This window comes from Flavobacterium pectinovorum (assembly GCF_006438875.1).
Taxonomy (GTDB): domain Bacteria; phylum Bacteroidota; class Bacteroidia; order Flavobacteriales; family Flavobacteriaceae; genus Flavobacterium; species Flavobacterium pectinovorum_A.
Genome location: NZ_RCZH01000021.1, coordinates 1 through 57,671, shown reverse-complemented (window position 1 = coordinate 57,671; position 57,671 = coordinate 1). Strand labels below are relative to the sequence as shown.

60 protein-coding genes and 1 pseudogene (1 of these 61 running past the window's edge) are annotated in these 57,671 nt (G+C 33.3%); 25 read left to right on the top strand and 36 right to left on the bottom strand.

Going from position 1 to position 57,671, the window contains the following annotated elements; all coding sequences use genetic code 11:
• The 3 genes from EAH81_RS23725 to EAH81_RS23715 all read left to right on the top strand — a co-directional run.
• On the top strand, positions 1-60 hold the 3' end of the coding sequence (locus EAH81_RS23725; protein WP_029270935.1) for a hypothetical protein. The gene continues 297 nt to the left of window position 1, outside the view; 60 of the gene's 357 nt are visible here — the last part of the coding sequence; the start codon falls outside the window, past its left edge; its stop codon occupies positions 58-60.
• A 132-nt stretch (positions 61-192) separates the two neighbouring features.
• The gene (pheS, locus tag EAH81_RS23720; RefSeq protein WP_140511485.1) at positions 193-1,212 is read left to right on the top strand and encodes a phenylalanine--tRNA ligase subunit alpha; all 1,020 of its coding nucleotides are present in this window, start codon (positions 193-195) and stop codon (positions 1,210-1,212) included.
• A 194-nt stretch (positions 1,213-1,406) separates the two neighbouring features.
• Positions 1,407-1,814, top strand: a complete 408-nt coding sequence (locus EAH81_RS23715; protein WP_072956945.1) for a hypothetical protein — start codon at positions 1,407-1,409, stop codon at positions 1,812-1,814.
• A gap of 207 nt (positions 1,815-2,021) precedes the next feature.
• Here the strand turns inward: EAH81_RS23715 and EAH81_RS23710 are convergent, their stop codons facing one another.
• From EAH81_RS23710 to EAH81_RS23700, 3 genes are all read right to left on the bottom strand, one after another.
• The gene (locus EAH81_RS23710) at positions 2,022-3,017 is read right to left on the bottom strand and encodes an NAD(P)H-dependent glycerol-3-phosphate dehydrogenase (RefSeq protein ID WP_140511484.1); all 996 of its coding nucleotides are present in this window, start codon (positions 3,015-3,017) and stop codon (positions 2,022-2,024) included.
• Positions 3,018-3,383: 366 nt separating this feature from the next.
• The gene (locus EAH81_RS23705; protein WP_140511483.1) at positions 3,384-4,541 is read right to left on the bottom strand and encodes an iron-containing alcohol dehydrogenase; all 1,158 of its coding nucleotides are present in this window, start codon (positions 4,539-4,541) and stop codon (positions 3,384-3,386) included.
• Positions 4,542-4,642: 101 nt separating this feature from the next.
• Positions 4,643-5,407 (bottom strand): type 1 glutamine amidotransferase domain-containing protein, encoded by a 765-nt coding sequence (locus EAH81_RS23700; RefSeq protein ID WP_194150834.1) that lies wholly within the window; start codon positions 5,405-5,407, stop codon positions 4,643-4,645.
• Positions 5,408-5,492: 85 nt separating this feature from the next.
• Here EAH81_RS23700 and EAH81_RS23695 point away from each other — a divergent pair, with 85 nt between their 5' ends.
• The 12 genes from EAH81_RS23695 (at position 5,493) to EAH81_RS23640 (ending at position 14,425) form a co-directional block, all read left to right on the top strand.
• Positions 5,493-6,398, top strand: a complete 906-nt coding sequence (locus EAH81_RS23695; RefSeq protein ID WP_140511482.1) for a LysR family transcriptional regulator — start codon at positions 5,493-5,495, stop codon at positions 6,396-6,398.
• A gap of 155 nt (positions 6,399-6,553) precedes the next feature.
• Positions 6,554-7,246, top strand: a complete 693-nt coding sequence (locus EAH81_RS23690) for an NUDIX hydrolase (protein ID WP_140511481.1) — start codon at positions 6,554-6,556, stop codon at positions 7,244-7,246.
• A gap of 74 nt (positions 7,247-7,320) precedes the next feature.
• Entirely contained in the window at positions 7,321-8,154 is an 834-nt protein-coding gene (prs, locus tag EAH81_RS23685) for a ribose-phosphate diphosphokinase (protein WP_140511480.1), read from the top strand.
• A 58-nt stretch (positions 8,155-8,212) separates the two neighbouring features.
• Positions 8,213-8,740 (top strand): NADAR family protein, encoded by a 528-nt coding sequence (locus EAH81_RS23680; RefSeq protein WP_140511479.1) that lies wholly within the window; start codon positions 8,213-8,215, stop codon positions 8,738-8,740.
• An 8-nt stretch (positions 8,741-8,748) separates the two neighbouring features.
• Positions 8,749-9,219: a macro domain-containing protein gene (locus tag EAH81_RS23675; RefSeq protein ID WP_140511478.1), complete on the top strand. Its 471-nt coding sequence runs from the start codon at positions 8,749-8,751 to the stop codon at positions 9,217-9,219.
• 19 nt (positions 9,220-9,238) lie between these two features.
• Positions 9,239-9,763: an O-acetyl-ADP-ribose deacetylase gene (locus EAH81_RS23670; protein ID WP_140511477.1), complete on the top strand. Its 525-nt coding sequence runs from the start codon at positions 9,239-9,241 to the stop codon at positions 9,761-9,763.
• Between the two features lie 163 nt (positions 9,764-9,926).
• A complete protein-coding gene (locus EAH81_RS23665; protein ID WP_140511476.1) occupies positions 9,927-10,574 on the top strand; it encodes a DUF4291 domain-containing protein in 648 nt (215 codons plus the stop codon).
• Positions 10,567-11,115, top strand: a complete 549-nt coding sequence (locus EAH81_RS23660; RefSeq protein WP_140511475.1) for an RNA 2'-phosphotransferase — start codon at positions 10,567-10,569, stop codon at positions 11,113-11,115. Before EAH81_RS23665 ends, EAH81_RS23660 begins: the two co-directional genes overlap by 8 nt.
• A 9-nt stretch (positions 11,116-11,124) precedes the next feature.
• Entirely contained in the window at positions 11,125-11,727 is a 603-nt protein-coding gene (locus EAH81_RS23655; RefSeq protein ID WP_140511474.1) for a macro domain-containing protein, read from the top strand.
• 34 nt (positions 11,728-11,761) lie between these two features.
• A complete protein-coding gene (locus tag EAH81_RS23650) occupies positions 11,762-12,493 on the top strand; it encodes a metallophosphoesterase family protein (protein WP_140511473.1) in 732 nt (243 codons plus the stop codon).
• A gap of 4 nt (positions 12,494-12,497) precedes the next feature.
• Positions 12,498-12,950 (top strand): nucleoside 2-deoxyribosyltransferase domain-containing protein, encoded by a 453-nt coding sequence (locus tag EAH81_RS23645; RefSeq protein WP_140511472.1) that lies wholly within the window; start codon positions 12,498-12,500, stop codon positions 12,948-12,950.
• 5 nt (positions 12,951-12,955) lie between these two features.
• On the top strand, positions 12,956-14,425 hold the full coding sequence (locus EAH81_RS23640; RefSeq protein ID WP_140511471.1) for a nicotinate phosphoribosyltransferase: 1,470 nt from the start codon (positions 12,956-12,958) through the stop codon (positions 14,423-14,425).
• A 310-nt stretch (positions 14,426-14,735) separates the two neighbouring features.
• On the opposite strand, the gene nadD is transcribed toward EAH81_RS23640, so the two are convergent.
• The 5 genes from nadD to EAH81_RS23615 form a co-directional block, all read right to left on the bottom strand.
• Positions 14,736-15,317, bottom strand: a complete 582-nt coding sequence (gene nadD, locus EAH81_RS23635; protein ID WP_140511470.1) for a nicotinate (nicotinamide) nucleotide adenylyltransferase — start codon at positions 15,315-15,317, stop codon at positions 14,736-14,738.
• A 71-nt stretch (positions 15,318-15,388) separates the two neighbouring features.
• Positions 15,389-15,811 (bottom strand): DoxX family protein, encoded by a 423-nt coding sequence (locus EAH81_RS23630; RefSeq protein ID WP_140511469.1) that lies wholly within the window; start codon positions 15,809-15,811, stop codon positions 15,389-15,391.
• A gap of 75 nt (positions 15,812-15,886) precedes the next feature.
• Positions 15,887-16,462: a guanylate kinase gene (gene gmk / locus EAH81_RS23625; RefSeq protein WP_089352240.1), complete on the bottom strand. Its 576-nt coding sequence runs from the start codon at positions 16,460-16,462 to the stop codon at positions 15,887-15,889.
• A 90-nt stretch (positions 16,463-16,552) separates the two neighbouring features.
• Positions 16,553-17,413 carry a YicC/YloC family endoribonuclease gene (locus EAH81_RS23620; RefSeq protein WP_041518608.1) on the bottom strand — a complete coding sequence of 287 codons (861 nt, stop codon included), beginning with the start codon at positions 17,411-17,413 and terminating at the stop codon, positions 16,553-16,555.
• A 359-nt stretch (positions 17,414-17,772) separates the two neighbouring features.
• A complete protein-coding gene (locus EAH81_RS23615) occupies positions 17,773-18,126 on the bottom strand; it encodes an arsenate reductase family protein (RefSeq protein WP_140511468.1) in 354 nt (117 codons plus the stop codon).
• Positions 18,127-18,204: 78 nt separating this feature from the next.
• On the opposite strand from EAH81_RS23615, the gene EAH81_RS23610 reads away from it, so the two are divergent.
• Positions 18,205-18,660 (top strand): DinB family protein, encoded by a 456-nt coding sequence (locus tag EAH81_RS23610; protein ID WP_140511467.1) that lies wholly within the window; start codon positions 18,205-18,207, stop codon positions 18,658-18,660.
• Between the two features lie 100 nt (positions 18,661-18,760).
• On the opposite strand, the gene EAH81_RS23605 is transcribed toward EAH81_RS23610, so the two are convergent.
• From EAH81_RS23605 to EAH81_RS23580, 6 genes are all read right to left on the bottom strand, one after another.
• On the bottom strand, positions 18,761-19,252 hold the full coding sequence (locus EAH81_RS23605; RefSeq protein WP_140511466.1) for a septal ring lytic transglycosylase RlpA family protein: 492 nt from the start codon (positions 19,250-19,252) through the stop codon (positions 18,761-18,763).
• Positions 19,253-19,341: 89 nt separating this feature from the next.
• Positions 19,342-19,764, bottom strand: coding sequence for a hypothetical protein (locus EAH81_RS23600; RefSeq protein WP_140511465.1), 423 nt, complete (start codon positions 19,762-19,764; stop codon positions 19,342-19,344).
• A gap of 105 nt (positions 19,765-19,869) precedes the next feature.
• Positions 19,870-22,674: a TonB-dependent receptor gene (locus EAH81_RS23595; RefSeq protein WP_140511464.1), complete on the bottom strand. Its 2,805-nt coding sequence runs from the start codon at positions 22,672-22,674 to the stop codon at positions 19,870-19,872.
• Between the two features lie 322 nt (positions 22,675-22,996).
• On the bottom strand, positions 22,997-24,640 hold the full coding sequence (pgi, locus tag EAH81_RS23590; RefSeq protein ID WP_140511463.1) for a glucose-6-phosphate isomerase: 1,644 nt from the start codon (positions 24,638-24,640) through the stop codon (positions 22,997-22,999).
• 135 nt (positions 24,641-24,775) lie between these two features.
• Positions 24,776-25,279, bottom strand: coding sequence for a lipocalin-like domain-containing protein (locus tag EAH81_RS23585; protein ID WP_140511462.1), 504 nt, complete (start codon positions 25,277-25,279; stop codon positions 24,776-24,778).
• 10 nt (positions 25,280-25,289) lie between these two features.
• Positions 25,290-25,850, bottom strand: coding sequence for a short chain dehydrogenase (locus EAH81_RS23580; RefSeq protein WP_140511461.1), 561 nt, complete (start codon positions 25,848-25,850; stop codon positions 25,290-25,292).
• Positions 25,851-25,944: 94 nt separating this feature from the next.
• Here EAH81_RS23580 and EAH81_RS23575 point away from each other — a divergent pair, with 94 nt between their 5' ends.
• Positions 25,945-26,790 carry an AraC family transcriptional regulator gene (locus tag EAH81_RS23575; RefSeq protein ID WP_140511460.1) on the top strand — a complete coding sequence of 282 codons (846 nt, stop codon included), beginning with the start codon at positions 25,945-25,947 and terminating at the stop codon, positions 26,788-26,790.
• Between the two features lie 208 nt (positions 26,791-26,998).
• Here the strand turns inward: EAH81_RS23575 and EAH81_RS23570 are convergent, their stop codons facing one another.
• Positions 26,999-27,370, bottom strand: a complete 372-nt coding sequence (locus EAH81_RS23570) for a DoxX family protein (protein WP_140511459.1) — start codon at positions 27,368-27,370, stop codon at positions 26,999-27,001.
• Positions 27,371-27,461: 91 nt separating this feature from the next.
• On the opposite strand from EAH81_RS23570, the gene EAH81_RS23565 reads away from it, so the two are divergent.
• Positions 27,462-27,818 (top strand): winged helix-turn-helix transcriptional regulator, encoded by a 357-nt coding sequence (locus EAH81_RS23565; RefSeq protein WP_140511458.1) that lies wholly within the window; start codon positions 27,462-27,464, stop codon positions 27,816-27,818.
• Positions 27,819-28,283: 465 nt separating this feature from the next.
• On the opposite strand, the gene EAH81_RS23560 is transcribed toward EAH81_RS23565, so the two are convergent.
• From EAH81_RS23560 to uvrC, 10 genes are all read right to left on the bottom strand, one after another.
• Positions 28,284-28,904: a hypothetical protein gene (locus tag EAH81_RS23560; RefSeq protein WP_140511457.1), complete on the bottom strand. Its 621-nt coding sequence runs from the start codon at positions 28,902-28,904 to the stop codon at positions 28,284-28,286.
• A gap of 56 nt (positions 28,905-28,960) precedes the next feature.
• The gene (locus tag EAH81_RS23555) at positions 28,961-29,632 is read right to left on the bottom strand and encodes a hypothetical protein (RefSeq protein ID WP_140511456.1); all 672 of its coding nucleotides are present in this window, start codon (positions 29,630-29,632) and stop codon (positions 28,961-28,963) included.
• Positions 29,633-29,665: 33 nt separating this feature from the next.
• Entirely contained in the window at positions 29,666-30,886 is a 1,221-nt protein-coding gene (locus EAH81_RS23550; protein WP_140511455.1) for a M23 family metallopeptidase, read from the bottom strand.
• A gap of 22 nt (positions 30,887-30,908) precedes the next feature.
• Positions 30,909-31,850, bottom strand: a complete 942-nt coding sequence (locus EAH81_RS23545) for a tryptophan 2,3-dioxygenase family protein (RefSeq protein WP_140511454.1) — start codon at positions 31,848-31,850, stop codon at positions 30,909-30,911.
• Positions 31,850-32,620, bottom strand: coding sequence for a DUF3108 domain-containing protein (locus tag EAH81_RS23540; RefSeq protein ID WP_140511453.1), 771 nt, complete (start codon positions 32,618-32,620; stop codon positions 31,850-31,852). Before EAH81_RS23540 ends, EAH81_RS23545 begins: the two co-directional genes overlap by 1 nt.
• A 299-nt stretch (positions 32,621-32,919) precedes the next feature.
• Positions 32,920-34,080, bottom strand: a complete 1,161-nt coding sequence (gene hppD / locus EAH81_RS23535) for a 4-hydroxyphenylpyruvate dioxygenase (protein WP_140511452.1) — start codon at positions 34,078-34,080, stop codon at positions 32,920-32,922.
• 93 nt (positions 34,081-34,173) lie between these two features.
• Positions 34,174-34,533: a four helix bundle protein gene (locus tag EAH81_RS23530; protein ID WP_140511451.1), complete on the bottom strand. Its 360-nt coding sequence runs from the start codon at positions 34,531-34,533 to the stop codon at positions 34,174-34,176.
• A 213-nt stretch (positions 34,534-34,746) separates the two neighbouring features.
• A complete protein-coding gene (locus tag EAH81_RS23525) occupies positions 34,747-35,904 on the bottom strand; it encodes a homogentisate 1,2-dioxygenase (protein ID WP_140511450.1) in 1,158 nt (385 codons plus the stop codon).
• A gap of 492 nt (positions 35,905-36,396) precedes the next feature.
• Positions 36,397-38,754: a patatin-like phospholipase family protein gene (locus EAH81_RS23520; protein ID WP_140511449.1), complete on the bottom strand. Its 2,358-nt coding sequence runs from the start codon at positions 38,752-38,754 to the stop codon at positions 36,397-36,399.
• Positions 38,755-38,759: 5 nt separating this feature from the next.
• Positions 38,760-40,553 (bottom strand): excinuclease ABC subunit UvrC, encoded by a 1,794-nt coding sequence (gene uvrC, locus EAH81_RS23515; protein WP_140511523.1) that lies wholly within the window; start codon positions 40,551-40,553, stop codon positions 38,760-38,762.
• A gap of 136 nt (positions 40,554-40,689) precedes the next feature.
• Between uvrC and EAH81_RS23510 the strand changes: the two genes are divergently transcribed.
• Positions 40,690-41,670: a succinylglutamate desuccinylase/aspartoacylase family protein gene (locus EAH81_RS23510; RefSeq protein WP_140511448.1), complete on the top strand. Its 981-nt coding sequence runs from the start codon at positions 40,690-40,692 to the stop codon at positions 41,668-41,670.
• The gene (locus tag EAH81_RS23505) at positions 41,657-42,226 is read left to right on the top strand and encodes a 5-formyltetrahydrofolate cyclo-ligase (protein WP_140511447.1); all 570 of its coding nucleotides are present in this window, start codon (positions 41,657-41,659) and stop codon (positions 42,224-42,226) included. Before EAH81_RS23510 ends, EAH81_RS23505 begins: the two co-directional genes overlap by 14 nt.
• 298 nt (positions 42,227-42,524) lie before the next feature.
• Here the strand turns inward: EAH81_RS23505 and EAH81_RS23500 are convergent, their stop codons facing one another.
• From EAH81_RS23500 to EAH81_RS23465, 8 genes are all read right to left on the bottom strand, one after another.
• Positions 42,525-43,271, bottom strand: a complete 747-nt coding sequence (locus tag EAH81_RS23500; RefSeq protein WP_140511446.1) for a tetratricopeptide repeat protein — start codon at positions 43,269-43,271, stop codon at positions 42,525-42,527.
• Between the two features lie 73 nt (positions 43,272-43,344).
• Entirely contained in the window at positions 43,345-45,096 is a 1,752-nt protein-coding gene (locus EAH81_RS23495; RefSeq protein ID WP_140511445.1) for a BatD family protein, read from the bottom strand.
• A gap of 132 nt (positions 45,097-45,228) precedes the next feature.
• Positions 45,229-45,993 (bottom strand): tetratricopeptide repeat protein, encoded by a 765-nt coding sequence (locus tag EAH81_RS23490; protein WP_140511444.1) that lies wholly within the window; start codon positions 45,991-45,993, stop codon positions 45,229-45,231.
• A 42-nt stretch (positions 45,994-46,035) separates the two neighbouring features.
• On the bottom strand, positions 46,036-47,070 hold the full coding sequence (locus EAH81_RS23485; protein WP_140511443.1) for a vWA domain-containing protein: 1,035 nt from the start codon (positions 47,068-47,070) through the stop codon (positions 46,036-46,038).
• Positions 47,071-47,153: 83 nt separating this feature from the next.
• Positions 47,154-48,155: a vWA domain-containing protein gene (locus EAH81_RS23480; protein ID WP_140511442.1), complete on the bottom strand. Its 1,002-nt coding sequence runs from the start codon at positions 48,153-48,155 to the stop codon at positions 47,154-47,156.
• Positions 48,155-49,789: a protein BatD gene (locus tag EAH81_RS23475; RefSeq protein WP_140511441.1), complete on the bottom strand. Its 1,635-nt coding sequence runs from the start codon at positions 49,787-49,789 to the stop codon at positions 48,155-48,157. The genes EAH81_RS23480 and EAH81_RS23475 overlap by 1 nt, the downstream gene beginning before the upstream one ends.
• Positions 49,790-49,916: 127 nt before the next feature.
• Complete coding sequence (locus EAH81_RS23470; protein WP_140511440.1) at positions 49,917-50,780, bottom strand: DUF58 domain-containing protein; 864 nt, start codon at positions 50,778-50,780, stop codon at positions 49,917-49,919.
• Positions 50,781-50,860: 80 nt separating this feature from the next.
• A complete protein-coding gene (locus EAH81_RS23465; protein WP_140511439.1) occupies positions 50,861-51,865 on the bottom strand; it encodes an AAA family ATPase in 1,005 nt (334 codons plus the stop codon).
• 223 nt (positions 51,866-52,088) lie between these two features.
• Here EAH81_RS23465 and EAH81_RS23460 point away from each other — a divergent pair, with 223 nt between their 5' ends.
• The 4 genes from EAH81_RS23460 (at position 52,089) to EAH81_RS23445 (ending at position 55,518) form a co-directional block, all read left to right on the top strand.
• Entirely contained in the window at positions 52,089-52,964 is an 876-nt protein-coding gene (locus tag EAH81_RS23460) for an aldo/keto reductase family oxidoreductase (RefSeq protein ID WP_140511438.1), read from the top strand.
• Between the two features lie 192 nt (positions 52,965-53,156).
• Positions 53,157-53,909 (top strand): SDR family NAD(P)-dependent oxidoreductase, encoded by a 753-nt coding sequence (locus EAH81_RS23455; protein WP_140511437.1) that lies wholly within the window; start codon positions 53,157-53,159, stop codon positions 53,907-53,909.
• A 33-nt stretch (positions 53,910-53,942) separates the two neighbouring features.
• Complete coding sequence (locus EAH81_RS23450) at positions 53,943-54,332, top strand: four helix bundle protein (RefSeq protein ID WP_140511436.1); 390 nt, start codon at positions 53,943-53,945, stop codon at positions 54,330-54,332.
• Between the two features lie 46 nt (positions 54,333-54,378).
• A complete protein-coding gene (locus EAH81_RS23445; RefSeq protein ID WP_140511435.1) occupies positions 54,379-55,518 on the top strand; it encodes an ATP-binding protein in 1,140 nt (379 codons plus the stop codon).
• A gap of 204 nt (positions 55,519-55,722) precedes the next feature.
• Here EAH81_RS23445 and EAH81_RS23440 read toward each other — a convergent pair whose 3' ends face one another.
• The 3 genes from EAH81_RS23440 to EAH81_RS23430 form a co-directional block, all read right to left on the bottom strand.
• Positions 55,723-56,031, bottom strand: coding sequence for a hypothetical protein (locus EAH81_RS23440; RefSeq protein ID WP_140511434.1), 309 nt, complete (start codon positions 56,029-56,031; stop codon positions 55,723-55,725).
• Positions 56,032-56,041: 10 nt separating this feature from the next.
• Positions 56,042-56,518 carry a DUF6932 family protein gene (locus EAH81_RS23435; protein ID WP_140511433.1) on the bottom strand — a complete coding sequence of 159 codons (477 nt, stop codon included), beginning with the start codon at positions 56,516-56,518 and terminating at the stop codon, positions 56,042-56,044.
• A gap of 100 nt (positions 56,519-56,618) precedes the next feature.
• Positions 56,619-57,362 carry a DUF3298 and DUF4163 domain-containing protein gene (locus EAH81_RS23430; RefSeq protein ID WP_140511432.1) on the bottom strand — a complete coding sequence of 248 codons (744 nt, stop codon included), beginning with the start codon at positions 57,360-57,362 and terminating at the stop codon, positions 56,619-56,621.
• Between the two features lie 100 nt (positions 57,363-57,462).
• Here EAH81_RS23430 and EAH81_RS23425 point away from each other — a divergent pair.
• Positions 57,463-57,671, top strand: a pseudogene (locus EAH81_RS23425) (IS982 family transposase); the annotation flags it as partial.

The window sequence follows — 57,671 nt, the reverse complement described above, 5'->3', positions numbered from 1 at the left end:
TCGGTTTTAATGAAAGAAGCGATTGTAAATTATTTTTTAGAAAGAGAACTTATAGAGTAGTTTTTAGTCACAGTCGCAGTCGCAGTTTTTAGAATTTACTTGACTGAACAATTGAATACTGAAAACTGCGACTGCGACTGTACACTTTTAACTAAAAAATACTAAATTTGTAATCTCAATTATTGAAGGAAAATGATAGATAAGATAAAACAGCATATAGAGGAAGCTAAAGCCTTTAATGATAAAAATAAAGAATCCTTAGAGCAATTCCGTATTAAATATTTAGGTAGTAAAGGATTGTTGAAAGATCTTTTTACAGAGTTCAAAAACATTCCGAACGATCAGAAAAAAGATTTTGGACAAGTAATAAATACCTTAAAAGCTGTTGCGGAAGAAAAAGTAAGAGTTATTCAGGAAGAACTGGAAAGTAAAGAAGAAATAAAAGGAGTGTTTGGCGATTTAACACGTGCTGCCGAACCGGTAATTATTGGTTCCCGTCACCCGATTTCGATTGTTAAAAATCAAATTATAGATATTTTTGCCAATATTGGTTTCAACGTTTCCGAAGGTCCGGAAATCGAAGACGACTGGCATAACTTTACCGCTTTGAACTTACCGGAATACCATCCGGCTCGTGATATGCAGGATACATTTTTCATTCAGACCAATCCTGACGTGTTGTTGCGTACGCATACATCATCTGTTCAGGTGCGTTATATGGAAAATCACAAACCGCCAATCCGTACTATTTCTCCGGGACGTGTATTTCGTAACGAAGCAATTTCGTCACGTTCGCACTGTATCTTCCATCAAGTGGAAGGATTGTATATTGACAAAGACGTATCATTTGCAGATTTGAAACAAACCTTACTTTATTTCACAAAAGAAATGTTCGGAAAATCGAAAATTCGTTTACGTCCGTCATATTTTCCGTTTACAGAACCAAGTGCCGAAATTGATATTTATTGGGGTTTAAAAACCGAAACCGATTACCGTATCACAAAAGGAACAGGTTGGTTAGAAATTGGAGGTTGCGGAATGGTTGATCCAAACGTTCTTAAAAATTGCGACATCAATCCTGATGAATACAATGGTTTTGCTTTCGGAATGGGAGTAGAGCGTATCGCGATGTTACTGTATCAAATTGGTGATATCCGTATGTTTTATGAAAATGATGTTCGTTTCTTAGAGCAATTCAAAGCTAATATTTAATTGTCATCTTGAGCGTAGTCGAAAGAAGGAGCTATTTCCAGCTGTCCGCTATATCTTTTGTTTTTTAAAGAAAAAAACAAAAGGATGCCGCTTCCATCTGGGCTAGGGCTTTACGATATAAATTACCTTTATAATAAAAATAAACCTTTGTTGAAGTTTAGACTTTGACAAAGGTTTTAAAGCTTTTAATAAAAATGAAAAAAGACATAACAATCCCAGAAGTAGAAAACGTATTTCTAGCCGCAGTTCAGGAATGGAGCGATGATTTTATGGAAAAAGTGTGGTACGCTTATCTTGTAAACGATAGTGACTTTAATTTGGACAGCGTAATGGTAGTTTCAAAAGCATTTGGAACAATAGATGGAGAAATGAAAAAAACATCAGTTTTGCGTCATGCCTTTGTTGAAGTTCCCGCAGTTTCAGTAGTAAAAATCGAAATGGTCGAAAAAAGTTTACTGGTTTTGAACAACGAATTCATGGTGACTTTCTTCATTGATAATAAACTCTACGACAAGAAATTCATCTTCAAATCAAACCTAATTAACGAAAACGATACTGAAGAAGTGCCGATTTTGTTTGTTGAGGGAGTGATGGTGAAGTAAAAGTAGAAGCAAAATGCAAGAAGCAAGAAGCAAGACTGGCTGCTTGAAGTGAGGATATAGACTTTTGTTTATGATAAAAAAAGAGCCAAGACTAAAATTATTAGATCTTGGCTCTTTTTATATTCTCTTATTTATTCTTCTACATCAATCCATCAAGCAGCAAGTCTTGCTTCTTGCTTCTACCATCTTGCTTCGCGCTAGAAAAAATTAATCAAGAGACTCCGTCAATTTCTTAAATACAGATTTTGCATCTTTTCCTTCATATAAAATAGCGTAAACAGCATCTATAATTGGAGTTTTTGCGCCATATCCTTGATTTAGTTTATAAGCACTTTTGGTGGCATAATAACCTTCGGCAACCATACTCATTTCCATCATTGCACTTTTTACGGTGTAACCTTTTCCAATCATGTTTCCGAACATTCTGTTTCTTGAGAATACGGAATATCCTGTAACCAATAAATCGCCCAAATAAGCCGAATCATTGATGTTACGTTTCATTTTGTGAACCTTTCTGATGAATTTTTTCATCTCGCGAATTCCGTTACTCATCATCACAGATTGAAAGTTATCTCCATAACCCAAACCGTGAGCAATTCCGGCAGCGATTGCGTAAATATTTTTAAGCATTGCAGCATATTCAGTACCAATAATATCATCCGATATTTTGGCTTTTATATAGTTTCCTGAAAGTGTTTTGGCAACGTTACGGGCTTTATCCGGATCACCACAAGCAATTGTCAAATAAGAAAGACGTTCTAATGCAACTTCTTCGGCATGACATGGACCTGTGATAACACCAATATTATAATATGGAATATCGTATTGAATGTGAAAATGTTCTCCAACAATTAAACTTGTTTCAGGCACAATACCTTTAATGGCCGAGAAAATAATTTTATCTGCCAAAGAAACCGTCATATTTTTCAATTCGGCATCCAAAAAAGCTGATGGAATAGCAAAAATTACATAATCGGCATATTCAATCGCTTCGTTTATATTATTGGTTAATTTAAGTTTGTTAGTGTCGAATTCAACTGAACTTAAATAGTTTGGATTGTGTTTGTATTTCTGAATGTGCTCGATCGCAGCATCGTTACGCATATACCACGCAATTTCGGATAGATTTACGCATAACATCTTTGCAATTGCCGTAGCCCAGCTTCCTCCTCCAATTACTGCAAATTTTAAATTTTCACTCATTATATTAATAATTTAAAACAAAAGTACTTAATAATGTAGTAATAATACAAAATCTCATTTAAGAAATTTAAAAAACACCTTTAATTACAATGGTTTTCAGGGGTTTTTAAAATAATAAAAAAATATTTTACTGTTTACACAATAACGATTGCGTAATTACGTTGTAACTGATTATAAATTAGAATTTTAAATGAGTTTAATAAAAATTGAGTTAGTTAGTTTTGTTTTAGTATTTTAAAAAGGCGTTCCTGTTTGAGAACGCCTTTTTTTTAGTTTTCAGTCCCAGTATACAGTATTCAGTCGCAGTTTTTAGTTTTCAGTGGCAGTATCCAGTTTTGGACTGAGACTGAAAACTGCGACCGAATACTAATAACTCATCTCAACAATCGATTTTACTTTATCTAAAGTTACCAATTGATTTTCGCCTAAACCTTTCCATCCTCTTTCGTCGAAACGATTTACGATAAAATCAGCGGTTTTGCTGTAATCATCTGTGTATTGCGAAAGTTTAGTATCCATTCCCATTGTATGGAAAAATTCAACAGTTTTAGTGATCGCTTCTTTTGCTACTTCATCATCAGAACCTTTTAATTCAAAAATTCTTCTTCCGTATTGTGCCAGTTTTCCTTTTTTGGTTTCAAACATCACATTGTACAAACTTGGTCCAATAATCGCCAAAGTTCTGGCGTGATCAATTCCGTACATAGCCGTTAATTCGTGGCCAATCATGTGTGTAGCCCAATCTGAAGGAACACCTTTTTGAATCAATCCGTTTAAAGCCATTGTACAACTCCACATAAAATTTGAAGCCAAAGCATAATCAGTTGGGTTTTCTACTACTTTTGGACCAACCTCAATTAAGGTTTGTAAAATTCCTTCGGCAATTCGGTCTTGTAAATAACCTTCATGCGGATACGTTAAATATTGTTCCATTACGTGCGTGTATGCATCTACAACACCGTTTTGAATTTGTCTTTTTGGCAAAGATTCAATAACTGTAGGATCGCAAATAGAGAATTTTGGAAATAATGCGCTTCCGCCAAAAGCCAGTTTTTCCTGAGTTGCTTTAATCGTAACAACAGAACCGGAGTTCATTTCACTTCCTGTTGCCGGTAAAGTCAAAACAGTTCCAAAAGGCACCGCATTTTCTTTAATTAGTAAACGTTTTTGTAAAATATCAATCGGGTTTCCGTTAAAATTAACAGCCGCCGAAATAAATTTCACACCATCAATTACAGATCCGCCACCAACAGCTAATATGAAATCAATTTTTTCTTCTTTGATAACATCAACAGCTTTCATTAAAGTTTCAAAATGCGGATTTGGTTCGATTCCGCCAAATTCAACGATATCAAAACCTTTTAGATTATTGATTACTTGTTCGTGAATTCCATTTTTAAAAATACTTCCACCACCGTAAGCCAATAAAATTTTAGCATCTTTTGGTACTAAAGTCGAAAGTTTTTCAATTTGTCCTTTTCCGAAGATTAAATTCGTCGGATTGTATAATTCAAAGTTTAGCATTTTTTTTAAGTTTCTGAGATTCAAAGTTTCTGAGGCGCTAAGTTTTTTTTAAAGGAATTAACCTTAGAAACTTAGCGACTCAGAAACTTAGAGCCTTTTTTTTAGTTATTCAATTTTTCCAATAATTTAGCTGCTACTAATTTAGATGAAGCCGGATTTTGTCCTGTAATTAAAAGGCCGTCTTCAACAGCGTATGGTGCCCAATTTGGTCCTTTTGAGAATTTTGCGCCATCTTTTATTAAAGCATCTTCCAATAAAAACGGAACAACTTTGGTTAAACCAACAGCTTCTTCCTCTTCATTTGTAAATCCGGTTACTTTTTTATCTTTCACTAAAAACTCACCATTAACTTTTACGTTTTTCAAAACTGCCGGAGCATGACAAACAAAAGCTACCGGTTTTTTGTGCGTGTAGAAAGATTCAATCAAAGCAATTGAATTTTTATCTTCGACTAAATCCCAAAGCGGACCATGACCTCCAGGATAGAAAACCGCATCATAATCTTTCTGATTAATAGTTGAAAGTTTATGTGTGTTTTTTAATTTTTCCTGTAATGTTTTATCGGCATCAAAACGTTTTGTGTCTTCGGTTGCTGATGCGGGATCATTACTTTTTGGATCGATTGGCGGCTGACCTCCAAGTGGCGATGCAATTGTGATTTCGATTCCCTGATCCAATAATTCATAATATGGTGCAGCTAATTCTTCTGACCAAAATCCTGTTTTTTCTCCTGTGTTGCCCAGTTTATCATTGCTGGTTACAACAAATAATACTTTTTTCATACCTTTTTTTGTTGATTTTTGAGCTGAAGCAGATGTGCTAAAAGCTGTGAATGCTATAATCGTAAGTAATGCTAGTTTTTTCATAAGTTTAAATTTTTAACAAATTTACGCTTAAAGTGATATCAGTAAAAATAAAATAAACTATGTTTGTTATAAATATATTTATGTCATGGTAAATCTCGAATGGTACAGAACATTTAAGGCGGTTTATAAAAACAGAAACTTTTCGCTTGCCGCCAAAGAGTTGTTTATGAGTCAACCTGCTGTAAGTCAGCAAATATCTATGTTGGAGGCTCATGTTGGAAATAAATTATTTAATCGAAAGTCAAAAGGCGTAGAACCAACCGAATACGCTAAGTTACTCAATAATTTAATTATTGATGCACTGGATCGACTGGAGAATGTAGAAAATACTTTTAGGGCAAAAACTCAGGATTCAAATCGGTTAATATCCGTTGGGATTTCAAAAAATCTCTTTGCCAGTATAGGAAGTGTTTTAATCTCGAAGTTCGATTTTATCGATTTTACTTTTGCGGACAGTGATTCTCTTTTTGCTTTGGTCGATGCTAAAAAACTCGATTTTGCAATTGTAGGCAAGCAGTATGATACGTTTGATACTATTTACGAAATCGTCGGAAAAATTAAACTGGTAATGGTTGCTCCAATAAGTTTGGATACAACAGAATTTCGTCAGAAATTAAAAGCAGACAAATATACTGAAATAGAACAATGGCTTAATGAGCAGAAATGGTATAGTCATGATGCGAGAATTCCTCATATAAAAATATTCTGGCTCCATGCATTCAGTAAAAAAAGACCTTCGATGGTTCCTAATTATATTATTCCATCAGAATCTGAAATGCTTGAGTTACTGTCTAAGAATTCCGGTGTTGCCATAACCTGGAACTGTAATGCAAGAAAATATATTAAAGAGAATAAATTACAGTTATTATGGAACAGTTTTCATGTGCCGGAGGAATTTGTATATTTATTAACGGCTAAAAACAATAATCAAAGTTCATTTTTTGATACTATTTCTAAAGAACTAAAGTTGTTTTTGGGAAATAGATTATAATTTTTTTTTCGCCACGAAATTTAGAAGATAAAAGTCGCCACGAATTTCACGAATTTACTCGAATTAGTTTTTAGGTTGCTTAGGAAAGAATTAGTGTAAATTCGTGAAATTCGTGGCGGAAAAATAAAATTCGTGGCAAACTTTCTTTTTTAAATATGAAAAATTTTCAAAATATAAGAATCGCTGTTGATGCTATTGTTTTTGGGTATAAAAACAATAGTCTGTATGTGCTTTTAATAGAACAGCAATTTGGCTCAGCCGATAAATATTGGGCTTTGCCGGGAGGTTTAGTAAAACAGGACGAATCTTTGAGTGATGCAGTGATACGAGAATTGCACGAAGAAACCAATGTGCAATTGACCTTTATGGAACAGCTTTACACTTTTGGCGATGATATTTACAGAGATTCCAGAAACCGTGTAATTTCTGTTGCGTATTATGCTTTAGTCGATGCTTCAAATTTGGAGATAAAAGCTGATACCGATGCCGAAAGAGTACAATGGTGTAAAATTGATACTATTCCAATTTTGGCATTTGACCATAATTTAATACTTGAAAAAGCCATATCAAGATTAAAAGCAAAACTGACTTATGAACCTATCGGATTCGATTTGCTTCCGGAAGAATTCTTATTTTCTGATCTTGAAAACCTCTATTGTACGATTTTAGAAAAAGAAATTGACAGACGAAATTTCAGAAAAAAAATCCTGAGTTATGGTTTTTTAGAGGAAACCGATAATTTTTCTCCTATAAAAACGGGAAGACCAGCAAAATTATTTCGATTCAATAAATTGAAATACAATGAGTTGATTAAAAAAGGCTTTCACTTCGAAATAAAGTTTGCGTAAATTTTACACAAAATAAATTGTTTATTAAAAAGAATATTCTACATTTGCGTATAATTAACGCAAACTAATAAATTATGATACTTAACCTAGACCCAAAATTCGCTCCTTTTCTTAATCAGGAACAAATCAATTTTCAAAGTTTTACTTTCTCTGGCGGAGAACCACATATTAAAATCGATACTAATTTTGATATTTCTCAAAAAGTAACGATCACGCACCGTTTAAATTCATTCAATGATTTGGGTTTATTGTGTATCACGGTAGATGCTTTGCGCAGAATGGATGTTAAAGCGATTGATCTTTTTATTCCGTATTTCCCGGCAGCGAGACAAGATCGTGTGATGATCAAAGGGGAATCTCTTTCTGTAAAAGTATATGCAGATATTATTAATGGACTTCAATTAAATAAAGTTTTTGTTTTTGATGCACATTCTGAAGTTACTCCGGCTTTGGTGAATAATTGCGAGGTGATTCCGAATCATACTTTTATTCAGGAAGTTTTAAAAGTAATTGGAGAAGATGTAAAATTAATTTCTCCTGATGGTGGTGCTCTTAAAAAAATCTATAAAGTTTCTGAATTTTTAGGTGGAATTGAAGTGGTAGAATGCAGCAAAAGCAGAGATGTAAAAACTGGAAGATTATCTGGTTTTAAAGTATATGAAGACGATTTAAACGGAATGGATTGCCTAATTGTTGATGACATTTGCGACGGTGGCGGAACTTTTGTTGGCTTAGCCGAAGAATTAAAAAAGAAAAATGCCGGAAAATTGTATTTGGCTGTAAGTCACGGAATTTTCAATAAAGGTTTTGAGGTTTTGAATTGTTTCGATAAAATTTTCACTACAAATTCAGTAAAAGACTTTGAAGGTGAGAGCGTTCAGGTAATCAGCTTAGATAAGTTAGTTTAAAGTTTCAGGTTTCATGTTCTCTATGGGAACTTGAAACCTGAAACAAAAAAATAAAAAGATGAAATATAATATAAAAGATATAGCTCCTGAAAGTAAGTTTTTGTTTTTCTGGGGACATCAACCCAATAATGACGGTAGTATTTCTAAAACTTGTTTCAGTCAATGGTGGTTAAGCTCGTTTGAAGTTGATAATGTAGTTTACAAAACTGCTGAACATTGGATGATGGCGAAAAAAGCCGAATTGTTTAAAGATGATGCAGTTTTGGAAAAAATCCTCAAAGCGAATTCTCCTGCCGCTGCTAAAAAGTTGGGAAGAGAAGTAAAGAATTATAACGAAACGCTTTGGTTAGCCGCCAGATTTGACATTGTTAAAGAAGGAAATCATCATAAATTCAGTCAAAATCCGGAGCTAAAAACTTTTCTACTAAATACAAATGACAGAGTTATAGTAGAAGCAAGTCCTGTAGATGCAATTTGGGGAATAGGAATGGCTGGTGATCACAAAGATGTTATGAATCCTGTGAAGTGGAAAGGTTTAAATCTTTTGGGTTTTGCTCTGATGGAAGTTAGGGATGAATTGAAATAAGTTATATTATGAAAGATATTCAATATACAAAAGGTGATGCAACATCTCCTCAATCAGAAGATAATAAAGTAATTGTGCATATCTGTAATGATATTGGAGGTTGGGGAAAAGGATTTGTTATGGCGATTTCGAAAAAATGGAAAAAACCAGAAAACCAATATAGACAATGGTTTAAATCAAAGGATGGTTTTGAATTGGGTAAAGTTCAGTTTGTTCAGGTAGAAGAAGATCTTTGGGTAGCAAATTTAATTGGCCAGCATAAAATCAATAAAGATGAAAGTGGAAATGCCCCAATACGATATGATGCGATTGAATATGGTTTGAAAGAAGTTGCTCTATTCGCAAAAGAAAACAACGCTAATATTCATATGCCAAGAATTGGTTGTGGTTTAGCAGGCGGAAAGTGGGAGATGATAGAGCCTATTATTCTCAAAACACTTTCTGATAATGATATTGAGGTTGTAGTTTATGATTTTTAAATAGAAATAATATTAAAAAATGATCTTAGAACTTTTGAAAGCAGACATAACAGAAATCCAAGTTGATGCAATTGTGAATGCTGCAAATACTTCTTTGCTTGGCGGAGGTGGAGTTGATGGCGCTATTCATAGAAAAGGTGGAAACGCAATTTTAGAAGAATGCATTCAAATTAGAAATAAACAGGGAGGATGTAAAGTTGGAGAAGCTGTAATTACAACAGCCGGGAATTTGCCTTCAAAATATGTGATTCATACCGTTGGCCCCGTTTGGAATGGTGATAAGGAAGAGAAAAAAAATCTGCTTGCGGCTTGTTATCAAAAGAGTTTGGAGCTGGCTGTTCAAAACAAGATTAAAACAATTGCTTTTCCGGGTATTAGCACAGGAATTTATAGGTTTCCAAAAGATAAAGCAGCTGAGATCGCAATAAAATCAGTTAATAATTTTGATAGAATTTCAGAAATAGACAAAGTAATATTTGTTTGTTTTGATGATGAAAACTATCAAATCTACGAACGTTTGTTAAAGAGAGTAGATTTAGAATAAATCTGGTTTTTTATATAAATTATAAAGGCACTTTTTACTGTTCCATCGGAACATTTCATTGGTAGAATATTAACGAGTTTTATTTACGTTCCGTAGGAACGTTTGATTCACAAAATAATTAAGAATAAAAATAACACAATGAAGATATTGTGTACAAAATAAAATGAAAATAGAATTAAAAAAATATGATGAGCAAATAACAGAATGGCCAAAATCAGGCTATCACATTATGGCTCAATATGACGAGGAAGAAATAATTGTTTATCAATCCTATCGAAAAAATATAGGGGAATTTGCTGTAAAAAATCAGTTTTTTGGAGGAGAATTTAGCCTTAGCAGAATGACCTGGATCAAACCAAATTTCCTTTGGATGATGTATAGAAATGGATGGGGTACTAAAGAAGGACAAGAAGTAGTATTGGCGATTCATCTTAAAGTTTCGGCATTCAATGAATATTTGCAAAACGCGGTTTATTCGTCTTATAGTTCTTCACTCGAAATGAGTCAGGAAGAATGGAAAGAAAGCGTAAAAATATCTTCTGTAAGATTGCAATGGGATCCAGATCACGATCCATACGGGAATAAGTCAGAACGAAGAGCCATTCAGATTGGTTTACGAGACGATTTTATAAAGTCTTTTGCAAAAGAAGATATAGTGCTAATCGAAGATATTTCGGAATTTGTAAAACAACAATATGAATTTGTTCAGAAGAAACAATTAGAAAATTTGATCGTTCCAGCTGAAAGACCTTTTCTTTTTAGGGATGAAGAATTGAATAAGAAACTAAAAATCTCTGGAAATCATGAATGAGAAAATAGCAAAAAGCGTAAGCAAATTTCTGAGTTTGGTTCTCAGACATTCACCGGAAACCATCGAACTAAAATTAGACGAAAACGGTTGGGCAGATGTTGAAGAACTAATTGAAAAATGCAATAAAAAAGGAAGTCAAAATCAAATGACTGTGGAACTTTTAGATTACGTTGTAGAAAATAATGATAAAAAACGTTTTGCTTTTAATGAAGATAAAACGAAAATCAGAGCAAGTCAGGGACATTCAATTTCGGTTGAATTAAATCTTGATGAAGCAGAACCTTCGGAGTTTTTATATCACGGAACTGTTGGAAAGTTTTTGGATAGTATTAAAAAAGAAGGTTTGCAAAAAATGAGCCGTCAGTATGTACATCTTTCCAAAGATCTGGAAACGGCTATAAAAGTGGGAAGTAGAAGAGGATCTGCTCAAATTTTGACCGTTAGAAGCGGTGAAATGCATCGAGACGGATTTAAGTTTTACTTGTCTGAGAATAATGTTTGGTTGACAGACAATGTTCCGGCAAAATATATTCAATTTTAATTCAAAAATATGCTACATATAAAATTGGTTTACTTAGAAGATGAACTTGGCAATTCATGGAGAAATGATTTTTCAGAATGTGAGAATCTCAGTATAATAAAAGGGGATATTACAAAAATAAAATCTGACGCAGTTGTAAGTCCAGCAAATTCATTTGGATTCATGGACGGCGGATTAGATTGGCATTTGTCAGAAAGATTTGGATGGCATTTGCAGGATGAACTTCAAGTAAAAATTGCCCAACTTGATGAAAAAGAACTCTTAATAGGAAAATCAATCACGTTAGAAACAGGAGATAGTGAAGTTCCTTTTTTAATTTCAGCTCCAACTATGCGAGTTCCGATGAGCTTTAATATTGCAACTTCAGTAAATGCCTTTCTAGCTATGAAAGCAATTTTGATAGCTTGTATAAATAATCCTAAAATAGAAACAGTGACAATTCCGGGTTTATGTACTGGATGCGGAAGAATGCCTTTTCATATTGCTTCTAATCAAATGTTTTTGGCTTATGATGAAATTATAAATAGAAATTACAAAGAATATGAAACTTTCGGCGATACCCAAAAGTACCAATATAGACTAAACGAAAAAGGACTAATCTGGGATTATTAAGTAACAAAAAGCACTACTTCACTTATAAATAAATATAATGAGAACATTAGTTTTTGGTGATATTCACGGAGGTTTAAAAGCTTTAATTCAATTGTTGGATCGAGTTGAAATTGACGAAAATGACCGACTTATTTTTCTTGGTGATTACGTCGACGGTTGGAGTGAATCCCGACAAGTAATAGATTTTCTGATGGAATTATCGCAGAAAAAGGAATGTGTTTTTATACGCGGAAATCATGATGTTTGGTGTCACGAATGGCTGAAGAATAATGACATAAATGATATTTGGTTTTTGCACGGAGGGAAATCAACGATAGAAAGTTATCATAATATTGATTCTTTCGAAAAAGAAAAACATCTTCATTTTTTTGAAAACATGCAGGATTACTTTGTAGATGAAGATAATAATTTGTTTATTCACGCTGGTTTTTCATCAATGCATGGTCCCGAAAAAGAACACTATACGACTAATTTTAGTTGGGATCGAACACTTTGGGAAATGGCTTTGACGATGGATAAAAGAATCCAAAAAGATTCACTTTCCTATCCTAAAAGATTATTGCTTTATAATGAAATTTACATTGGTCACACACCAACACTTCATTATAATATTGAAGTTCCAATGCAGGGTTGTAACGTTTGGAACATTGACACAGGAGCCGGTTTTTATGGAAAACTAACTTGTATTGATGTTGAATCGAAAGAGTTTTGGCAAAGTGATGTAGTGCAAAATTTTTATCCAAACGAAAAAGGAAGAAATAAATAGAAAGATGAAGAAAATTTTTAGAGCTCCAGAAGAAACTCCTTTACAAAGTGATTTAAAAACAATTTTTTTGGCTGGATCTATAGAAATGGATACAGCGATAAATTGGCAAAAACGCTGTGAGGAAATGTTACAAGACCATTATATTATCTTTAATCCAAGAAGAGAGCAATGGGATAGTAGTTGGTCACAAACGATCGAGAATAAAAATTTTAAAGAACAAGTCGATTGGGAATTGAATGCTTTAGAAAAAGCAGATCTAATTATTATGTATTTTGCAGGAAATACCAAGTCACCAATATCTTTGCTTGAGTTTGGGCTTTATGCTCAGTCAAACAAAATGAAAGTCGTTGTTGAGGAAAACTTTTGGCGCAAAGGCAATGTTGATATTGTATGCGACAGATATTCGATAGAACAATTTAAAACACTAGAAGAGTTAATTGAAAATTTACTAAAATAAAAAATATGAACCCATTATTATTAACAGACGGTTACAAAGTTGACCACAGAAGACAATATCCAGACAAAACTACATTAGTATATTCTAACTGGACACCAAGAAAATCAAGAATTGAAGGACTTGATGATGTTGTGTTTTTTGGATTGCAGTATTTCATTAAAAAATATATTATTCATGATTTTGATGCTGATTTTTTCAAACAGCCAAAAGAAGAAGTTGTTAAAAAATACGCACGCCGAATCAATAATTACTTAGGCGAAAACCAAGTTGGGACAAAACATATCGAAGATTTACACGATTTAGGATATATTCCAATGGTTTTTAAAGCTTTGCCAGAAGGAGCGAGCGTACCTTTGAGAGTTCCAATGTTTACAATGTACAATACACTTCCGGAATTTTTCTGGTTGACAAATTATTTCGAAACATTACTTTCTGCAGTAGTTTGGCTTCCATGTAACTCAGCTACAATTGCCAAAGAATACAGAAAAGTATTGGACAAATATGCTGATGAAACTTCATCTGCACCAGAATTTGTAGATTGGCAGGCACATGATTTCTCTATGAGAGGAATGGGCGGAATCGAAGCGGCGATAACTTCTGCAGCAGGACATTTGTTAAGTTTTACAGGTTCAGATACGATTCCGGTAATTGATTTCTTCGAAGATTATTATAATGCCAATTCAGATAAAGAGTTAATTGCAGGTTCAGTTGCAGCAACAGAACATTCTGTAATGTGTATGGGAACTACGGAGGGAGAATGTGAAACTTTTAAAAGATTAGTAACTGAAGTTTATCCAAAAGGAATCGTTTCTATCGTTTCTGACACGTGGGATTTATGGAAAGTTCTAACAGATTATTTACCACGCCTAAAAGAAGATATTATTGCCAGAGAAGGCAAAGTAGTAATTCGTCCTGATAGTGGTGATCCGGTTGATATTATCTGCGGAAATCCAAACGGGAAAACGCAAGAAGAGAAAAAAGGGGTAATTGAGCTTCTTTGGGATGTTTTTGGAGGTGAAGTCAATGCAAAAGGATATAAAGAGCTAGTGCCTCAAATTGGAGCCATTTACGGCGATAGTATTACAGTTGCACGTTCTATCCAAATTTGCGAAAGATTAAAAGCAAAAGGATTTGCATCTACAAACGTAGTTTTAGGAATTGGTTCTTTTACATATCAATACAATACCCGTGATACCTTTGGTTTTGCCATGAAAGCGACTTACGGAGAAGTTAATGGTGAAGGAAGAGCAATTTTTAAAGATCCAATAACAGATGACGGAACTAAAAAATCTGCCAAAGGATTAATGAAAATTGATTTAGTTGATGGCGTATATCATTTAATCGATAATGTTTCCTGGGAAGAAGAAAAACAAGGAGAATTGAAAGAAGTATTTAGAGATGGAAAACTTTTAATTGATCAATCGCTAAGTGAGATTAGAGTAAGAGTTAAAAGCGAGATAAATGTTGAAGCGTAAAAAAAGGAAGCCTGAATTTTAAATTCAGGCTTTTTTTTGGTCTATTTTTCATTCTAACAAAAGAGGGATTTTCATTGCAAACCAAACAAAGAATATTGCTTTTTTGTTTAATAAACAGCAATGTTTTATATTCCATAGGAATATCTCATCGGTAAAAAAAAAATAGTATCGTTTTGTGTTGTGTCCTGTAGGGACACTTGTTTTTATGGAAATAAAATATCTGCATAATTAATCAAACGTTCCTACGGAACGTAATAATCGGAATTTAAATTTAGTTCTACCGATCAGACATTCCTACGGAATGATTTTTTTACTTCTTATAAAAATTATTGTGATCAATATAATCCCAAACTTTTGGAGGTAAAAGCGGTTGAATGTTTTTGCCTTCTTTTATACTGTTTCGGATAAAAGTAGAGGATATCTCTACAATTGGTGCATCAATAACATGAATTTTTGGATGTGATTTTAATTCAATATTTTCCTCTTCTTCAGAAATTCTAGGGTAAACATAAATATCATAATTGTCCAAAATCACCTCGTAGTTTTTCCATTTATGAAGCGTTTTAAGATTGTCTTCGCCCATAATTAAAGAGAAGTTATGAGTTGGATACTTTTCATGCAAATGAACCAAGGTATTTACCGTATAATTAGGCTGAGGTAATTTAAACTCAATATCCGACGGTTTAATTTTCGGATAATCCTCGGTTGCCAGAAAAACCATTTCCAAACGTTGATGATCGTCCAATAAAGTAGCTTTCTTTTTAAGCGGATTATGCGGCGTAACGACCATCCAAATCTGATCTAAATCGGCGAACTCTGCCATATGATTGGCAATAATTAAATGACCAACATGAATTGGATTGTATGTTCCGAAATAAAGACCTATCTTCATAAAAGAGGTGTTTTCATAATTTAAATTGTAATTATAGTATATTCAAATTATGATGTAGCATTAAAAGTAGTTTAGTAGCGATTCTTTTTTGAAATCAAATAATCAATAGAGAATTTGCCACTTCCGGTAACCAAAAGAAGTACATAAAACAGCAAWTATAGAATTCCCATTTCTTTTACATCTATTGGATCAGCACCATGAATAACAAATACAGCAACCAGCATTGTAATTATTAATGGCAAAGTAACCAGTCTTGTAGCTAAGCCAATAAAAATAAAAAAGGAGCAAATTACCTCTGCAAAAACAGCAAGGGTTAGCGAAGCTGTTTTTCCTACTCCAAGCGGATCAGGAAACTGAATTTCACCTCCTGCTAAAAGCATGTTTAACTTAGATAATCCATGAGAAATCATTAATGTTGCAATAGATATTCTAATTACAAGAAGAATAATATTGAAGTAGTTCTCGTTCTTTTTTATTTCAAATAAATTAATCATAATACAAAAAATTAATAGCGGTTACATCAAAGGCTAACGGTTGATTTTCTAAAAAAGTATTGAATTATGAAGTTTCTAGTCTTTATTTACAAAATCTTTTACCAATTGATATGCTTCTTCTTTCGCAGTATCTAAATCGTAATTTTTGATGATGGTGTCAAATTGTGGGGCAGTCGCCAGTTCAACAGAAGCTTTTGCAATTCGCATATTGATTTTGTCATCAGTTTCAGTAGAACGTTGTTTTAAGCGACGTTTCAGTTCATCGACACTTGGTGGTTTTACAAAAACGGCTAAAGTTTGTTCCGGAAATTTGTGTTTGATACGCAATCCGCCGGCAACATCAATATCAAAAATCACATTTTTTCCTAAAGCCCAGATTCTTTCAATTTCCGATTTTAAAGTACCATAAAAATTATCGCGGTAAACTTCTTCCCATTCCAGGAATTCTTCGGCTTTAATGTGCTTTTTGAATTGTTCTAACGAAATAAAATAATAATCTTTTCCGTGTTCTTCTTCTCCGCGTGGGTCGCGTGAAGCCGCTGAGATCGAAAATTCTAAATTTAAATCTTCTTTCCCAAGTAAATGTCTTACTATAGTTGTTTTTCCCGATCCCGAAGGTGCCGAAAAAACAATTAATTTTCCTTTGTTCATTCTTTATGCTTTAGGCTTTAAGCTATATGCTTTAAGCTTTTATTCGTTTCGTTTTTATGCCTATAGCCTACAGCTTAAAGCTTATTGCTTTTACAACACATTCAAAACCTGTTCTTTAATCTTCTCCAATTCGTCTTTCATCATTACCACCAATTTCTGCATTTGAGCGTGATTTGATTTTGAACCCATTGTATTGATCTCGCGACCCATTTCCTGAGTGATAAAGCCTAATTTTCTACCGTTAGCTTCAGTTCCTTTGATAGTTTCAAGGAAATAGTCTAAATGATTTGTCAAACGCACTTTTTCTTCCGTAATATCCAGTTTCTCTAAATAGTAAATCAATTCCTGTTCGAAACGATTTTCATCAACATTCACTTTCAATTCAGAAATCGCAGTTTGCAAACGATCTTTGATAGCCTGAACGCGTTCCGGATCAAGAGCCAAAGCGTCATTCATATATTGACGAATATTTCCAATCCTAAGGTTGAATTCCTTTTCAAGAGATTCACCTTCGTCTTTTCTAAAAGTTAAGATATTTTGAAGCGCTTCCTCAATGATCACCTGAATTTGTTCCCAATCGTTTTCATCGATTTCCTCGCGTTCCGTTTTTAGCGTATCAGGCATACGAACGGCCATTTTCATCAATTCAGTTTCGTCAGCATCAGGATAAACTTCCTTAAGCTGAGCGATGTAGTTTTTTACAACAGGAACATTTACTTTAGTCGAAGTTTGTTCAGAAGTACTTTCAATGTAAATCCCGAAATCAATTTTTCCTCTTTCAAGTTTCGTAGAGATTTGAGTCCTTAAACCTAATTCCATTTCGCGATAAAGCGACGGCATTCTTACGTTTAGATCTAAACCTTTACTATTTAAGGATTTTACTTCAACGGTAATTTTTTTTGTAGGCAATTGCAAAGAAGCTTTGCCAAACCCTGTCATAGATTGTATCATATAATTGAGTATAAAGGCGCAAAGATAATTAAAAGTTTGCTGTGTTTAGATGTAAAATGTCTAATCTGTTCAGAGCAAACGGTTTTATGTTTTTTTGCCACGAATTTCACGAATTTGCACAAATTATTTCCAAGCTGTCGAAAAGATTTCCAGAATTTAAAATGCAAAAAAGCATAAAATAAAAATTTGTGAAAATTTGTGCAATTTGCGGTTAGCTTTTTTAGAGTCAAAATTTTAATTTGGGCGTTACCGTCGGTCGGGCTATCCGCTCCCAATCTTTTTTGAGCCGAAAAAGCTCAAAAAAAGGATTTCCGCTTCTATCCCTAACGCAAACCCAGATTCTCGAGAGCTTTCAGGTATTACTTTTCTAAAGCTTTCGTTACTTGTAAAGTCACAGGTTGGGTATTACCGATATAAATTTTTTCATCAATAATAAAAACCGGACGACTTATAAAAGTGTAATGTTCTAAAATATATTTCTTATAATCATCCTCAGTCAAAGACTTGTTTTTTAAATCCATAGACTTGTACAATTGCGCTTTTTTACTGAATAAAGCCTCGTAACTTCCTGCAAGTTTGTACATTTCCTCCAATTCTTCTTCCGTAATCGGATTTTGTTTAATATCGTGAAAAACCAAATTGTTGTCTTTTGGCAGGCTTTTGATGATTTTTCTACAAGTATCGCAAGTCGCTAAGTAGTATATTTTGTTCATGACGTTTAATTTTATTAGAGTACAAAGAAAATTCATTTAAAACTGAAAAATGCCTAATTTTAGAAAAAAAATAAAATTATGAATTCAGTTTTTGAAGTACAAAAAACCATTAGAGAAATTCTTTTGAAGGTTTTAGATAATCATTCATTAGAACAATTGAACAAAATCCCAGAAGGATTTAGTAATAATTTAATTTGGAATATTGCGCATTGTGTCTCTTCACAACAGGTTTTAATTTACAAATTGTCAGGCTTGCCAAGTATGGTTTCAGAAGAATTCATTACCAAATATAGAAAAGGAACCAAACCGGAAGGTGATGTCTCACAATCCGAAGTCGATGAGATCAGAGTTTTACTTTTTTCGACTTTAGATCAGGTTCAAAAAGACTATGATAATAACATCTTTGTTACTTATACAGAATATCTAACGAGTATGGGTTTTTTATTAAAAGACATTGACGGAGCTTTGAGTTTTAATAATTACCACGAAGGAATCCATACCGGAATTATAATGAGCATCAGAAAGTTTGTTTAGACTTTCGAAAACAAAATCATGTTCATTTATGATATACATATAGAAAACCCGACACGTTTTTTAAAAACTGTCGGGTTTTTTGAATATTGAGTTAGTCTATTTATTCTACTATAGTTTCAATTGTCACTTTCATAGCACCACTTCCTTTGCTTTTGGTGATTTCCATAAAGGCTCTTTTCGATAAATCAAGTTCTCTTGTTTTTACAAACGGACCACGATCGGTAACTTTTACAATTACAAATTTTCCGTTAGCTTCATTTGTCACTTTTATTCGGGTTCCAAATGGAAGTTTTTTGTGAGCAGCTGTATAAGCGGTGTTGCTGAATCTGCTTCCGTTTGCCGTTTTTTTACCATTAAAACGATCAGCATAGTAGGAGGCATGAGCGTTTTTTTTGTATGGTTTTAGTTTTAAGCCTTTGTCCGTAAAAACCGAATCTGTAGGTATTGCAATTAAATTTGGTCTTGCAGTTTTTACGGTATCCTGAGGAACTTTAGATTCGATTACTGGTTTTGTCTGACTTAGGACATAAGTAAAACAGCTTAAAAGGGTAATAGTAAGTGTGGTGAGTAAAATATGTTTTTTATTTCTCATTTTTTATTTTTTTTCAGACTTGGGGAGTTTGTACAAATAATATGCCGAGATAAAAAAAGCCCTCGAATTTCAGGGCTTTAATTGGTTTTTTAGAACCATAGGTTCCACGGGATTCTACTTAAAATAAGTAATAATCCTAATCCGTAAAAAATAGCAAAAGTTTTAAATTTAGCTTCGCTATTGATTAATTTTTTATGTTTTGACCATCCGATGGTTATCAAAATGATAGCAATAATATTAATAAGAGGGTGTTCTAATGATGTAAGTCTAAGTTCTGCGTTAGACATTTGTCCAAAAGCTGCTTTTCCTAAAGGAGAAACAAAATAAAGGATTAAACCAATCAATAATTGCGTATGTGTTCCTATTAACGCAAATAGTGCAATTTTGCGATCTTTGGCTGTAAACTCTTTCTTTGAAGTTAATCCGATAATTGAATTTACAACTGCAATTAATAAAAGTAATAAAGCTAAATAAGCCCAGCCAGAATGGAATTTTTGTAGAAAATGGTACATAAATTATATTTTTTGTTAAAACAAATATAGCAAAAAAGGGTATAAAAAAACGGCATTAAACTAAAAGTCAATGCCGTTTTTATTATTTATTAAGATTCTAAATTCTTAGAAATCGTAACGTAGTGAAAAGTTCCAAGTTCTTCCGAATCCGAAATACACTTGGTTAGCAGTTGCTATACCTTGGTAAGTCAATCCGTTTGAAGCATAAGTTCCTGCAGCAGGGTTTGCTGCATTTATGTTGTCACTAGCGAAAATATTCGTTTTTCCTTCAGCAATATAAACTTTGTCAAAAACGTTGTTTACATTTAATCTAAAGTTAACTGAGTTACTGTTAGTTTTACCAACTAATATTTTGTATGAAAGACCAGCATCAAATAATCCGTAAGAAGGTAATTCTAATGAACCTTTATTGTTTGGATCAGTAAAGTTTCCTGGAGTAATTGAAGAGTATAGTTTGTCATTATAGTTGTAATTTGCATCAATACTAAAACGAGTTAATATTTCGTATGTAGCACCTAATGAAGCAGTCGTTTGAGCAGCATCACCTACTTTTACTCCATCTAAATAAAGAGTTGATGGTTTACCTCCTCCAATAGCGTTGTTCGATGCATCATAACGATTACTTGTACTTGTTCCGCTATATTTCCAGTCTCCGATAGAGAACATTGCATTAATTTTAAGTTTATCCATAACTCTTGCAGTTCCCTCAAATTCAATTCCTGAGTGAATTTCAGTAATTCCAGAGAAATCATAATAACCTCCTGGGTTTGTTGGATCACCGTCAGTTTGTCTTTGGTATCTGTCTTTCCAAGATGTGCGGTATAAGTTAACGTTTGCATTGAAAATTCCTGAACGGAAACCGTAACCAGCTTCTAGACCAAATATTTTTTCATTTGTTAAGTTACCATTTACTACTGAAGCATTGTTTGGATATACTGCATTAAAAAATGGTTGTTTTGAATAATATCCAGTATTAAAGAACACATTGTGGTGTTCGTTAATGTTGTAGTTAGCTCCACCTTTTACGTTTCCTCCAAGAATATTTTCGAAACCAGTTTTAGATAAAGGATTTGAAGATAAATATTTAAAATAATCTACTCTTTTAAAACCTTGGTTAGAAAGAGCTCCTTGAATAAAAACAGTTAGTTTATCATTAGAATACTCCAATTGAGTAAATCCACCATACCAGTTTACTACACCATCATTGTAGAAGTTGATTTTTTGTTCACCGTCTACGCTTTTGAAAGGATTCCAAGAAGGGTATGTAGAATAAGTTTGGTATAAAGTTCTGGTTTGATTGTTAATATCGTTGCTTGTAGATCCAGTTGCAATATAATTTGCATTATAACTATCAGCTCCTAAAAGGTTGTTGATGTTTTGGTAGTGAATACCTTTATATCCTCTAACATCGATACCAAGATCTAAAGTAAAGTGTTCTCCTAATTTTTTATCAAAATTTACAATTCCACCATACCAGTTATGAGAGTTGATTGATGAAATTTGAGAAATACCAGCACCAGTCCCGGTTGTAACCGAACTGTTTTGATATTCTCCATTAGCACTTGGCGTACGTGTTAATGTTGCAGTTCCTCCTGTAAGTTTTATTGGTTGTCCAGAGTTGTAAGCAACAATTTTGTCATAATCAACTAATCCATCAGCAGTTCTTAAACCTGCACTAACATAGTTACTTCCTTGAATTGCTCCAGCTCCTGTTGATCCTCCTCCACGTCCGAATGAAGCATAAAGGATAGTAGATAATTTTGAAGTTTCGTTGATTTTGTAATCCCAGTTAAGAGAAGCTACCGGTTTGTGGTAGTAGTTTCTTTTCATGTTGAAATCTTCTCCATTTAAATGACCCCAATCAGAGTTATATTTTGTATTTGGATCAGAAATAGTTCCGTATTTTTGATACGTAGCAAGTGTTATAAATGTTGATCTTTGATCATGCCATTGTGGTGCACCTGTAAAAGTAAATTGAAATTGGTGTTTGTCATCTTTAGTTGAATAACCAAGACCAATATAGTAATTATCTCCGTTAAATTGTGTTCCATCGATATAACCATCACCTTGAGTATGGCTGTATAAAATCGATGCAGATAAACCATTGCTCAATTTTCCTGTATTGTAAGAAACTTGTGATTTAATATAATTGTCATTTCCTAATGAAGTAGAAACTGATCCACCTTGTTTTAAGTCAGAAGCTTTTGTTAAGATGTTGATAGTTCCTCCAACAGAAGCAATTGCTAATTTAGAAGATCCTAAACCTCTTTGTACCTGCATAGCAGAAGTTACATCAGAAAGACCTGCCCAGTTACTCCAGTAAACAGTTCCACCTTCCATGTCATTAACAGGCATACCATTAATCATAACGGCAATATTTTTTTGGTCAAAACCACGAATGTTAATTCTAGAGTCTCCAAATCCACCGCCAGACTTAGTAGTATATACTGAAGGCGTGTTTTTAAGAATCTCCGGAAATTCCTGAGAACCTAATTTTTCCTGTATTTCAGCAGCTCTAATCGTAGAAACTGCAACAGGAGTTTTTCTGTCTTTTGCAATATCTACAGTACTGCTTTTAACAACAATTTCGCTTAATTCGTTAGAATTAGACGCTAAAACTATCTTCCCTAAATTTGTAGTTGCACCGTTTGCTACTGCAAATTTGATAGTTTGATTTTCGTAACCTAAGTAAGAAATAACGATCTCTCCTGTGCTAGTTGTAGCATCGATAGTAAATTTACCATCAAAATCTGTAGAAGTAGCAGCCGAGGATCCTTTGATCACAACGTTTGCTCCCGGTAGTGAAGCCACACCGTCGGTAATAGTACCGGTAATTTTTCCTTGAGAAAATGCGGTTGAAACTATCATGAACAACAGTCCAGTAAGTAACCAATTTTTCATTGTCTTCATTTGTTATTTAGTTTATTGTTTTTGGCAAAATTATAACATTTAAATCAGATAATGTTATCAAAATGTTAAGAAAAACTAGTTTTATCTAATCTGTTGAGCATTAAAATGATTTTTTCTTTTTTCGCTAAACAAAATAATGTTTTTTTGAATTTAAGGATGTGTTTTTTGTTAAAATCATAATAATCATAACTATGTTGTAGCTGTAAACTTGCAATAACATCCGTTTTAACTGTTAAAAGTGATAACTTTATACGAAAAAACGCCTTAATTTGTCTTAAATTAAGGCGTTCCAGATTGTTATGAAACCTTTCTATATAAGGTTTTATTTGTGCTTCAAGAAGTGATTTAGTAAATATGAAGTCGAACTGTCATGATTCTTAACAGTCTTTGTATTTATTTCTTCCAAAATAGAATTTGCCAACTGTTTTCCTAATTCTACTCCCCATTGATCAAAGCTAAAAATGTTCCAAATAACGCCCTGAACAAAAATCTTGTGTTCGTATAAAGCGATTAATGAGCCTAAACTTTTTGGAGTCAATTTTTGAATTAAAATTGTATTAGTTGGTTTGTTTCCTGTAAAAACTTTAAAAGGTAATAAGTAAGCAGCTTTTTCTGCGGAAAGCCCTTGTTTGTCAAATTCTGCCTGAACTTGCGCAGCCGTTTTTCCATTTAGTAAAGCTTCGGTCTGAGCAAAAAAGTTTGACATCAATTTGTCATGGTGATCTTCGTTTCCGTATAATGGTTTTACGAATCCAATAAAATCAGTCGGGATTAACTTTGTTCCCTGGTGAATTAATTGGAAAAAAGCATGTTGAGAGTTCGTTCCCGGTTCTCCCCAGATAATAGTTCCAGTTTGGTAGTTTACTGGTTTTCCGTCACGACCAACACTTTTTCCGTTACTTTCCATAGTTGCCTGTTGCAAATACGGAGCTAGTTTTTGTAAATATTGTGTGTATGGAATCAAAGCTTCACTTTCGGCACCAAAGAAATTGTTGTACCAAACGCTTAATAAAGCCAGGATTACCGGAATGTTTTCGTCAAATTCAGCCGATTTGAAATGTTCGTCCATTTCATTTGCACCTTTCAACATTTCGTTGTAATTATCAAAACCAATCGCTAAACTAATGCTCAATCCAACAGCGCTCCATAGTGAGAATCTTCCTCCAACCCAATCCCACATCGGGAAAACATTGTCCGGATTGATTCCAAATTCTGTTACTTTTTGGATATTTGTCGAAACAGCCACAAAATGTTTTGCAATATCTTCCTGTGAAGCTGATTTCAAAAACCATTCTTTGATAGTTTCAGAGTTTGATAAGGTTTCCTGAGTTGTAAAAGTTTTAGAAACAATTAAAAACAGCGTTGTTTCAGGATTCAGTTTTTTGATAATTTCATTAACATGATCTCCATCAACGTTGGAAACAAAATGTAAGTTTAATTGATTTTTGTAAAATTGCAAAGCTTCGACAGCCATAACAGGTCCAAGATCTGAACCTCCAATTCCGATATTTACAACATCAGTAAAAGCTTTTCCGGTAAAACCTTTTCTTTCTCCTGAGATAACTTCGTTACTGAATTGTTTGATTTTGTTTTTTACTTCGTAAACTTCTGGAATTACATTTTCGCCATCAACTTTTATTACTGCCGATTCCGGAGCGCGTAAAGCGGTGTGTAAAACAGCCCTGTTTTCGGTTTGGTTGATGATTTCTCCATTAAAATATTGAGAAACGGCATCTTTTAATCCAATTGAATTAGCTAATTCTAACAAAAGAGAAATTGTTTCCTGACTAATATTGTTCTTAGAATAGTCAACTAAAAAGTCATTCCATTGTAAGTTGAATTTTTCAACACGAGCATTATCTTGTTGAAACAATTCTTGTATCGTTGTTTCGTGAATTGCGTTATAGTGGTTCTGTAGATTTTTCCACGCTTCAGTCCCTGTTGGGTTTGTTGTGTTTAAAGCCATTTTTTAGTTTAATTGAAAATTTGGTTATAAAAACACAAAAATACTGAAATAACTTTTAATAGCTTTAAGGTTCACAATTATATAACAATTAGTTACGAAAACGTTTTATGTGAGTTACATGATTGAAATTATGCTTTATAATTTTTGCCAGACAACTTCTGCTGTCACTTTATTTCCGCCTTGTGTTGTATTGGTAACAACATATTTTATTTGATTGTTGTCTAAAATATAAGATCGTTTTTGTTCTGTGTTTTCCCAATTAGGAAATGAAGCTGTTTTTATTTTGAAAATAAGAATTTTGTTCATTTCGTCAATTTCATAAGTGCCAAAATGCGAATTACTTCCTTGTACAATTGAAGCATTTTCTTCAGGAGTACATTTGTTCTTGTCTCCGGAAACTATTTGAGGTCTTTCATTTTTATAAATCTGAACCGCATAATTTCCCTTTTCATCAAAAAACAAGATACCTTTTGGATTTATTCCGTACGGGAAAGTTTTTGTGCCATCACTATTCGTGTTTTGAACAGCAACTAAATTCCATGTGCCAATGATTGCTGGATGCATTTCTTTATTTGATTTTTGTGCTAAAACTGAAGTCGTAGCAAATAACAGAATCAGAAGTGTTTTTAGTTTTTCCATTTTCAAAAATTTAATAGTTTACTTTAATGATTTCTCCATTTGCAGTCGTTTCGATACTTTTTAAATAAGCATTTATCAAATCATCGACAGGAATATCTGATACTTTTGCCGGACTTATCACATTTATTCTGATTCCTCTTTCGAGTTCAAGCGAAGCTGCAAGTACAAAACTGTTGATTCCACCATTTACAATTGCTTTGGCAATGTTATTTTTTATAGGTTTGTCGCCCATTTTTCCGGAGGTAAAAGTAAAAGAACCGTTGTTGTTTAGATAATGTTGACCAATTAAAACCAAATTTACTTGTCCTAATAATTTGTTTTTAATGCCAATATTCAGTTTTTCTTCGTCAAGCGAAAGGATATCTCCCGTGTAACAATCTCCTGCAATACAAATGCAAGCATCGATTTGTTTAATTTCTTTGAATAATTTTTCGATCGAATTTGTGTCTGATAAATCAATTCTAAAATCACCGCTGTTTCTTCCTGCAGAAATAATTTCGTGATTTTTGGATAATTCAGGCTGTAGTATTTTACCAATCTCACCATTTACGCCAATTAAAAGGATTCTCATTTTATAGTTTTTAGTTTGTTATTTGATACAAAATTAGTGTGTTAGCCTTTCTGTAAAATTGTACTTATTAGTACTAAAATTGTATTTTAGCACAATGACAGACAAAAACCTATATCATCCTTTTGAAGTTGATTTTAAGGAATTAACAACGTTTCCGAAAACAATTCGGAAAAATAATTTCTTTGAATTAATATATGTTGTTGATGGAACGGGAATTCAAATCATCAACAATAATAAATTTCAATATCGAAAAGGGAATCTGTTTCTTGTAACTCCGCAAGATGTTCACTCATTTGAAATTTTGACCCCAACCAAATTCTTTTTTCTTCGTTTTAATGAATATTATATTAAAGCAAATTCCCAAAATGGCCAGTTGGAAACGGTTTTGCGAATGGAATATATTCTGCAAAATGCCAGTCATCGTCCTGGTTGTATATTAAAAAACCAAATTGACAAACCATTAATTGCGATGCTTATTGAAAGTATAATAAGCGAACAGACCAATCAGCAAATTTACCATCACAAAATAACGGAGCAAATCGTAAACGCTATAATTACAGTTGTCGCGAGAAATATAGCTTTAAAATTGCCTAAGAATATTAAAGAAACTACAGGTGAAATGGTGTTGGAAATATTACATTATATTCAGGAGAATATTTTTAATTCAAAGGAATTGAAATCAGATAAAATAAGTGGACACTTTAATATTTCACTTCATTATTTGGGAAAATATTTCAAGAAACAAACAGGTGAAACGCTGCAGGAATATATTTCAAATTATAAATTGAGGCTGATCGAGGCAAGACTTTTAAATAGTGATATGCGTATTAATGAAATTGCAGATGAACTTAATTTCTCAGATGAAAGCCATTTGAACAAAGTTTTCAGAAAACATAAAGGGATGAATCCTTCTGAGTTTAGAAAGAAGTTTTGCAAGTAATTATGAGCTAACCAATTGGGTGCAATTAATTTTTTGAGTCCCAGCGGGACAACATATTTATAGAAAATAAAAATATTAGACAACAAAACCCGCGGCGGGTGACACATTAAGGAATTCAATAAAAAATTAGAATGTCGCCCTGCTGGGGCTTGATTTTGAAAACGGGTATTAAATTGTCTATAAATATATTGCTCCGCTGGAGCTTTTTCTACAAAATAATTCTAAAGGTCTTGTCTGTTGCTAATATGGTGATTGTCAAAACACACACTATTAAAGAATTGTAAAAATGGTCGTATTCTTGATGGGCCATATGTGTAGTGAATGCTCCAATTGCAAATGGGAATAAGAATAATACACCTGCATTTTTATAATAAGGCTGAAAAATTCCGATTAAGATAAGGATCACACCAAATAGTTCTAAAGCGCCTATTGTAAGTGTCCATGTTTTATTAAATCCCAGAGATTCCATACTTTGCATCATAGATTTCTTTTGAAAAACTTTGAAAAGTGATGCATATCCAAATATGTAGAGATAGTACGCGTAACTCAGCCAATGAAATGCGGTTTTGATTGTTTCCATTTTTTCTGATTTTAATTATGCCAAAGATATTTATTAACTTGCAGAAAAGTAGATACATACATAATTGTATGGTACAGATAAAATAGTAAGTATGGATATTAGAAAGGAAAATTCGACAAATAGTATCAATGAGATTTATTGGAAAGAAAACTGCGGTATTGCATTTACGCTATCTATGATTGGAGGAAGATGGAAAATAAATATTCTGTCGTTTCTCCTAAATGAGCAGAAACTTAGATATAGCGAATTGAGAAATAGACTCGTTGGGGTTTCTGAGCGTATGCTTATTGCGAAGCTTAAGGAATTGGAAAAAGATAATTTGGTGAATCGAATCGTGCATCAACAAGTTCCTCCAAAAGTTGAATATGAGTTAACGGAATTAGGGCATTCTCTTAAAGAAATTCTGGTTTTAATGGATGTATGGGGAGAATCTAATGTTTCTAAATGAAAGAGTTCCGGAGGAACGAAATATATTGTAGGGATGGATTTTAATCCATTCTTCGTAATCATAACCGCAATCTTGTCCTTTCGACGAAGGAGACCCGAGCGATAGCGAACAGACGAAGTAAATTTCCATAAGAAACTCAATTGCGAATGTATAGTCCCTACAGGACAAATGTTGGGTGGTGTAATAATATTCTACCAAAAGATAATCTCTCCGAGATATACTCCTAGAAATTAAGGCAGTTTATTCAAAATCCGACAAATAGATTTATTAGACATTTTTTGCCATTACCTTATCTACTAAAGAAGATATTTTAGTTTTCTTTTCTTCCGAAATTTTATTCGTTTTACTTGTAGCTATGGTAGTATTGAATCTTTCGGATTCTTTGCCCTTTAGTAAGGGAGTAATTTTAATTGTAGTTTTTATTTTTACTTTTTGAATACGTACTAAACTAAATAGAAGTCTTGTTTACCAAACCTTCCACCAGGGTTTTTTATTTATTTCAATCTTTTTCTCCGCTTTATTTATTTCAATCCTTTTTGGTTCTTCAGATTTTATAGTTGAATCATCAAAAAACAGTTCGCCATTATCACTCATTCCAATTGGTGCTTTTGTTCTTTCTTTCCAATTTTCAGTTTGTAATTCCGGGATTAATACAGAGTTGACTTTATCAATAAATTTTTGTCGTGCCTTTTCTGTAATTTCTTCTTCAAGATTTGAAGTTGAGTTTTTAAAGAGTGGAAGTGAGTTTCCGGGTATGTTTAAAAGGAAAATCTGTGTTTTGTCTTTGATTTTCTGAATGTCTAATACTTTAAAAAAGGAATTATCATCTAGAAGAGAATGTCCATTTTTTACGGAATCAGGATTGAATTTAGATAAATCACGGGCTTCAGAACTTGCAATTAAATATCTCAAATTTCCCGAAAGTCCTCCGCCGATATAACTCATATCCGTAAAACCTTTTTCTTTGATTATCTGTCCAACTTTATATTTCGCAATTAAATCATCAGAAAGATTCGTGTCTCTGTAAAATAGTTTTAAGTCTGAAAAAGTTTCATCAAGAATGTCTTTAATGCGGGTGTTTTTCATGTTTTACAGATTGTTTTAATTGTATTGTTTTTTCCGATTCTGAAAAGTTTAAAGCTTTAGGAGTTTAACGCTCCTATATTAGATAAAATTTTTAGTATAAGTGCCAATGGAAAAATAATTATACTGATCAAAAATATTCTTTGCCCATTTTTTCTGTCTTCAGCACTATAAGAATAGATTCTCTCCCCATTTGGAAGTGTCTTTTTTGATCTCCACAGAGAATATCCAATGACAATTCCAATTCCGCCGCCCAAAAGTGCAAATATATATCCGGCAATAATCCAGGCTTTTTGGTTTTCTTCCGGTCTTGCTAAAATTTTTAAGCGTTCGTTTTTTAAAGAAGTTAACATTTCTGAATCAATAGTTTTTCCTCTATCAGTTAAAAGTTTTTGCGCCAGTTTATAATCAAAAACATTCCATTCGTCAGAATTTAAAAGAATTTCATATAGTTCTTCATTCGTGAAACTCAGTAAATAATAATCTTCGTCTATTGTGTCAAGAAGATTTTCAGTATCTTTTTCAAGAACAGCTTCAGCTTTTTTAAAATCTGAAGTATCAATTTTTATTTCATATTGATTTTGTAAAGTGCTTCCGGAAAAATTTATATCGAGAGGAGGAATATTATCGCCTAAAACAGTTTTAATATTGTTTTTATTTAATAATAATTCAAGCTCTTTAGCCTGATTTAATGTTGGGAAACTTCGGAAAGCAATAAAATTTTCAATCATAGATTTATTATTGATTTTTGAGATAAAAGGATTTTACAAATTACCAATACTGTCCAGTTCTCTTTTCAAAGGTTCCATTTGTTTTAAGAAACGGGTTTTGTCAGATCCTGTCAAAGATTCTCCGGTTGGTAAGTTAAGACGAAGTGCATCAACCTGAATGCCGTTTTTCCAGAATCGGTAACAAACGTGTGGTCCGGTTGCCAATCCAGTGCTTCCTACTAATCCAATGGTTTGTCCTTGCGTAACGCGTTGTCCTCGGCGAACCAAAATTCTGGACATGTGTAAATATTGAGTAGAGTAGGTTCCGTTGTGTTTTACTTTTACAAAGTTTCCGTTTCCAGCAGTATATCCGGTTGCTTCTACAACTCCGGAAGCTGTAGTTGAAATTGGAGTTCCCGTTGGAGCGGCATAATCAGTTCCTTTGTGCGCTTTCCATGTATGTTGTACCGGGTGGAATCTATTCATTGTAAATCTCGAAGTGATTCGGCTGAATTTAATTGGAGTTTTTAAGAAAAAGTTTTTCAACGTTTTTCCCTCGTCATCATAATATTCTATTTTTCCGGAAGTAGTGTCTTTTTCAAACGGAAAAGCATAAACGATTTTTCCTTTATATTCAAAAAATGCAGCTTCAAGGTCTTCAACACCATCATAAGTTTTGCCGTTTATAAAACGCTCGGTAAAAATTAAACCGTAACGATCTCCTTTTTTAAGTTTGAAGAAGTCAATTGACCATGAAAATACTTTAGTGATTCGGCTGGCAAGAGCTGTTTCGACACTTTCGTTACCTAAAGTTTCAGATAATGAACTTTTTAAAACGCCACCAATAATTTTACGTTTAAGTGTAACGGGTTTTATTTTCTTGTATGCTTTGGCAATACTATCTCTAAAATCGACAACATAATAAGTTAAAGCATCAGGTTGATAAATAAAAACCTGTAATTTGTTTGTTTTATTTTTAGAACGAAGAATTGTGTACGGTTTGTTGTATCGAATTGTTTTAACATTAAAAGAATCTTTTACCTGTTCCACAATATCATAGACTTTTTTGTCTCCAATATTTTGACTTTGGATGATAGAACCAAAAGAATCTCCTTTTTTTATAGTATCATTTACAATATTAAAGTCAGCGTAATTAAATCCAAATTCTACCTTTTTAGTCTTTGGTTTACTAATCTTAGTTGCTACTTTCTCCTCGGTTTTATTACAAGAAAATACAGAGAATAATAGTATTATAAGTACGAATGCTTTTTTCAAACTTTTAAAATTTTTCGGGAAATTAAGTGGTTGTTTCATTTCCCCAATTGGACAATTCTTCTTCGGTCCACAATTTAGGAAAAAAGATGCGTCTTTGGTATTTTGGATGCATATATTTTTGCCAATCGCTGCCACCAGTAGCTTCTCCGTTACCTTTTCCGCTTTCTAAGATGTATTTTCTTGCAGTATTAAGGTGTTGCATTACCCAGGTAATGTTTACTGTCTTGTCATAATGACGCATTGCATTAATTAATGAAGTGTTTTGCTGATCTGCTTCTGGTAATTGTGTAAATTTTTGCCAGATATTTTTAGTTTTAAAAGTAGACATTTGTCTCAGAAACTGATCTTTGTATTTGTTCTCAAATTCCTGAAGTAAATATGATTTTTGTCCTGTTTGATAATCTTTACCCGCAGCTTGCCAGTATAAATGTTCAAAAGTAGTTTCCAGATCTGTGTTTTCGTCAAAGTTTGCTTTGTATCTGCGATCAGTCAAATTAATAACATCTGTCGAAGCAAATTCGATTAGTCTGTATTGTGCGCTCTGAAAACCACTTGCCGGAGTCAGCGTATTTCTGAATTTCATATATTGATCTACTTCCATTCCGTTTTCCATAATACTGAAAGAGTTGGTAAGCATGTCAAAATAACGAGTGATTCTTGATAATCTTTCGCTGAAAAAGTCAACCTGAATATTTTGCGTATTAGAAATTTGATCGATTTCCCACAAAATCATTTTAAAAATTAATTCATTTACCTGATGATACATGATAAAAACCATTTCGTCAGGAAGAGTTGTGCGTTGTGTCTGTAAACTTAAAAGTGCGTCAGTTTGAATGTAATCCCAATATGTGATTGGTTTTGACCAAAGTAATCCTTCTAATTGAACATCAGTTTTTTGATTTATAGCTTGGAATTTAAGGTCAATTTCTTTTAAAATTGCTTCTGAATTATCAGTGATATTCATTATTTTTTTACTTTAAATGGATTTTTTAATCCTTTATATTCGTCGAGATCTGCTTTAAGTGATCCTACAGCAAGATCTGCTTTGATTCTAATTGGGACTTTGTTGTCGTCGTCTGTTATCCAGAGCGTTAAGCTTTCTTTTTCTTTAAAGACTCTTCCGGTTTGTACCAATGGTTTAAAGACCATGGTAGAAACGGTGCCAAATTTAGTTGTAATATCTTGACGGCCTACATATTTTAACTTAAATTTTGTGATTTCCTCGTCAAAGAACATGTCGATTGTTATTGAATCGCCAGATTTTAACTTGTCAATGTTTGGATGGTTTCTTAAAAAATAAAATGCAGAAACGATATCTTGCACGTGATCAGTTATAATAATAGTTTTTTCGGTATTTCGTTTGTAGTCTTTTACCAAAACCCTGTTTTCAGCCTGATTAAAAAAACCTTCTTGATTTTTAGTATAACCGCCTTCATCTATTTTCCTCACATAACGATAAGGATCTCCATTTTCTTTGTCAAAATAACTTTCATAGAGATCTTCTACTTTAAAGAAAAATTTTGACATTCCGGTTGTATACCCTTTACCTATTGCATGGTGAACTTTTTTGTTGTTAATAGTTGCATCTTTTATTTCAAGAGTTGCGTATCCGGCATTTACGATTCCGTAATGAATTCTGAATTTAAAATATTCTCCCGTGCCAAAAGCATCTTCTTTTTGAGTGTCGAAGGCAAGTGTCGTTAGAATTAATATGATTAGGATGAGCTTTTTCATAGTACAATTTTTACATTTCATTATAAAGGTAAATAAATGCAAATTCTATTCCAAATGTACCAAAACAAAAAAACTCAGTCAAGGAATGACTGAGTTTTTATGCTATTAACTAACCAAAAAACTATAAATTATGAAATTTATATCAATTCAGAAGGAAACCACCCCTTCTTGATTTGCGAGTGCAAAGATATACAGAAAGTTCAATAAACAAATAGCAAAAGGCAAGTTTAACATAACATTTGCATAAAAAGCATCACTTTTCAGAGAATTATACTGTTTTGTGTAAAAAATTTGCGTTTTTACAATGTTCCTCTCAATTCTTGTTCTCTCTCAATGGACTCAAAAAGGGCTTTAAAGTTCCCTGCACCAAATCCTTTTGCCCCCATTCTTTGAATAATTTCAAAAAATAGCGTTGGTCTGTCCTGAACTGGCTTGGTAAATATCTGTAATAAATATCCATCTTCGTCTGCATCGACCATGATGGCAAGTTTTTCAATTTCGTTTAAATCTTCTTTCATCATATCCATGTGAACCCCTAATCTTTCTGGGATCGCTTGGTAATAAGTATGCGGAGGAGCAGATAAAAATTCGACACCTCTGGCTTTTAAATCAGAAACCGTTTTGATAATATCGTCAGTTGCAATGGCAATGTGCTGAATTCCAGGTCCGCCATAGAAATCTAAATATTCCTCAATTTGTGATTTTTTCTTTCCTTCGGCAGGTTCGTTAATTGGAAATTTAATTCTTCCGTTTCCGTTAGACATTACTTTACTCATCAAAGCCGAATATTCAGTATTGATTTGTTTGTCATCGAAGGATAGGAAATTCACAAATCCCATAACATCTTCATAGAATTTTACCCAAGTATTCATTTCGTTCCAACCCACATTTCCAACCATGTGGTCAATATATTTTAATCCGGTTGGTGCTGGGTTATAATCCGATTTCCATTCTTTGTATCCTGGTAAGAAAACGCCATTGTAGTTTTTTCTTTCTACAAAAATGTGAACTGTTTCTCCGTAAGTATAGATTCCTGAACGAACTACTTCTCCAAATTCGTCTTTTTCTACCGTTGGTTCCATGAACGAACGCGCACCGCGTTTCATGGTTTCTTCATAAGCACTTGTTGCATCTTCAACCCAAAGAGCAGCAACTTTTACTCCGTCTCCATGTTTTTGAAGATGGGCATGAATTGGAGAATCTTGTGTTAAAGGCGTAGTCAAAACAATTCTGATTTTGTCTTGTTTCAAAACATAAGATGCTTTGTCTCTTACTCCGGTTTCTAATCCTGCGTAAGCCAATGACTGATATCCAAAAGCTGTTTTGTAATAATGTGCAGATTGTTTTGCATTTCCTACGTAGAATTCTACATAATCTGTTCCTAATAATGGAAGGAAATCTTGTGCTCCTTCAAATATTTTCTCTAATCCGTATTCTACTGATTTTACTTCTTTACTCATCGTGTTTTTAATTAGAAAATGTGTCAATTAGAAAATTAGATAATGTGCGTTCCGATAAAAATTATCTCATTGGCACATTGGCAAATTATCTAATTATTTCATTTTTGATGTTGATATTATTTTATTTAAAATTTTTAAAATTTCTGAGAGATCATTTAATAAACGACTGCATTTTGGATATCCACTATGTGCATCGCATAAAAACAACCAATATTCTGTTTCGTCCGCTTCTTTAATAGCAATTTTTAATTTATGAATAAAATCTGCTTTACTTTCTGCGTTTTGTGATTCTTTTGAATTTGCTCCAATTGATGTTCCGCTTTTTAATAATTGATTTGCGATTACATACTTCTTTTGATCTTGTAACTCATTTGTGTAATCAATGATATTTAAAGCAAAATTGAAAGTTTTTATTAAAAGAGCGTTGTCTTTATATTTCTCGTTGAAAGTCATTTTTTTAATGTGATAATTAGAAAATTTGATAATGAGATAATTATTATATTGTAAGTTTAAATCTACAAATAAATGGAATCTGATTATAAAAAGGCACATTAATTAATTTGTGCGATTTCAGGAAAATTATCTAATTATCTAATTGACACATTTTCTAATTCTATGCGTTTTCAGAACATTATCTAATTATCAAATTGACACATTATCTAATTCTTACTCCGTCCAGGATTTGTAGTACTGTCCATCATCAAGTCCCATTGCTTCTTCAGTTACCATTAATGGTCTGAAAGTATCAACCATTACGGCTAATTCATGGGTTTCTTTATGACCAATACTGCGTTCCATTGCGCCTGGTGCAGGACCATGTGGAATTCCTTTTGGGTGTAAAGTGATGTGACCTTGCTCTATATTATTACGGCTCATAAAATCTCCATCAACATAATATAGCACTTCGTCAGAATCTATATTGCTGTGATTATATGGCGCCGGAACTGCTTTTGGGTGATAATCGTAAAGTCTGGGGCAGAAGGAACAAACGACAAAAGTTGCCGTTTCGAAAGTTTGATGTACCGGTGGCGGTTGGTGAACACGTCCCGTTATTGGTTCGAAATTATGAATCGAGAATCCGTATGGGAAATTGTAACCGTCCCAACCCACAACATCAAATGGATGTGTAGCATATACTACCTCGTGAATCATTCCTTCTTTTTTGATTTTAATTAAAAAATCACCTTTTTCGTCGTGTGTTTCCAATTCGTTTGGCAAAATAAAATCGCGTTCGCAAAATGGCGAATGCTCTAAATGTTGCCCAGATTGGTTTTTATAACGTTTTGGAGTATAAAATGGAGAATAAGATTCTACGTAGAATAATCTATTTTCTTCGGTTTCAAATTCGATTTGATAAATAATACCTCTTGGAATAATTAGATAATCACCATATTCAAAAGGAATATTCCCTAACATGGTTCTTAATTTTCCTTTTCCTTTATGGATGAAAAGCATTTCATCGGCATCGGCATTTTTATAGAAATAATTTCTAAGTGATTCTTTTGGAGCTGCCAATCCAATAATGCAGTCTTTGTTGACCAACATTGGTTTGCGGCTGTCCAGAAAATCATTTTCAGGTTTTAATTCAAAACCTTTAAAAAGTAATGATTTTATATTTTTTCCGATTGCAATTTTTGGTTCAACCGAATAAGAGTTTAAAATTTCTTTAACCTGAGTTGGTCTGTGAACATGATAGGACAATGACGAATGTCCGTGAAAACCTTCGGTACCAAACAATTGTTCGTAGTAAAAACCTCCGTTTGGTTTTTCGAATTGGGTGTGTCTTTTTTGAGGGAAATCTCCAAGTTTATGATATAATGGCATGGCTTTTCTATTAGATAATTTGTAAATTAGATAATTCGAAAAATTTGAATTGTGTGAACAGATAATTAGCTCAATTCTTTGATTGACTAATCATCTCAATTCGATAACTTCACTCAGGATTTCTCTTGATGAGGAATTGAAGATACTCTAATAAACCTGTCCATTTTGTTTTCATTATAACAAATGTCGTAATTTTTATTGAGTAAAATTAGAAATTATATCATTTATAAACCTAAATTTTTTCAATTTTTTTTGATATAAATTTTACAGAGTATAAAAATAGCAGGTTTTTATTGCATTATGTGTTGTAGTCGGTTTTTTTGCCACAGATTGCATGGATTAAAATGATTGTATTCTTTCGCCACGAATTCCACGAATTTACACGAATAGAATTGGTGAAAATTCGTGGAATTCGTGGCGAAAATTTTGGCAAAGTAATAATCCATAAAATCATTTTAATCTGTGGCGATTATAAAATAATTCTATTGAACATTAAAATGAGAATCCGATACTAAACCACGTAAAGCTTTTTGAGAGCTCCGGAGACCATGATTGTTTCACTTCGATTGGACCAATAATGGTTTCTAATCCATAACCTATGGCATAACCGGAATATTTAGGCATTGAAACCCAATCTACAGTGGTGAAAATATCATCGCCTAAATTGGCAAAATTGGCTGAAAGGTTCACATGATTCTTTTTGAAAATTTCATAATCAAGAGTAATGTCGGTTTTTATATAGCTGTTTCCGGCAATACTTAAAAAGTCATATCCGTAGAAATAATTGAAATTATTGATTTTGTTGTAGCCATAACCACCCAATATAAAATCGAAAAATGGTACGCTGTCACTGCCAATATTAAATCCGGCATCTGCACCAATTTTAACGGTTGCTTTTCTGAACAATGTTTTGGCAAAAGCAACTTCGGCCTTTGCGATTGAGAATGGTTTAAATTTATTGGTATAATCTGATGATGCTAAATAGGTTTGCAAATCAGTAGAAAAATACAATCCCGAATGAGGATAACTTTTATTATCAAAGGAATCAAATTTTAGATATCCGAAGACGCTCAAATAGTTACTCTTGTCAATTATATTTTCGGCATTGGAAAGTGTTGGAGAGTTTATTTTTAAATATTTGTATTCGACACCGCCGCCCATTAAAAATTTCTGTACAAAAATGGTTTGGAAATAAGCCTGATTGGTCAAATCAAGAAAATCAACATTTATTAGATTGACATTCTGATTTAAGCCTGTTAGATTGCTTATGCTGGTAGTTACATTCCGATTAAATTGATTCAATCTGGATTTGAATCCAAAGCTGATATTAAAACCATTTTCGACATAATAGTTCAAATCGTATCTGAAATTATCCCCTAAAATAATGTCAAGTGAAGTAATATCATTTTTTAAGAATGTTTTTTTATGTGTAAGATTCAATAAAATTCCGCTTTTGTAAAGTCCGTCATAATGCAATCCCAGTTTTAAGAAAGTCTGCGTTGGATTCTCTTTCAACACAAGATCAAGATCATCAGAAATGCCATCCGGCTCCAGACAATACGAAATCGTACTAAAGTTTTGAGTTGCATTTATGTTGTTGATTCCTGTTTTTAAATCGTCATAAGTGATAGTGCTTTCAGGTTTAAAACGCAATTTACCATTGATGTATTCTCTGGTATAATTGTCTAATTTGGTGCTGTTTATTTTTTTAATTTCAAGAGTGTCTGAGCTGACTTTTAGCTTTGGTTTTTTATAGAAAGTTTCTTCATTCGTCAGCGATTTTATTTTTTCATAAACGGCAAAAGCGGCTTCTTCTCCTTTTCTGATGATTTCTTCGCCTTTATCAAATGAAATTACTCCATAATCCCGAATATCCGGTTTGATGTAAATATCGGTATCTTTTATTTTGCTTTTCATTTTGTCAATGGATTGCAAATTGGTAATCTGAACCAGGATACGAGTAGCATTTTTAAGGTTTTTCCGATTCATTAAATCGTCCTGAACATCAACACCAATAATAATATCGGCGCCAAGATTGCGCACTTCTTTTATGGGATAATTGTTGACAACACCGCCGTCTACTAATAAATTTCCGTCAATTTCTACCGGAGTAAATAAGGAAGGAAATGCGGCACTTGCCATCATTGCCTGAACCAGATTTCCTTTGTTTAGCAGGACTTCTTCACCAGTTTCAATATTGGTTCCAATACATAAAAACGGAGTTGGGAGTTTATTAAAATCGCGAACGTGACGCACATTTCTAGTTAAACTGGTTAGTAAATTATAATTGTACATTCCTTTGGAAAGTGCCTCAGGAATTCCAACTCTGAAATTACTGAATGGCAAAACAATGGCGTATAATTCGTCATTTTTCTTGCCGTAAAAGTTTTTGGAGGAACGCGGAATGTAATCGTTTATTAAGTCATCGAAATTGGTTTTCTTGAAAATAGAATCAATTTGCGAAGCGTTGTAACCAGAAGCATAAAGTCCGCCAATTACAGATCCCATACTGGTTCCGCCAATATAATCGATTTTGATTCCGGCTTCTTCCAGAACTTTTAGAACACCAATATGAGCAAATCCTTTTGCACCGCCGCCACTTAAAACCAAACCAATTTTTGGGCGTTTAATGCTGTCTTGTTTTTTATCTTGTGAAAATGTTTTTTGTGTATTGAATAAAAAAAGTGTCAAAAAAACCGCTGTCACGCCCCAGATGGAAATGGAAAGCTGCGAGTGAGAAAACGATATTTTTTCCTGCAAAAAAAGAGCGACTTTAGAAGCTCCTTTTTTTGAAGTAGAAAAAAATCGTTTTGACCGAGTATTTGTAATGAACAGCTGGATTGGGCGCATAATAGCTAGTTGGTTTTGTAAAAGTCGACAATTTTTTTGGCTTTTGATACTCCAATGACATCTGAAATTTCTTTTTCGGATGCTAGTTTCAATCTTTTAACACTTTTGAAATGTTGTATTAACGTTAGCATGGTTTTTTCTCCAATTCCCGGAATACTTTCTACTGATGAGTTCAGTGCAGCTTTGCTTCGTTTGTCGCGATGAAAAGTGATTCCAAAACGATGCGCTTCATTTCGTAATTGCTGAATTACTTTTAATGTTTCGGATTTTTTATCGAGATATAACGGAATTGAATCTCCGGGATAAAAAAGTTCTTCGAGGCGTTTTGCAATCCCGATAATAGCAATTTTTCCGCGTAAGCCTAACTCATCGATACTTTTTAAAGCGGCTGATAATTGTCCTTTTCCACCGTCAATAATTATCAATTGTGGCAAAGGTTCTTTTTCGTCTAATAATCTTTTGTAACGGCGATAGACAATCTCGGTCATCGAAGCAAAATCGTCAGGACCTTCGACAGTTTTTACATTAAAATGGCGATAATCTTTTTTACTTGCTTTTCCGTCTTTAAAAACTACACAAGCTGCAACCGGATTTGTTCCCTGAATGTTCGAGTTATCAAAACATTCGATATGTCGGGGTTCTGTTGGTAAGCGTAAATCTTTTTGCATTTGTGCCATGATGCGATTGGTGTGTCGATCAGGATCTACAATTTGCAATTGTTTCAATTGTTCGATTCGGTAGAATTTTGCATTTCGAATCGATAAATCTAATATCTGTTTTTTGTCCCCAAGTTGCGGAACGGTTGTTTTGATGTTTTCGCCCAAATTAATTTCAAACGGAACTATGATTTCTTTTGATAATAATTGAAAGCGTTCGCGAAGTTCGATAATTGCCAGTTCTAATAATTCTTCATCACTTTCGTCCAGTTTTTTCTTTATTTCTAAAGTATGCGAACGAATAATTGATCCGTGTGATATTTGCAGAAAGTTGACATAAGCCGCACTTTCGTCAGATACGATTGAGAAAACATCAATATTGGTAATCTTCGGATTTACTATCGTAGATCGCGATTGATAATTCTCTAGAACTTCAATTTTTTCTTTTATTTTTTGTGCTTCTTCAAAACGTAAATCCTGTGCATATTGCGTCATCAATCGCTTAAAATCTTTCATGCTTTCTTTGAAATTTCCTTTCAGAATTTCGCGAATAGCATCGACTTGTTTTTGATAATCTTCCAGAGATTCCAAGCCTTCGCACGGTCCTTTGCAATTGCCAATATGATATTCGAGGCAAACTTTGAATTTTCCGGAATTTATATTTGATTTGCTGAGATCATAATTGCAGGTTCGCAACGGATACAATTCTTTGATTAAATCCAGAATTGTATGTACGGTTTTGAAACTGGTATAAGGTCCAAAATATTCTGAACCGTCTTTGACCATTCTTCGGGTCGAAAATATTCTGGAAAATGGTTCTTTTTTTATACAAAGCCAAGGATAACTTTTGTCATCACGCAACAATACATTATATCGCGGTTGTAGCGTTTTGATTAAATTATTTTCTAATAATAATGCATCGGTTTCGGTAGGAACGACGATGTGTTTTATGGTTACAATTTTTTTTACCAGAACATTTGTTTTGGCAGTATCGTGGATTTTATTGAAATAAGAGGAAACTCTTTTTTTTAGATTTTTGGCTTTTCCAACATATAAGATCTTCCCTTCTTTATCGTAATATTGATACACGCCTGGATTGTCCGGCAAGGTTTGGATTTGAAGAACTAAGGACGGATTTTGCATTCTGTTTTGTTTCTGAAGATAACTGATATGCTTTTTCAAAAACCATTCCGATTTCTGTAAAAAGCTTAACATTGATTTAGATTCAAATTTACGAAATCAAAAGAATAATTTCTATATTTAGATTTTATAATTCTATATGAAAAATAATACGCCCCTGGTTATTTTTGACGAAGCGATTTTGCCCGGAGAAAGCAAAACGATAAATGTCGAAATTGCTCGTTTACATACTACTACAAAACTTAATATTCCGGTTATCGTGCGCCGCTCAAAATTTGAAGGCCCGGTAGTTTTGTTCTCCGCAGGAATTCATGGTGATGAAATTAATGGTGTCGAAATCGTTCGTCAGATCATCAGTAAAAAAATTAACCGTCCTGCAAGAGGAACTATTATTTGTATTCCGATTATCAATATGTACGGTTTCGTAAATAAATCGCGCGAGTTTCCGGACGGAAGAGATTTAAATCGTGTTTTTCCGGGAAGCAAAAAAGGTTCTTTGGCAAGTAGATTTGCTTTTCATATCGTAGCGCAGGTTTTACCAATTATTGATTATGCTGTCGATTTTCACGCCGGTGGAGCAAGCCGTTTTAATGCGCCGCAAATAAGAATAACAGAGAATAATCCCGAATTGAAACTTCTGGCAGATGTTTTTAATGCGCCTTTTACACTTTATTCCAAAAATATTAGCGGCTCTTTTAGAAATACCTGTGAAAAAGCCAATGTAAAAATGCTTCTTTTTGAGGGTGGAAAATCTTTGGATATTAATGATTTGGTTGCCAATGAAGGTGTAATGGGAGTAAAGCGTTTATTGGATTATCTAAAAATGCTTGATCCAAAACATATCGTTGAAAAAGCAGAAGATCCTTCGATATATATCAAAAACTCGGTTTGGCTGCGCGCGAAATGTTCCGGTTTATTGCATGATTACAACAAAATTGGACGCTTTGTGACCAAAGGAACTATTTTGGCAATTATAACAGATCCGTTTGGTAAATTTGAACAAAAAGTAAAAGCACCTCACGACGGATTTGTAATCAACGCTAATCATTCGCCAATTGTGTACGAAGGCGATGCGATTTATCATATGTCTAAAAATAGCCCTGAAAATGCCGACGAATAAAAAAGAATTACGATTACATTATAAAAATCTTCGCAAACAACTTTCTGAAAATGATCTCGAAGAAAAGAGTTTGGCTATAGCCAATAATTTAATCAGTTTGCCCATTTGGGATAAAACGTATTATCATGTTTTTCTTCCTATCGAAGAACAAAAAGAGGTTAACACCGAATATATTCTGCATTTGCTTTCCGGAAAAGATAAAGAAATTGTGATTTCGAAAAGTGATTTTGAAACGCGCATTATGTCTCACTTTTTATTAACAGATAATACTAAAATTAAGAAAAACGAATATAATATTCCGGAGCCGGTAAATGGTTTGTCTGTTCCTGCAGAAACTATTGAGGTGGTTTTTGTACCGCTTTTAGCTTTTGATGTTTTAGGCAATCGTATTGGTTATGGAAAAGGGTTTTATGATAAGTTTTTGGCTGGTTGTAAACCCGAAACTATTAAAATTGGTCTTTCTTTCTTTGAATCAGTAAATCAAATTGACGATGTCTTCGAATCAGATGTAAAATTAGATTACTGTGTGACGCCTGAGAAGGTTTATAGATTTTAGATTTCTACTATATAAGTTATATAAGGACATATAAAACTGGATGTTTTTTCTACACAGGATGTTTTTTTACCGCAAAGTTCACAAAGGTTTTTGTTTATTGGAATGCTCAGAAAACACAAAGTTCACAATCCCGATCCCGAAACTTCGGGACGGGATGTGTTGATTCAGCTTTGTGAACTTTGCGTAAATACCTTGCGAGCTTTGCGGTAAAATCATAAGTGTGATATAAATTTACTTTAGTGTAAGTATGCACACAACTTATAATTACTTATATCACTTATATGGTGAAAAATTAAATTTACTTTACTTCTTTAATTGTAGTACCATCAATCCAACCTTCGGTGCCATCCGTTAATTCGATTTTTGTCCATCTTCCAAGAGTTTCCATAACGTAGACTTTTGCACCTTCATGCAATAAGAAAATGGCTGCTCCGGCTTTTTGAGGTTCGCTTCTAACTTCGCTTAATTCTGAAAAAACAATTGCTGGACGATCGTTATCAAAATGATTTTTCTCAGACATTCCGGCAAAAACACTTAATAACAAAGCAACCAAAAGAACAAACATCCCAATGAAATAGATTCTTTTGGTAAGTGTAAGCTGTGAAAAGTAATAACCAATAAAAGCCAATAGAAATAGAAATGCAATTCCCACAGCGATTTTTGCCCAGACATTATAATTAAAAATACCGGTAAAGTTCTGAATCAGTTTTGCAAAACCTACTTTCGGAACTTCTTTAATTTCGTCGATTGTTAGTTTTTTGGCAAATTTTAAATTGTTCAAAACATCCGGATCGTGAGGTTTAAGAACCAATGCTTTCTCGTAATTGTAGATCGAAGGCGCTACTTTATTTAATTTATAATAACTGTTTGCCAAGTTAAAATACAACTCTGCAGATTGTTGTTTGTCTTCTTTAATAATACTTTCATAAACATCTACAGCTTGCTGATATTGCGCCTTTTGGTACAATGTATTTCCTCTTTCAAAGCTGCTTTGAGCAAAGAAAATCTGTGTGATTAATAAAAAAAGATATACTATATTTTTCATTTTATTTTCTTTAAACCTAACAGGTTTTAATCCCGAGGCTTCGGGACTGTTAGGTTTGCTATTAAAGTTAAATTTAAACAATCTGTTTCTCCAATTCAGAGATAATCAGAACTGCTTTTTCGTAATCCTGTTGAATTGAAGCGCTTGATGCCGGAGCATATCTTGCAAACTCACAGTTTTCTGTCAGATTAATAAAATTCTGAACTGTTTCCGGATTTGAATTTCTTGATAACAGCAATTCGCGAATATTGTCTTTGCTCATTTCTGAAGTTTCAATATGCAATTTTGCTTTCAGGAAATTGTGCATTGCTTTTTCCAAAGCGATATAAAATGGCTCTTTGTTGTTGATTTGTTTCTTGGCTTCAGATAAATATTTCTTCGCCAGTTTATTATTCATTCTAATACGGTTTCCGGTAACATCGCCATCAATTGCTTCTTTTCTTTTCTTAGCCAGAACAATAATTGGTAAAATTATAAATGGTAAGAACAACAAAGTATAATACAAATCAGAACCATAAAAATCATTTCTGGCAATGGCAACTAATGTTGTTTTTGATTTGATATATTTGAATTGCTCTGTTTTCGAAATCACGTTTTTAGCAGCTGTTGCATTTGCTTCAGCTTGCATTGGTCCGTCAAGAACATCGACCATAATTTCTTTTGAAGTTATGGTTTTATAAGAACCTGTATTCAAATCAAAATAAGAGAATACCATAGGTTTTATAGCATATTTCCCTTTATATTGCGGAATAATGGTGTATTTATCAGTTATTTTTCCTGACATTCCAGACAGTGAAGTTGTCACTTTTTCGTCATGAACCGGATCATACATTTCCAGTGCATTAGGAACAACAGGTTTTGGTAGTGTAAACAATTTCATGTTTCCGTTTCCTGAGGCACTAACGATTAAGTCAAGACTTTCTCCGCTTTTTAAAGAGGTTTTAGAAGGTGTTACCGTAAAATCAAATTTACCAACCGCTCCGCTAAAACCTTCCGGTTTCGTAGCTTCAGGAAGAGGTCTTATATTAATGGTTTTTGCTCCGGCAGAAACAACTTTGCTTCCATCAGTAAGAATCATTTGACCAAACATGTCCCGACGATTTGTTGGCATTTGTACGCCAATTTCCAGCGAAAGTGGTTCAATAGTAAGTCTGCCTGATTTTTGAGGATACAGAATGGTCTTTTTCAGGATTACATAATAACATTTTTCTCCTTGATAAGTTCCTTGCTCAAGGGACAATTGTTTGATATCGATATTCTGATTCCAGAAGTCGTTATATTTTGGCTTAGCCAATTCTTTAAAGCCATTAACATTGATATTGTTGAAATACAGTTTGTAAACTACTGTAATAGGCTCATTTACATATGGACTTGTTTTTGAAATTTCGGCTACAAGATTTAGCATTTCGTCTCCATTAGAAGATCCTTGTGGTCTAGGATCGTTTGGATCTCTTTCTTGTGCAACGGCATTTGTAACAACGATTTTTATAGGCGATGTCTTGTAAATCTGACCGTTGTATTCAATAGCCGCCTGCTTGATATAAACTGTTCCTTTTTGATTGGGCTGTAAAATATAAGAATATATTTTCTGAAAAGAACTTCTTCCGTTTACCCACGATTGACTTACTTGCTGACTTGGGCCGCCTACGATTCTAAAACCTTCAAATGAAGGCTGATCAAAGTTGTCTCCATCAACATTCATCATAAAGTCAACACGTAATCTTTCGTTCAGTCCGAGCGTGTTTTTGCTTACTCTGGCTTCAAATTGAACTTGAGCCAAAAGCCCTTGAAAAGTGAATAGTAATAAAATTAAATATCTTTTCATTAAATTATTTTCAGTTTTTGTTTAACTGTTTAATTGTTTTTTAGTTTAACCGTTTAATCGGTGAAATATTGTTTAATTGGTTCTAAGATGATTCAAATCAATAAATTAGCGATTAAACAATTCAGCCTTATTTTACCAGTCTTTTTCGGTTTTTTTAGGACTTCCTTTTACTTTTTGAGCGTTTACTTTATCCTGAACTTTCTTCTCTTCGTTGTTTACGGCATCTAATAAATTCTGAACTCGTTCTTTAGATATTCCGCCAGGCTGTGGTTTTGGCTCTCCTTTATTGTCTGATTTGTCATCTTTCTTCGGATCGTTTTTACCATCTTTTTTATCCTTGTCTTTGTCGCCCTTGTCGTCTTTTTTATCTTTATCCTTGTCTTTATTTTTATCTTTGTCCTTGTCTTTATCTTTATTTTTATCCTTGTCCTTATCTTTATTTTTGTCCTTGTTTTTATCGTTTTTCGGAGGATTTTCTTTTAATTTTTGTTTTGCCAAAGCATAATTGTAACGCGTTTCCTCATCTGTTGGATCATTGCGCAAAGCTTCTTTGTAGGCCTCAACCGCTTGGGTATAATCTTTCTCTTTCATCAAAACATTTCCTAAGTTGTGGAATGCTTTGTGTTTTTCAGGTCTTGTTTTGGCATTTTTTATGGCTTTCGCGTAAGCAAATTTAGCTTCCGAAATCTGATTTTGTTTATAAATAGTGTTTCCTAAATTGTAAGGAGCAATTGCGCGCTTTGGAAATTTTGATTCCGAAATTCTATAATTAGCTTCAGCATCAACAAATTTATTCTGCTTATATTCTTCATTGGCATCAGGCAATGTTTTATCCTTTTCCTGAGCCGAAACTGCTAAAGAAAACGTTAGTAAAATATAAAGAAGTAAATTTTTCATTCTAATTTTTTTATGTTTTGTTTCAAATCTTAAGGGAAACAATTATTTCTTTTCGTTAAATAAATTCAACTCTTTTATCCAATTTGTTTTTCTTTCTAAAAGGAAAATATCAACAAACAATAATAAGAAAGCAAAGCCAATGAACCATTGAAATTGCGCTTGAAAATCGGCCATTTGAGTAGCTTCAAATTCTGTTTTCTGAATGTTGTTTAAAGCGTTTTTGATATATTCTAAAACCTCTTTTGTATTTCCGCCATATACATAACCGCCTTTTGTAGCTTTTGCAATGGTTTTCAAACCTTCCTGATTTAGTTTTGTGATAACAGTTTGTCCGTTTTGATCTTGTTGGAAGCTTTTTACAACACCATTTTCTTTTAACGGAATTGTACCTCCTTTTTCTGTTCCAACACCAATTGTAATGATTTTCATTCCCATTTTATTGGCTTCTTCTGCAGCAGCCGAAGCACCTTCAGAATGATCTTCTCCATCAGAAATCAGAATCAAGAGTTTACTTGTTTTACTTTTTTCGTCAAAATAAGTCGATGATAATCTGATTGCTTCATCAAGTGAAGTTCCTTGTGACGAAACCATATCCGGCGTCATACTTTGCAGGAACATTTTGGCAACATTATAATCAGAAGTAATTGGCAAAACCGGGAAAGCACTTCCTGCGTAAGCTACAATTCCAATTCTGTCATTTCCTAAGTTATTGATGATCTGCGAAACCAGTTGTTTACTTTTTTCTAAACGACTTGGTGCAACATCTTCGGCAAGCATACTTTTAGAAACGTCAACGGCAAAAACAATGTCGATACCTTCACGTTTTACAGTTTCCATTTTTGTTCCAATCTTCGGATTTACCAATCCGATAATTAAACAGGCAAGTGCCAAAAGTATCACCGATAATTTTAATACAGGTTTAAAAACAGATCGCTCAGGGCTCAGTCTTTTTACCATTTCGAGATCACCAAATTCGCGTTGTTTTTTTCTTTTCCAATACATATTGAAAAGGAAAATACACACCACAATTGGGAGTAATAACAAAAGATATAAATATTTTTTTTCGTCTAATTCCATTTTTTAATTCTAGTTCTCAGTCGCAGTTTTCAGTCTCGGTTTTCAGCTGTAAACTGTAAAACTGTGACTGCGACTAAAATATTTTAAATAAAGCTTCTGTAAACCGTATTTCTTAAACCTACTTCCAACAATAATAAAAAGGCTGCTAATAAAACAAAACCCCTGTATTTTTCGTCGTAATCATAGAATTTTAATTCCTGGATTTCAGTAGTTTCTAATTTATTAATTGCGTTGTATATTTCAGCTAATCTATCATTACTTGTTGCTCTAAAATAAGTTCCATCAGTTTTACGGGCAATACTTTTCATTAATTGTTCGTCGATTTCAACCTTTTGCATTTTATATAAAAATCCTCCATTTGGTGCATAAGCATATGGAGATTCTGCCATTCCGTTGGTACCAATCCCAATTGTATAAACTTTTATTCCGTATTGTTTCGCAATGTCTGATGCCGTTTCCGGCTCGATAAAACCGGCATTATTAACACCATCGGTCATTAAAATGACCACTCTACTTTTTGCTTTACTGTCTTTAAGACGGTTTACGGCAGTTGCCAATCCCATCCCAATTCCGGTTCCGTCTTGTAAAGCCGTATCATATTTAATTCCTTTTATCGCTTCGAGGATAATCGCTTTGTCACTTGTTACCGGAGTTTTTGTATAAGCTTCAGAAGCGTATAAAACCAATCCAACTCTGTCATTTGGTCTTTCTCCAACAAAATCTGCGGCTACTCTTTTTAAAGCTTCCATACGGTTTGGCTTTAAATCTTTTGCCAGCATACTTCCTGACACGTCAATTGCAAGAACAATATCAATTCCTTTCGTGGTTTTTGTCTGACTGCTTATATCAACTGTTCTGGGTCTTGCTAAAGCAATAATTAAAGAACATAAGGCAATAATTCTAAAAACATATAAACAAGGTTTTAATTTCGTTAATAGCGATTCGCTATTTTTGAAACCTTGTGTCGAACTCATCTTTAAAGTAGGTGATTGCTGATTTCGTTTCCAAAAGAACCAAGCGATCGTAATTGGAATCAATAGAAACAACCAAAAAAATTGTGGGTTTAAAAAAGTTATTTTATCCATTAGTTGCTCGCTTTTTGAAGTTCAACAGAATTTAAAATGCGTGCTGTAATATCATTCGCATAGGTATCGCCTTCCTGATGTAAAATCACGATTTGCTGTAATCCCTGATCTTGTTTGAAAAGCAAAATTTCATAATATGCTTTTGAACTTGTTTTGTCAACCGGATTTAGGATTGTCATTGTTCCATATCCTTTTAATCCCTGAATACCCTGATTGGTTTGAAAATCTTCTTGTTTTACAATAATATTTTGTCCGCCCTGAGATTCAATTACTTTTAAAGATCCCTCTAAAGCTTTTGCTAAATCAAGCTCTACAGGATTTTTAAATTTACTAGTTGAAACTGCCACGTAAAAGTTGTCAATCATACTTCCGTAAGCGAAAAGCTGCATCTCTTTAATAAGTGCCATAGTTTCTTTTGGTAATACTTTTTGAGTATCCATTCGTTTTAAAACTTTTGGAGTTTCAAGAAGAACAGCAGGATTTCCGTAGGCACTTTTTACCCATTCTCCCTCTAATAATTCTTTTGATGGATGCCCAATAAGATTGTCTTTTACATAATTGAAACCTTTAGTAACAATAAAGAATGTTGTTGTAGCAAATACTAAAAATACGACAGTTCCTACAGCAATTGCGATACGTTTATTGCGTTTTTTAAGTAGTTGTTGCTTAATTTGTTTTTGCTTCTGAGCTTCATTTAACAATTGATCTTCTTCTTCGGCAGGAACTTCAGTTGGGATCGCATTATCAAGTGTAAGGATTACTCTTTGAATTTTATTTCGGTCTTCGGTAATTTCAAATTCTAAAGGTTTAGATTTTGCAAATTTCACCAAATCCGCCTGACGTAAAACACGCTCCAAATTTTCGACAGTTTCAGGAGTCAGCGTCATTTTCTTTTTGGTAGAAGCCGTTCTGATCGCCTGAATCAATTCAGATGTTGTGCTTTCCATTGCCGGAATATGAATCGCTTCTTCAATATAGTTACGCGCAATATCGGTTAATTCACTGTAGTATTCTTTGATTTCACCTTTTTGAACCAATTCTTTTTGCTCCAGATTGTTTAGCAAACTTGTCGCTTTTTCGATAGGCGTTTTGTAAACTTCTTCTTCAATTTTTTTCAATTGGCGTTTTTTGACATACCAATATACAAAAGCTCCGATTGCAAGAATAACGATAAGAATCAAAAGATAAATCCACCAATTTCCTATTCCGCTGTCAGCAGCAGTAATGTCTTTGATATCATACATTTTTTGTTGTAACGTGTCGACTTTTACATTGGCAACTTCAACACGAATAGAATCTGATAAATAAGGCTGTTTGTCAATTAAAATCTTAATACTCGGAATGGTATATTTTCCGGAATCAAATTGCGTTAAACCATATTTTTTGATCAATTCATAAGTATCGTTTTTCTTCACCGTATCAATTGGATACGACTGAATTACTTCCAGTTGTCCAATAGTTTTTAGTTTAGGAAAAACAACTTTCGACTTTGAACTGACAACCGTTTTAAGCGTTAACTTAAATTCGGCTCCAATTTTATTTTTTGTAGTATCAATACTGGTCTCAACTTGTTTTTGCTGTGCAAAAATAGCCGAGGAAAGTAAAAATAAAAAGATGTAAAACTTTAATTTCATTTGATTTTGATTTCAGATTTTAGTCTAAAACGAATACTTAATTGGCACGCGGATGACGCGGATTTAAGCAGATTTTATTTTTGATGTTTATATTCTTAAAATCTAAGAAGTCTAATAATTTAATATATTATCGTGACTTGAAATAACCTAATAATTTTGTCACGTAATTTTCGTCGACTCTTGTGTTTACAACACCTGCGCCTGATTTACTAAAAATATCTTTAAAATAATTTACTCTGTCGTGATAGTGTTTTTCGTAATTCATTCGCACTGTTTTTGAACCCGTATCAACCAATTGAATTTTTCCGGTTTCGGCATCAAGCATTGTCACCATTCCTAAATTCGGAATTTTTTCTTCACGAATATCATACACACGAACGCCTGTGATGTCATGTTTTTTAGAAGCGATTTTTAAAGTCTGCTCATAATTTTCAGACATAAAATCGGAAATCACAAAAACAATAGCTTTCTTTTTCTGAGTTCCTGAAAGGAATTTTAAAGCAGCTCCAACATCTGTTTTATGGCTTTTTGGTTCGAATTCGATTAATTCACGAATGATGCGCAAAACATGTGAACGGCCTTTTTTTGGCGGAATATACAATTCTACATTATCAGAGAATAATATCAAACCAATTTTGTCATTATTTTGTGTAGCCGAAAAAGCCATCGTTGCCGCAATTTCGGTGACGATGTCTTTTTTAAATTGACTTTTTGAACCAAAACCTTCTGACCCCGAAATGTCTACCATTAACATCATGGTCAATTCGCGTTCTTCTTCAAAAACTTTTACGTGGGCTTCATTGTAGCGTGCAGTTACATTCCAATCGATGTTACGAATGTCGTCGCCATATTGGTATTGACGTACTTCACTAAAAGTCATCCCGCGCCCTTTAAATGAAGAGTGGTATTCTCCCGAAAAGATGTGATTGCTCAATCTTTTGGTTTTGATTTCTATTTTCCGTACTTTTTTTAAAAGCTCTTTTGTATCCATTTCTTTAGTTTTCAGTCGCAGTTTTCAGTTGCAGTTTACTTAATAAGGTGTTCACTGTGACTGAAAACTGAAAACTATTTTTAAGGTACTTCAATCTCGTTTACGATTTTGTTGATAATGTCTACAGAAGTAATGTTTTCGGCTTCAGCCTCATAAGTTATTCCAACTCTGTGACGTAAAACATCATGTACAACTGCGCGAACATCTTCTGGAATTACATATCCACGACGTTTGATAAAAGCGTAACATTTTGCTGCAATAGCTAAATTGATACTTCCACGTGGTGATGCTCCAAAACTAATAAGAGGTTTTAAGTCTGCAAGTTTATATTTCTCTGGATAACGAGTAGCAAAGATGATATCCAGAATGTATTTTTCAATTTTTTCGTCCATGTAAACTTCACGAACAGCTTCTTGTGCGCGTAAAATTTGTTCTACAGAAACTACTGCATTTACTTTTTCGTAAGATCCTTTTAAATTTTGGCGAATTACAAAACGCTCTTCGTCAATTTTTGGATAATCAATTACGGTTTTAAGCATAAAACGGTCAACTTGTGCTTCCGGAAGTTGGTATGTTCCTTCTTGCTCAACAGGGTTTTGAGTTGCAAGTACTAAAAACGGACGATCAAGTTTGAAAGTTGTGTCGCCAATAGTTACTTGTTTTTCCTGCATCGCCTCCAAAAGTGCTGACTGAACCTTTGCCGGAGCACGGTTAATCTCATCGGCAAGGACGAAATTAGCGAAGATTGGTCCTTTTTTAATAGAAAACTCGTTTGCTTTGATGTTGTAAATCATCGTTCCAACAACATCGGCAGGTAATAAGTCGGGAGTAAACTGGATACGGCTGAAAGAACCTTGCACTGCTTGCGACAAAGTATTTATCGCTAAAGTTTTTGCTAATCCGGGAACACCTTCAAGCAAAATATGCCCTTGCCCAAGAAGTCCAATTAGCAAACGCTCGACCATATGTTTCTGGCCCACAATAACTTTGTTCATTTCCATTGTAAGAAGGTCTATAAAAGCACTTTCTCTTTCAATTTTTTCATTTATCGCTCTAATGTCTAAAGTCGTTGTATTTTCTTCCATATAAATATTTTTAAAACCTTTTTAAAACGTTGATTTTTATGCCTTACTTTTGAGAGTGCAAATTGAATATTTTTTGAGAAGTAAGATGTTAAAGAATGGTTAAAACTTCGACCAAAGACCTAATTTTAAGGACTAATTGTGAATCTATTTTTATATTTTTAAGAACTTTGATGATTATGCTTCAGAAAAGCATATTTATTACCAAAAATAACGCAATAAAACCATGAGTAAAACAGCATTATCGCCCATAATTTCGGGCACTATGAATTGGGGAGTTTGGGATAAAAACCTTACAACTAAAGAAATGGAAAATCTGATACAGCTTTGTATCGAAAACAAAATCACCACTTTTGACCACGCAGACATTTACGGAGCTTACACTACAGAGGCTGATTTTGGAAAAGCTTTTCAAGCCAGCAAAATTTCGCGTGACAAATTACAATTAATAACAAAGTGCGGAATTCAGATGATTGCTGAAAAACGCCCGGAAAACAAAATCAAGCACTACGATTATTCTAAAGAATATATAATTTGGTCTGTCGAAGAATCATTAAAAAAACTGAAAACAGATTATGTTGATGTTTTCTTATTGCATAGACCAAGTCCGTTAATGCAAGCTGATGAAATTGCTGAAGCTGTTGGAAAATTAAAAGCAGAAGGAAAAATTATTGATTTTGGTCTTTCTAATTTTACCAGTTCTCAAACTGAATTAATTCGTCAGAAAACAGAAGTTAGTTATAATCAGGTACAATTTTCGGCTACTCATTATGAAGCAATGACTGATGGAAGTTTAGATTATATGCAAACACACAAGATTCGTCCGTTGTCATGGAATCCGCTTGGAACAGTTTTTAGAGAAGACACTAAAAAAACACGTCGTTTGAAAAAACTTCTTGCTGATTTGGTTCAAAAATATGGTTTTGGTTCAGATACCCTTTTGTTGGCCTGGATTTTAAAACATCCTGCAGGAGTAATTCCGATTGCGGGAACGGTAAATATTGCAAGAATTCAATCGTTGATGAAAGCAGTTGAATTAGAAATGGACAAAGAAGACTGGTTCGCGATCTGGACAGAAAGTATGGGAGACGACGTACCTTAAAAACAGTCGCGTTTTAAGTTTTCAGTAAAGTGTGAAAAAATATTAGCCATAGATTAAATGGATTTTCACTGATTAAAGATCTGCGGGATTTGCTAAATCTGCGTGAAAAAAATTACTCTCGCAGATTTAGCAGATTATGGAGATAAAAAATCATTATCTTTTACTCTGTGACAAAAAAAAATAAAAATAAAAATGAAAAAAACAGTTTTAATTACTGGTGCTACAAGCGGAATTGGAAAAGCAACTGCACAAATATTGGCTCAAAATAACTATAAAGTGGTTCTTTGCGGAAGACGTATCGATCGTTTAGCACAACTGGAAAAAGAACTTTCTGCTTTTACAGAAGTGCATTCTTTGTCTTTTGATGTTCGGGATAAAAATGCTGCTTTTGATAGTATTCATAATTTGCCTGAAGAATTTTCTACAATTGATGTTTTAATTAACAATGCGGGAAATGCACATGGTTTAGATCCAATTCAAACTGGAAATGTAGACGATTGGGATGCTATGATTGATATTAATGTAAAAGGACTTTTATATGTTTCGAAAGCTATAATTCCGCAGATGGTCGAAAGAAAATCAGGGCATATTATTAATATTGGTTCAATTGCTGCAAAAGAAGTTTATCCAAATGGGAATGTATACTGTGCTTCAAAACACGCTGTTGACGCAATAAGCAACGGAATGCGAATGGATTTAAATCCATACGGAATTAGAGTTGGGGCAATTCATCCCGGAATGGTAGAGACCGAGTTTAGCGAAGTGCGCTTTAAAGGGGATTCTGATAGAGCATCATCCGTATATAAAGGTTTAGATGCGTTGCAGGCAGAAGATATTGCGGATATTATTCATTTTGTGGTTTCAAGAAAATACCATGTTAATATTTCTGATTTAATTGTCTTGCCAACGGCTCAGGCTTCGGCAACGATTGTTAAGAAAGTTTAATTATTTTTTATTTCTATTTTTTATTTTTTAATTATGGCAAATTATAGTTCTTTTGAGGAGATGGTTATTTATCAACTCGCTCGAGAACAATGCAATCAGGTATGGAGTTTAATTATGACTACGTCATTAGGTCAGGATTATAAGTTGAGAGAACAAATTAATGGTTCTTCAGGTTCAGTAATGGATAATATTGCAGAAGGTTTTGGTCGGGGTGGTAATAAAGAATTTATAACTTTTTTAAGTTATTCAAGGGGTTCATGTTGTGAAACGAAAGCCCAATTGCAAAGATGTTTTGATAGAAAACATATTAATGAAATTACATTTTTCGAATTAAATGCCAAAGCTCAAATTATAATCGATCAGATTTCTAAATTTATGAATTACTTAAAAACTTCTGATAAGAAAGGTTCAAAGTATGATTGAGTAATTAGAGAATAAAAAATAGAAATAAAAAATAATCAATATTCACATGATCAATAAGCGCCTTTTAATAAAAAACCTACTCGCCCACAATGACGAGAGCAGTTTTTATGATAAAAAAAGGCAATTGAATTTGCATTCACGTGAAGGAAAAGGAAAGTTCCTGAAACACATTTGCGCATTATCAAATTCAAATCCAACTAATAATTCTTATATCGTAGTTGGAGTAGAAGATCAGGATAACGAAATTGTAGGCGATGATTTTTTTGACGATAGCCGAATTCAAAATCTTGTAAATGCTTTTCTGGAGAATCCACCTAAAATTCAATATGAAAATGTACCGTTCCCGAATCTTCCAAAAGATAAAGTGGTGGGATTGGTAACTATTAAGCCTAAAAGCAAAATATCTTATTTCAAAAAGGGAATTCATACAACTCCGGCGAATAGTGTTTTTGTGCGACGCGGAAGTAATTCGGTTCCTGTTGAAGGTGAAATTGAGAAGAATTATCAGAACACAGAAACGGTAATCGGAATCGAAAATAGCTCCCGAAACAGTATTCAATATACACTTGACGGCGTTATCGACTTTATGAATTTTCGCCACAAAGACATGTCGCCTAAGTATTATGTTTTTAAAGAGTTGTTTGTTATTTGCTGGGCGGGTGTTCCTCATAAATCCCGTGATAAAACCTTTTTATCCCGTGTAGATATTGAGTTGATCAATGAGCAAATTAAACTTTTTTATTCGGCTCAGGATGTTGTTACGATTGTTTTTGATGACGATAGTTTTACTATAACCGAATATGTTCCGCTTGGTTTAAATGATAAAACGAGTTATTATCCATTAGAGAAACAAACAATTCATTTTTTTGACAACGGTTATTACAAAATTGATCGTGAAATGCTTTTCCAACCTCCGGAATTCAATCGGAAAATGTTGTATCATATTTATAATGCAAATACGGCATTGCTTCAAAAACTCCAAAAAGGAATTCCTTTATCGGAACGTGAATTAAAAGATTTGGAAAATCTTCCATCGACTTTTATGATTTGTTATTTGAATGGTTTTGATGATGCCAAACAAAAGCTGATCGATGCAAAATTACTTTTAAAGCCTTTTGGGAATATTTACTTGTCGTTTAAAGAAGCGTTGCGGATTTTGAGAAAAATGAAGTATGATGTTCAGTGAAAAAAAGGTTCAAAGGATCAGAGGTTCAAAGCGACAAAGGTTTTCTGAAGAGACCCACAGTAGTCTAAAACAATACCTGTTTTAGAGGCTCAAAGGTTCGGAGATTCAAAGCGACAAAGGTTTTCCGTAGAGACTCACAGCAGCGTCTAACTCAAAGAGTTTTAATTTTTTTTGAATTGCCTCCTAGCTTTGGCGGGGAATTTATTAAGCGTAATTTTCAATAAATACGTCTTCAATCTTTTTTAAGTTGTCATTTTCCTCAAATTGCAAATGTCTCATTTCGTTATTGTAGAATTTCTCTATAAAAAGTTTAATGATATACATAACTTCTGTTCTATTGTCGCTATTGGTCAAAAGCTCTTTAACTAAATAATTACTTAGTTTTAATTTTTGATTTTTATATTGGCTTGACATTAAATCAGAATCTGAGTCTTTATGTAGGGCAAGCATTTTGTCAACTTTATCTATTTCTTCTATTAAGTCTAAAATATGATATAACTTGTTATCTTTCATTTGTTGTAAATTAAAATTTTATTTCCAAAAAACCTTTGGATAACCTATTTCCTCTAATTCTTCTTGTCTTTGTAAATCGATCCAGCCAATATGCCTTATCACTTACATATCTAAAATTATTAATGTGATTTTCAGGATAAACTTCAATAATGTAGGCGTCAACGCCATAAATAATTTCTGAATTAGGATATTTAAAGTCATCTAAATCTGAGCCTAATTGGGAAACAATGTTGTAATCTAAAAACGTAACTAAATCAATATCTCCAGGATTGTTCTTTTTCGTTACATAAGATCCGTTAATCCATTGATGTAGGTTGTCTAAATTACATACTTTTTTGAAATCCTGATTATATTTAACATAAGCTTCAAAAATTTCCTTTCTTTTTATAGAAGGGATTTTTAATACGAACTCATTTTCTAGTTGTTGAATAGTTGATGTGATTTTATTATCAGGAACTAATAGTCCTGAATGGTTGAAGGTTAGCATAAAAGAAAAAATTAAAAGAAAAACCAAATGTAATAAAAAAAATGTAAGAAAAGTTTTTATTTTTTGATTCTGGTATTTTATAGAATTGTGTTTAAAACAATCATTTATATTTCAAATATTTACTCACTTTCTCATAAGGAAATAAAAGCTCTTTTGGACCATCGGCATACGAAGCTGCTTCATAAGAGTTATAATATAAAAGCAAACCATCTTCTGTATAAAAAATATTCTGTGGTACTTGAAACTTGTCGTTTTCAAACATCAAACCGGTTGCATTGATGTTGGCTTTTGTTGGAATATGATATTTTGCCCTGAATTCTTTTTCGGCGAAAGCCTTAAATTCTTTTTCATTTTTGAATATCTGATCGCTAAAAATGGTTTTTCCGGTTTTAGGGTTAAATAATAAAGAACGGAAACCCTGATAGCCGTGAGCGCCACCGGTAAAAGTATAATGATCAATTTTTATATTTAAAATCTGATCAGAATTAAATTCGACATTCCCTTTTATTTTTCCTTCCCATCCAAAAGTTTCAGTTGGAAATTTTTTATGCATCTCTTCATAAGAAGAGATAAAAGATGTTGTTAATGTTTTATAATCATTCACTTTTACTTTGTCTTCCCCAAAATAAACGATTTCTTTTATTACAGAAAAAACCTTTTTATTGATGCTGTCTGCAACGATAGGAATATTTTTTGCAATTGGAACTTCGATCTTAATTTTTGGACAATCGCTTTTGCAGGGAATAGTAGATTCTTTTTCAAATGTTTCATTTTCAAATGAAAGCTCTTTGTTGCAACTGGTCAAGATTAAAAACAAAAAGACTAAAATAGTTAAGTGTTTCATATCAAAAAGTGTTAATTAATTCAAGTTGCTAGTTTAGAGGTAATAAAAAAACAAAGCACAGGTTCAGTAAATTTGTTTTGCGAACCAATAAACCTTACCCATGCTTTGTAAAGACAAAATTATATCAATTTTTTGTTTAATAGACGATATTTTACAAGGAATTAATCATCCGGAAGATGTAAGAAGACATGTAAGTGACAGCGAAATTATCCTGACAGCAATTGTTTCTTCGACAAGTTTTTATGGCAATCACTGCTCAGCCATTAAGTTTATGAAAGAATATGGATTTATTCCAAAGATGCTTGATAA

Bases quoted from the DNA above. Each gene is read 5' to 3' on its own strand.
- EAH81_RS23660 (WP_140511475.1), top strand. From the start codon at position 10,567: ATGAATGAGAAAATAGCAAAAAGCGTAAGCAAATTTCTGAGTTTGGTT.
- EAH81_RS23585 (WP_140511462.1), bottom strand. From the start codon at position 25,279: ATGGAAAAACTAAAAACACTTCTGATTCTGTTATTTGCTACGACTTCA.
- EAH81_RS23695 (WP_140511482.1), top strand. From the start codon at position 5,493: ATGGTAAATCTCGAATGGTACAGAACATTTAAGGCGGTTTATAAAAAC.
- EAH81_RS23545 (WP_140511454.1), bottom strand. From the start codon at position 31,850: ATGAATATCACTGATAATTCAGAAGCAATTTTAAAAGAAATTGACCTT.
- EAH81_RS23605 (WP_140511466.1), bottom strand. From the start codon at position 19,252: ATGAGAAATAAAAAACATATTTTACTCACCACACTTACTATTACCCTT.
- EAH81_RS23525 (WP_140511450.1), bottom strand. From the start codon at position 35,904: ATGCCATTATATCATAAACTTGGAGATTTCCCTCAAAAAAGACACACC.
- EAH81_RS23595 (WP_140511464.1), bottom strand. From the start codon at position 22,674: ATGAAGACAATGAAAAATTGGTTACTTACTGGACTGTTGTTCATGATA.
- EAH81_RS23670 (WP_140511477.1), top strand. From the start codon at position 9,239: ATGATCTTAGAACTTTTGAAAGCAGACATAACAGAAATCCAAGTTGAT.
- EAH81_RS23490 (WP_140511444.1), bottom strand. From the start codon at position 45,993: ATGAAAAATTTACTTCTTTATATTTTACTAACGTTTTCTTTAGCAGTT.
- nadD (WP_140511470.1), bottom strand. From the start codon at position 15,317: ATGAAGATAGGTCTTTATTTCGGAACATACAATCCAATTCATGTTGGT.
- EAH81_RS23430 (WP_140511432.1), bottom strand. From the start codon at position 57,362: ATGAAACACTTAACTATTTTAGTCTTTTTGTTTTTAATCTTGACCAGT.
- EAH81_RS23680 (WP_140511479.1), top strand. From the start codon at position 8,213: ATGAAATATAATATAAAAGATATAGCTCCTGAAAGTAAGTTTTTGTTT.
- EAH81_RS23485 (WP_140511443.1), bottom strand. From the start codon at position 47,070: ATGGAATTAGACGAAAAAAAATATTTATATCTTTTGTTATTACTCCCA.
- uvrC (WP_140511523.1), bottom strand. From the start codon at position 40,553: ATGCAAAATCCGTCCTTAGTTCTTCAAATCCAAACCTTGCCGGACAAT.
- EAH81_RS23500 (WP_140511446.1), bottom strand. From the start codon at position 43,271: ATGAAAAATATAGTATATCTTTTTTTATTAATCACACAGATTTTCTTT.
- pheS (WP_140511485.1), top strand. From the start codon at position 193: ATGATAGATAAGATAAAACAGCATATAGAGGAAGCTAAAGCCTTTAAT.
- hppD (WP_140511452.1), bottom strand. From the start codon at position 34,080: ATGAGTAAAGAAGTAAAATCAGTAGAATACGGATTAGAGAAAATATTT.
- EAH81_RS23575 (WP_140511460.1), top strand. From the start codon at position 25,945: ATGACAGACAAAAACCTATATCATCCTTTTGAAGTTGATTTTAAGGAA.
- EAH81_RS23580 (WP_140511461.1), bottom strand. From the start codon at position 25,850: ATGAGAATCCTTTTAATTGGCGTAAATGGTGAGATTGGTAAAATACTA.
- EAH81_RS23435 (WP_140511433.1), bottom strand. From the start codon at position 56,518: ATGCTAACCTTCAACCATTCAGGACTATTAGTTCCTGATAATAAAATC.
- EAH81_RS23610 (WP_140511467.1), top strand. From the start codon at position 18,205: ATGAATTCAGTTTTTGAAGTACAAAAAACCATTAGAGAAATTCTTTTG.
- EAH81_RS23705 (WP_140511483.1), bottom strand. From the start codon at position 4,541: ATGCTAAACTTTGAATTATACAATCCGACGAATTTAATCTTCGGAAAA.
- prs (WP_140511480.1), top strand. From the start codon at position 7,321: ATGATACTTAACCTAGACCCAAAATTCGCTCCTTTTCTTAATCAGGAA.
- EAH81_RS23675 (WP_140511478.1), top strand. From the start codon at position 8,749: ATGAAAGATATTCAATATACAAAAGGTGATGCAACATCTCCTCAATCA.
- EAH81_RS23460 (WP_140511438.1), top strand. From the start codon at position 52,089: ATGAGTAAAACAGCATTATCGCCCATAATTTCGGGCACTATGAATTGG.
- EAH81_RS23655 (WP_140511474.1), top strand. From the start codon at position 11,125: ATGCTACATATAAAATTGGTTTACTTAGAAGATGAACTTGGCAATTCA.
- EAH81_RS23555 (WP_140511456.1), bottom strand. From the start codon at position 29,632: ATGATTGAAAATTTTATTGCTTTCCGAAGTTTCCCAACATTAAATCAG.
- EAH81_RS23475 (WP_140511441.1), bottom strand. From the start codon at position 49,789: ATGAAATTAAAGTTTTACATCTTTTTATTTTTACTTTCCTCGGCTATT.
- EAH81_RS23710 (WP_140511484.1), bottom strand. From the start codon at position 3,017: ATGAGTGAAAATTTAAAATTTGCAGTAATTGGAGGAGGAAGCTGGGCT.
- EAH81_RS23600 (WP_140511465.1), bottom strand. From the start codon at position 19,764: ATGTACCATTTTCTACAAAAATTCCATTCTGGCTGGGCTTATTTAGCT.
- EAH81_RS23505 (WP_140511447.1), top strand. From the start codon at position 41,657: ATGCCGACGAATAAAAAAGAATTACGATTACATTATAAAAATCTTCGC.
- EAH81_RS23570 (WP_140511459.1), bottom strand. From the start codon at position 27,370: ATGGAAACAATCAAAACCGCATTTCATTGGCTGAGTTACGCGTACTAT.
- EAH81_RS23455 (WP_140511437.1), top strand. From the start codon at position 53,157: ATGAAAAAAACAGTTTTAATTACTGGTGCTACAAGCGGAATTGGAAAA.
- EAH81_RS23615 (WP_140511468.1), bottom strand. From the start codon at position 18,126: ATGAACAAAATATACTACTTAGCGACTTGCGATACTTGTAGAAAAATC.
- EAH81_RS23560 (WP_140511457.1), bottom strand. From the start codon at position 28,904: ATGAAAAACACCCGCATTAAAGACATTCTTGATGAAACTTTTTCAGAC.
- EAH81_RS23530 (WP_140511451.1), bottom strand. From the start codon at position 34,533: ATGACTTTCAACGAGAAATATAAAGACAACGCTCTTTTAATAAAAACT.
- EAH81_RS23565 (WP_140511458.1), top strand. From the start codon at position 27,462: ATGGATATTAGAAAGGAAAATTCGACAAATAGTATCAATGAGATTTAT.
- EAH81_RS23510 (WP_140511448.1), top strand. From the start codon at position 40,690: ATGAAAAATAATACGCCCCTGGTTATTTTTGACGAAGCGATTTTGCCC.
- EAH81_RS23520 (WP_140511449.1), bottom strand. From the start codon at position 38,754: ATGCGCCCAATCCAGCTGTTCATTACAAATACTCGGTCAAAACGATTT.
- EAH81_RS23665 (WP_140511476.1), top strand. From the start codon at position 9,927: ATGAAAATAGAATTAAAAAAATATGATGAGCAAATAACAGAATGGCCA.
- gmk (WP_089352240.1), bottom strand. From the start codon at position 16,462: ATGAACAAAGGAAAATTAATTGTTTTTTCGGCACCTTCGGGATCGGGA.
- EAH81_RS23700 (WP_194150834.1), bottom strand. From the start codon at position 5,407: ATGAAAAAACTAGCATTACTTACGATTATAGCATTCACAGCTTTTAGC.
- pgi (WP_140511463.1), bottom strand. From the start codon at position 24,640: ATGGCTTTAAACACAACAAACCCAACAGGGACTGAAGCGTGGAAAAAT.
- EAH81_RS23450 (WP_140511436.1), top strand. From the start codon at position 53,943: ATGGCAAATTATAGTTCTTTTGAGGAGATGGTTATTTATCAACTCGCT.
- EAH81_RS23640 (WP_140511471.1), top strand. From the start codon at position 12,956: ATGAACCCATTATTATTAACAGACGGTTACAAAGTTGACCACAGAAGA.
- EAH81_RS23470 (WP_140511440.1), bottom strand. From the start codon at position 50,780: ATGGATACAAAAGAGCTTTTAAAAAAAGTACGGAAAATAGAAATCAAA.
- EAH81_RS23495 (WP_140511445.1), bottom strand. From the start codon at position 45,096: ATGAAAAGATATTTAATTTTATTACTATTCACTTTTCAAGGGCTTTTG.
- EAH81_RS23445 (WP_140511435.1), top strand. From the start codon at position 54,379: ATGATCAATAAGCGCCTTTTAATAAAAAACCTACTCGCCCACAATGAC.
- EAH81_RS23715 (WP_072956945.1), top strand. From the start codon at position 1,407: ATGAAAAAAGACATAACAATCCCAGAAGTAGAAAACGTATTTCTAGCC.
- EAH81_RS23540 (WP_140511453.1), bottom strand. From the start codon at position 32,620: ATGAAAAAGCTCATCCTAATCATATTAATTCTAACGACACTTGCCTTC.
- EAH81_RS23620 (WP_041518608.1), bottom strand. From the start codon at position 17,413: ATGATACAATCTATGACAGGGTTTGGCAAAGCTTCTTTGCAATTGCCT.
- EAH81_RS23690 (WP_140511481.1), top strand. From the start codon at position 6,554: ATGAAAAATTTTCAAAATATAAGAATCGCTGTTGATGCTATTGTTTTT.
- EAH81_RS23465 (WP_140511439.1), bottom strand. From the start codon at position 51,865: ATGGAAGAAAATACAACGACTTTAGACATTAGAGCGATAAATGAAAAA.
- EAH81_RS23480 (WP_140511442.1), bottom strand. From the start codon at position 48,155: ATGGATAAAATAACTTTTTTAAACCCACAATTTTTTTGGTTGTTTCTA.
- EAH81_RS23645 (WP_140511472.1), top strand. From the start codon at position 12,498: ATGAAGAAAATTTTTAGAGCTCCAGAAGAAACTCCTTTACAAAGTGAT.
- EAH81_RS23440 (WP_140511434.1), bottom strand. From the start codon at position 56,031: ATGAAAGATAACAAGTTATATCATATTTTAGACTTAATAGAAGAAATA.